At 65.1% G+C, this 40,387-nt stretch carries 42 protein-coding genes; 19 read left to right on the top strand and 23 right to left on the bottom strand.

Annotated features, from left to right (window positions below):
- Window positions 1–51 precede the first annotated feature (51 nt).
- Window positions 52–300 carry a hypothetical protein gene (locus PYV00_RS19555; protein WP_428981659.1) on the top strand — a complete coding sequence of 83 codons (249 nt, stop codon included), beginning with the start codon at window positions 52–54 and terminating at the stop codon, window positions 298–300.
- Here the strand turns inward: PYV00_RS19555 and hflX are convergent.
- From hflX to dusB, 7 genes are all read right to left on the bottom strand, one after another.
- Entirely contained in the window at window positions 277–1,608 is a 1,332-nt protein-coding gene (gene hflX / locus PYV00_RS19550) for a GTPase HflX (RefSeq protein ID WP_275229996.1), read from the bottom strand. The two genes, PYV00_RS19555 and hflX, sit on opposite strands and share 24 nt — an antisense overlap.
- Before the next feature lie 20 nt (window positions 1,609–1,628).
- Window positions 1,629–2,204, bottom strand: a complete 576-nt coding sequence (gene hfq / locus PYV00_RS19545; protein ID WP_275229995.1) for an RNA chaperone Hfq — start codon at window positions 2,202–2,204, stop codon at window positions 1,629–1,631.
- 126 nt (window positions 2,205–2,330) lie between these two features.
- Window positions 2,331–3,728, bottom strand: coding sequence for a sigma-54-dependent transcriptional regulator (locus tag PYV00_RS19540; protein ID WP_275229994.1), 1,398 nt, complete (start codon window positions 3,726–3,728; stop codon window positions 2,331–2,333).
- 22 nt (window positions 3,729–3,750) lie between these two features.
- Window positions 3,751–5,922, bottom strand: coding sequence for a sensor histidine kinase (locus tag PYV00_RS19535; protein WP_275229998.1), 2,172 nt, complete (start codon window positions 5,920–5,922; stop codon window positions 3,751–3,753).
- Between the two features lie 112 nt (window positions 5,923–6,034).
- Window positions 6,035–7,450 (bottom strand): sigma-54-dependent transcriptional regulator, encoded by a 1,416-nt coding sequence (locus tag PYV00_RS19530; RefSeq protein ID WP_275229993.1) that lies wholly within the window; start codon window positions 7,448–7,450, stop codon window positions 6,035–6,037.
- The gene (locus PYV00_RS19525; protein WP_275229992.1) at window positions 7,447–8,571 is read right to left on the bottom strand and encodes a two-component system sensor histidine kinase NtrB; all 1,125 of its coding nucleotides are present in this window, start codon (window positions 8,569–8,571) and stop codon (window positions 7,447–7,449) included. Before PYV00_RS19525 ends, PYV00_RS19530 begins: the two co-directional genes overlap by 4 nt.
- On the bottom strand, window positions 8,568–9,584 hold the full coding sequence (gene dusB / locus PYV00_RS19520; protein WP_275229991.1) for a tRNA dihydrouridine synthase DusB: 1,017 nt from the start codon (window positions 9,582–9,584) through the stop codon (window positions 8,568–8,570). Before dusB ends, PYV00_RS19525 begins: the two co-directional genes overlap by 4 nt.
- A 77-nt stretch (window positions 9,585–9,661) precedes the next feature.
- Between dusB and PYV00_RS19515 the strand changes: the two genes are divergently transcribed.
- The 3 genes from PYV00_RS19515 to PYV00_RS19505 are packed head-to-tail and all read left to right on the top strand — an operon-like array spanning window position 9,662 to window position 11,866.
- Window positions 9,662–10,825 (top strand): bifunctional 2-C-methyl-D-erythritol 4-phosphate cytidylyltransferase/2-C-methyl-D-erythritol 2,4-cyclodiphosphate synthase, encoded by a 1,164-nt coding sequence (locus PYV00_RS19515; RefSeq protein ID WP_275229990.1) that lies wholly within the window; start codon window positions 9,662–9,664, stop codon window positions 10,823–10,825.
- A gap of 11 nt (window positions 10,826–10,836) precedes the next feature.
- Window positions 10,837–11,367, top strand: a complete 531-nt coding sequence (locus tag PYV00_RS19510) for a hypothetical protein (protein ID WP_275229989.1) — start codon at window positions 10,837–10,839, stop codon at window positions 11,365–11,367.
- 1 nt (window position 11,368) lies between these two features.
- Window positions 11,369–11,866 carry a CinA family protein gene (locus PYV00_RS19505; protein ID WP_275229988.1) on the top strand — a complete coding sequence of 166 codons (498 nt, stop codon included), beginning with the start codon at window positions 11,369–11,371 and terminating at the stop codon, window positions 11,864–11,866.
- Here the strand turns inward: PYV00_RS19505 and PYV00_RS19500 are convergent.
- Window positions 11,827–12,288: a type II toxin-antitoxin system RatA family toxin gene (locus PYV00_RS19500; RefSeq protein WP_275229987.1), complete on the bottom strand. Its 462-nt coding sequence runs from the start codon at window positions 12,286–12,288 to the stop codon at window positions 11,827–11,829. The genes PYV00_RS19505 and PYV00_RS19500 overlap by 40 nt on opposite strands.
- Window positions 12,288–13,250 carry a lipoyl synthase gene (gene lipA, locus PYV00_RS19495; protein ID WP_275229986.1) on the bottom strand — a complete coding sequence of 321 codons (963 nt, stop codon included), beginning with the start codon at window positions 13,248–13,250 and terminating at the stop codon, window positions 12,288–12,290. The genes PYV00_RS19500 and lipA overlap by 1 nt, the downstream gene beginning before the upstream one ends.
- A gap of 65 nt (window positions 13,251–13,315) precedes the next feature.
- On the opposite strand from lipA, the gene PYV00_RS19490 reads away from it, so the two are divergent.
- On the top strand, window positions 13,316–13,969 hold the full coding sequence (locus PYV00_RS19490; protein ID WP_275229985.1) for a carbonic anhydrase: 654 nt from the start codon (window positions 13,316–13,318) through the stop codon (window positions 13,967–13,969).
- A gap of 93 nt (window positions 13,970–14,062) precedes the next feature.
- Here the strand turns inward: PYV00_RS19490 and PYV00_RS19485 are convergent, their stop codons facing one another.
- Window positions 14,063–15,421, bottom strand: a complete 1,359-nt coding sequence (locus tag PYV00_RS19485) for a hypothetical protein (protein ID WP_275229984.1) — start codon at window positions 15,419–15,421, stop codon at window positions 14,063–14,065.
- 374 nt (window positions 15,422–15,795) lie between these two features.
- Here PYV00_RS19485 and gyrA point away from each other — a divergent pair, with 374 nt between their 5' ends.
- From gyrA to trmFO, 3 genes are read left to right on the top strand one after another with little or no spacing between them, the layout of a single operon-like run.
- A complete protein-coding gene (gyrA, locus tag PYV00_RS19480) occupies window positions 15,796–18,537 on the top strand; it encodes a DNA gyrase subunit A (protein WP_428981660.1) in 2,742 nt (913 codons plus the stop codon).
- Window positions 18,534–18,887 (top strand): DUF952 domain-containing protein, encoded by a 354-nt coding sequence (locus tag PYV00_RS19475; protein WP_275229982.1) that lies wholly within the window; start codon window positions 18,534–18,536, stop codon window positions 18,885–18,887. The genes gyrA and PYV00_RS19475 overlap by 4 nt, the downstream gene beginning before the upstream one ends.
- A 10-nt stretch (window positions 18,888–18,897) precedes the next feature.
- Complete coding sequence (trmFO, locus tag PYV00_RS19470; RefSeq protein ID WP_275229981.1) at window positions 18,898–20,238, top strand: methylenetetrahydrofolate--tRNA-(uracil(54)-C(5))-methyltransferase (FADH(2)-oxidizing) TrmFO; 1,341 nt, start codon at window positions 18,898–18,900, stop codon at window positions 20,236–20,238.
- A 3-nt stretch (window positions 20,239–20,241) separates the two neighbouring features.
- Here the strand turns inward: trmFO and PYV00_RS19465 are convergent, their stop codons facing one another.
- From PYV00_RS19465 to PYV00_RS19440, 6 genes are all read right to left on the bottom strand, one after another.
- Window positions 20,242–20,697, bottom strand: a complete 456-nt coding sequence (locus tag PYV00_RS19465; protein WP_275229980.1) for an EF-hand domain-containing protein — start codon at window positions 20,695–20,697, stop codon at window positions 20,242–20,244.
- 47 nt (window positions 20,698–20,744) lie between these two features.
- Window positions 20,745–21,422, bottom strand: coding sequence for a squalene/phytoene synthase family protein (locus PYV00_RS19460; protein ID WP_275229979.1), 678 nt, complete (start codon window positions 21,420–21,422; stop codon window positions 20,745–20,747).
- A 61-nt stretch (window positions 21,423–21,483) separates the two neighbouring features.
- The gene (locus PYV00_RS19455; RefSeq protein WP_275229978.1) at window positions 21,484–22,872 is read right to left on the bottom strand and encodes a pyruvate dehydrogenase complex E1 component subunit beta; all 1,389 of its coding nucleotides are present in this window, start codon (window positions 22,870–22,872) and stop codon (window positions 21,484–21,486) included.
- Window positions 22,872–23,960 carry a pyruvate dehydrogenase (acetyl-transferring) E1 component subunit alpha gene (pdhA, locus tag PYV00_RS19450; protein WP_275229977.1) on the bottom strand — a complete coding sequence of 363 codons (1,089 nt, stop codon included), beginning with the start codon at window positions 23,958–23,960 and terminating at the stop codon, window positions 22,872–22,874. The genes PYV00_RS19455 and pdhA overlap by 1 nt, the downstream gene beginning before the upstream one ends.
- A 108-nt stretch (window positions 23,961–24,068) precedes the next feature.
- Window positions 24,069–24,380 (bottom strand): FtsB family cell division protein, encoded by a 312-nt coding sequence (locus PYV00_RS19445; protein WP_275229976.1) that lies wholly within the window; start codon window positions 24,378–24,380, stop codon window positions 24,069–24,071.
- A gap of 175 nt (window positions 24,381–24,555) precedes the next feature.
- The gene (locus PYV00_RS19440) at window positions 24,556–26,241 is read right to left on the bottom strand and encodes a sensor domain-containing protein (protein WP_275229975.1); all 1,686 of its coding nucleotides are present in this window, start codon (window positions 26,239–26,241) and stop codon (window positions 24,556–24,558) included.
- 285 nt (window positions 26,242–26,526) lie between these two features.
- On the opposite strand from PYV00_RS19440, the gene PYV00_RS19435 reads away from it, so the two are divergent.
- The 6 genes from PYV00_RS19435 to PYV00_RS19410 all read left to right on the top strand — a co-directional run bounded on the left by PYV00_RS19435 (window position 26,527) and on the right by PYV00_RS19410 (window position 30,206).
- Window positions 26,527–26,664, top strand: coding sequence for a hypothetical protein (locus PYV00_RS19435; RefSeq protein ID WP_275229974.1), 138 nt, complete (start codon window positions 26,527–26,529; stop codon window positions 26,662–26,664).
- 108 nt (window positions 26,665–26,772) lie between these two features.
- Window positions 26,773–27,153 (top strand): hypothetical protein, encoded by a 381-nt coding sequence (locus PYV00_RS19430; protein WP_275229973.1) that lies wholly within the window; start codon window positions 26,773–26,775, stop codon window positions 27,151–27,153.
- Window positions 27,150–28,676, top strand: coding sequence for a relaxase/mobilization nuclease domain-containing protein (locus PYV00_RS24445; protein WP_428981658.1), 1,527 nt, complete (start codon window positions 27,150–27,152; stop codon window positions 28,674–28,676). The genes PYV00_RS19430 and PYV00_RS24445 overlap by 4 nt, the downstream gene beginning before the upstream one ends.
- 81 nt (window positions 28,677–28,757) lie before the next feature.
- Window positions 28,758–29,042, top strand: coding sequence for a hypothetical protein (locus tag PYV00_RS19420; RefSeq protein ID WP_275229971.1), 285 nt, complete (start codon window positions 28,758–28,760; stop codon window positions 29,040–29,042).
- Between the two features lie 40 nt (window positions 29,043–29,082).
- Window positions 29,083–29,349 carry a hypothetical protein gene (locus PYV00_RS19415; RefSeq protein WP_275229970.1) on the top strand — a complete coding sequence of 89 codons (267 nt, stop codon included), beginning with the start codon at window positions 29,083–29,085 and terminating at the stop codon, window positions 29,347–29,349.
- Window positions 29,350–29,723: 374 nt separating this feature from the next.
- The gene (locus tag PYV00_RS19410; protein WP_275229969.1) at window positions 29,724–30,206 is read left to right on the top strand and encodes a hypothetical protein; all 483 of its coding nucleotides are present in this window, start codon (window positions 29,724–29,726) and stop codon (window positions 30,204–30,206) included.
- Between the two features lie 399 nt (window positions 30,207–30,605).
- Here the strand turns inward: PYV00_RS19410 and PYV00_RS19405 are convergent, their stop codons facing one another.
- Window positions 30,606–30,899 (bottom strand): hypothetical protein, encoded by a 294-nt coding sequence (locus PYV00_RS19405; RefSeq protein ID WP_275229968.1) that lies wholly within the window; start codon window positions 30,897–30,899, stop codon window positions 30,606–30,608.
- A gap of 288 nt (window positions 30,900–31,187) precedes the next feature.
- Between PYV00_RS19405 and PYV00_RS19400 the strand changes: the two genes are divergently transcribed.
- The gene (locus tag PYV00_RS19400; RefSeq protein WP_275229967.1) at window positions 31,188–32,159 is read left to right on the top strand and encodes a hypothetical protein; all 972 of its coding nucleotides are present in this window, start codon (window positions 31,188–31,190) and stop codon (window positions 32,157–32,159) included.
- A 37-nt stretch (window positions 32,160–32,196) separates the two neighbouring features.
- Here the strand turns inward: PYV00_RS19400 and PYV00_RS19395 are convergent, their stop codons facing one another.
- Window positions 32,197–33,327, bottom strand: coding sequence for an integrase (locus PYV00_RS19395; RefSeq protein WP_043146076.1), 1,131 nt, complete (start codon window positions 33,325–33,327; stop codon window positions 32,197–32,199).
- A gap of 120 nt (window positions 33,328–33,447) precedes the next feature.
- Between PYV00_RS19395 and PYV00_RS19390 the strand changes: the two genes are divergently transcribed.
- Window positions 33,448–34,479 carry a hypothetical protein gene (locus PYV00_RS19390; RefSeq protein ID WP_019054304.1) on the top strand — a complete coding sequence of 344 codons (1,032 nt, stop codon included), beginning with the start codon at window positions 33,448–33,450 and terminating at the stop codon, window positions 34,477–34,479.
- A gap of 135 nt (window positions 34,480–34,614) precedes the next feature.
- On the opposite strand, the gene PYV00_RS19385 is transcribed toward PYV00_RS19390, so the two are convergent.
- From PYV00_RS19385 to PYV00_RS19375, 3 genes are read right to left on the bottom strand one after another with little or no spacing between them, the layout of a single operon-like run.
- A complete protein-coding gene (locus PYV00_RS19385) occupies window positions 34,615–35,571 on the bottom strand; it encodes a TniQ family protein (RefSeq protein ID WP_026149942.1) in 957 nt (318 codons plus the stop codon).
- Between the two features lie 44 nt (window positions 35,572–35,615).
- Entirely contained in the window at window positions 35,616–36,476 is an 861-nt protein-coding gene (locus PYV00_RS19380; RefSeq protein WP_019054306.1) for a TniB family NTP-binding protein, read from the bottom strand.
- Window positions 36,452–38,080, bottom strand: coding sequence for a Mu transposase C-terminal domain-containing protein (locus PYV00_RS19375; RefSeq protein WP_019054307.1), 1,629 nt, complete (start codon window positions 38,078–38,080; stop codon window positions 36,452–36,454). The genes PYV00_RS19380 and PYV00_RS19375 overlap by 25 nt, the downstream gene beginning before the upstream one ends.
- Window positions 38,081–38,106: 26 nt before the next feature.
- On the opposite strand from PYV00_RS19375, the gene PYV00_RS19370 reads away from it, so the two are divergent.
- Window positions 38,107–38,265: a hypothetical protein gene (locus PYV00_RS19370; protein WP_019054308.1), complete on the top strand. Its 159-nt coding sequence runs from the start codon at window positions 38,107–38,109 to the stop codon at window positions 38,263–38,265.
- 45 nt (window positions 38,266–38,310) lie between these two features.
- Here the strand turns inward: PYV00_RS19370 and PYV00_RS19365 are convergent, their stop codons facing one another.
- Together PYV00_RS19365 and PYV00_RS19360 are read right to left on the bottom strand one after the other, a co-directional pair.
- Window positions 38,311–38,721, bottom strand: a complete 411-nt coding sequence (locus tag PYV00_RS19365; RefSeq protein ID WP_275229966.1) for a hypothetical protein — start codon at window positions 38,719–38,721, stop codon at window positions 38,311–38,313.
- A 47-nt stretch (window positions 38,722–38,768) separates the two neighbouring features.
- Window positions 38,769–39,005 carry a hypothetical protein gene (locus PYV00_RS19360; RefSeq protein WP_275229965.1) on the bottom strand — a complete coding sequence of 79 codons (237 nt, stop codon included), beginning with the start codon at window positions 39,003–39,005 and terminating at the stop codon, window positions 38,769–38,771.
- A gap of 263 nt (window positions 39,006–39,268) precedes the next feature.
- Here PYV00_RS19360 and PYV00_RS19355 point away from each other — a divergent pair, with 263 nt between their 5' ends.
- Both PYV00_RS19355 and PYV00_RS19350 read left to right on the top strand, forming a co-directional pair.
- Complete coding sequence (locus tag PYV00_RS19355) at window positions 39,269–39,835, top strand: tyrosine-type recombinase/integrase (RefSeq protein ID WP_275229997.1); 567 nt, start codon at window positions 39,269–39,271, stop codon at window positions 39,833–39,835.
- Window positions 39,836–40,023: 188 nt separating this feature from the next.
- Window positions 40,024–40,284 (top strand): hypothetical protein, encoded by a 261-nt coding sequence (locus PYV00_RS19350; RefSeq protein WP_275229964.1) that lies wholly within the window; start codon window positions 40,024–40,026, stop codon window positions 40,282–40,284.
- Window positions 40,285–40,387: the final 103 nt, after the last annotated feature.

Raw genomic sequence — 40,387 nt, 5'->3', positions numbered from 1 at the left:
GACAACCGATCCTACCGGCCATCATAGTCGCCGCTCAACCGGCCATCGTAGTTGTCGCCGCGCAAAGAACGCCTGCTGGAAGCGGGCGACGTGCTGTTCGTCGCGGTCAATATCGTTCGCAGCTTCGGAATCTCGCCCGAGGACGCGCTGCGCGCGACCAACCGCAAGTTCGAGCGGCGGTTCCGCGAGATGGAAGCGCTCGCGGCGGCCCAGGGCAAGGATTTCGCTTCGCTGTCGCTCGACGACCAGGAAGCGCTCTGGCAAGCGGTGAAGGCGTCAGAGCGCGGAAAAACGTCCTAGCTCGCGGTCCGACAGGCGCACTTGCAAGCGCACCTGGGGGCCCTGCGCGCCCTCCTCGGCCGGCTGCTCCGACACCACTTCGCCGCGCGCATGGAGGAACGCGATGCGCTGCCCGTCGCTGGCCGGCAGCACGAAAGTATGCAACCGCGCGTCGCGGGTCAGCCGGGCGCTGACGATCTCCAGCAGGCGATCGCAACCCGCGCCGGTCAGCGCCGAGACCGGGACGATGATCTCCTCGGGCCGCGCGGCCATGGCTTCCTCTAGCTGGGCGGCCCGCGAAGGCGGCAGCAGATCCCACTTGTTCCACACTTCGACGATCGGGATCGGCGGATCGCCCCCCTCATCGCCGTCGGTCCGACCCATGACGCCCAGTTCCTCCAGCACGTCCAGCACTTGCCGCTTCTGCGCCTCGCTTTCGGGATTGGCGATATCGCGCACGTGGAGGATGAGATCGGCGGCGGTCACTTCCTCCAGCGTCGCCCGGAAAGCGGCGACCAGCTGCGTCGGCAGGTCGGAAATGAAGCCCACCGTGTCGGACAGGATCGCTTTTTCAAGGCCCGGCAGCCGCACCGCGCGCATCGTCGGATCGAGCGTGGCGAAAAGCAGGTCCTCGGCCATCACCGCCGCTCCGGTCAGGCGATTGAACAGCGTTGACTTGCCGGCATTGGTGTAGCCGACCAGCGCCACGACGGGCCACGGCGCCTTCTCGCGCCGATCGCGATGCAAGCCGCGCGTGCGACGCACCTGCTCCAGCTCGCGGCGGATGCGCGCCATGCGGTCGCGGATCATGCGGCGGTCCGCCTCGATCTGCGTCTCGCCGGGGCCGCCGAGGAAGCCGAAGCCGCCGCGCTGGCGTTCCAGGTGAGTCCAGCTCCGCACCAGGCGGCCGGCCTGGTAATCCAGATGCGCCAGCTCGACTTGCAGCCGGCCCTCGGCCGTTGCCGCGCGCTCGCCGAAGATCTCCAGGATCAGGCCGGTGCGGTCGATCACCTTGCGCTTCAGCCGCTCTTCCAGATTGCGTTGCTGGATTGCCGAAAGCGAGCCATCGACCACGACCAGTTCGGCTTCGGACTGCTCGCAGGCGATGGCGATGTTGTCGACCTGGCCGGCGCCGAACAGCGTGCCCGCGCGCGGCTCACGGATGGGAATGGCGAAAGCCTCGGCCACGACGAGGCCGATCGCCATGGCCAGCCCCTTGGCTTCTTCCAGGCGCGCTTCGGCATCCTGGCCGCCTTTCGTCCGCATTTGCGGATAGACCACCAGCGCCCGCGCGCCGCGAGTCACCTCACCCTGAAGTTCGTCGTTCAAGTTCCGCGTCTTTTCAGCCCTCAGTCCTCTTCGCTGTCTTCATGCGACTGCAGATCGACCGGCGTCACCGGCTGAATCGTCGAAACGGCATGTTTGTAGGCCAGCTGCACATAGCCTTCGCGTTCCAGCAACATGCAGAACAGGTCATAGGCCGCGACGCGCCCTTGCAGCATCACGCCGTTGATCAGGAACATCGTTACCTGCACGCCGGCATCGCGGATGCTGGAGAGGAATACGTCCTGCAGCAGCCGCACTTTCTTGCCCGTGTCGCCCACGCCCGCGAAGGGGCGGACGTCGATCGGCGTGCTGGGCATGATCGTGGAGATCGCGTGCTTGTAGACAAGCTGCGACTGGCCATCGCGGCGCAGCAGGATCGAGAAATTGTCGAACCAGGTGACGATTCCCTGCAGCTTCACGCCTTTCACCAGGAACATGGTGACAGGCGTCTTGTTCTTGCGCAGGAGGTTGAGGAACTGGTCCTGAAGGTTCTGCCCCGGCTTCCCGCTCAGCTGCGGGGTCAGGGCTTCTGCCGGAGCGGAAGCGGTTTCCGGCGCCGATGCCGGCTTCGGCCGAGCTGAAAGAGTACGTCCAGCCATAACTTTCTCCTATTCTTGGCGGCCGCCACTGCGGTCCGCAATCTGGCCCGACCTGATGGCCGAGCCGGTGGCACAGCGAATCTACTGACTTGCTGCAGTGCAGTAAACGCGAAAAATGCGCTATCCTTACTCGCCGTCTTCCTCTTCGTTATCAGTATCTTTCCGCTCGGACATGCCAAGCAGCTTGAGCTTGCGGTGCAGCGCCGACCGTTCCATGCCGATGAACGAGGCAGTCTTTGAGATGTTACCCGAAAAGCGGCGAATCTGCACGCGCAGATACTCACGCTCAAAGCTTTCGCGCGCTTCGCGCAGCGGCGCGCTCATCATCACCGAGACGCGCGAATCGCCTTGCACGCGCGCGCTGAAGATCTCGGGCGGCAGCATTTCCGCCTCGATCCGGTCCAGCTTCTCGCGCGGGGCCATGATCACCGTGCGTTCCACCACGTTGCGCAACTGGCGCACGTTGCCCGGCCATTCGTAGGCCTGGAGCGCGGTCATCGCCTCGGCGCTGACTTCGGGCGGCGATACCCCCTGCTCGGCGGCGTAGCGGGTGAAGAAGTGGTCGACCAGCGCGGGAATGTCGTCGCGCCGGTCGCGCAGCGCGGGCACGCTGACGGGCACGACGTTGAGCCGGTAGAACAGATCCTCGCGGAAACGCCGCTCCAGGATCTCCTTTTCCAGATCGCGCGAGGTGGACGAGACCACGCGCACGTCGACGCGGATCTGGCGCGATCCGCCCACCCGGACGAAGGCCTGATCGGTCAGCACGCGCAGGATGCGCGCCTGGGTGGACAGCGGCATGTCGGCCACTTCATCGAGATAGAGCGTGCCGCCATCGGCCATCTCCAGCAGGCCCGGCCGCACCAGGCTGCCGTCCGCCTCCTCGCCGAACAGTTCCTGCTCGAAGCGTTCGGGCGTGATTCGCGCCGAATTGACGCTGACGAAGGCGTTGCCCGCGCGCGGGCTCCACGAATGAAGCAGGCGCGCGGCCACTTCCTTGCCGGCGCCGGCCGGGCCGGAGATCAGCAGGCGGCTGCCGGTGTTGGCCACCCGCTTCAGCGTCGCGCGCACGTGGTTGATCGCCGCGCTGCTGCCGGTGAATTCCTCCCCGGTGGAATGGTCCTGCCGCAACTGGGCGTTCTCGCGCCGCAGCCGTTCGGTCTCGGTGGCCTTCCCGACGAGGTGGAGCAGCTTTTCCGCCTCGAACGGTTTTTCGATGAAATCGACCGCGCCGCGCCCGATCGCCGCCACGGCGGTGTCGATATTGCCGTGGCCGGAAAAGATGATCACCGGCAGCTCGGGTTCGCGCGCCTTGATCGCGTCGAGCACTTCGAGCCCGTCCATCGGGCTGCCGTGCAGCCAGACGTCGAGCAGCACCAGCGAGGGGCGGCGATCGTCCACCGCGGCCAGCGCGGCGGCGCTGTCACCGGCGGTGCGGCAATCGTACCCCTCGTCGCTCAGCACACCGGCGACCAGTTCGCGAATGTCGCGTTCGTCATCGACTATGAGGATATCGAGGGCCATGGGATCTTCTTCGCGTTGAATGTCATTCGGCGGCTTCCGAGCTGCGACCCTGGTGGAGCGGATCGGCGGCGAACCGCATGGTCACTGTGGTTCCCCCGCCTTGCGCGGGCGTGAACGTCATTTCCCCGCCGTGCTCCTCGACGATCTTGTTGACGATGGCGAGGCCCAGGCCCGTGCCCTTCTCGCGGGTGGTGACGTATGGCTCGATGATCCTCTCGCGATCCTGCGACAGGCCGATGCCATTGTCGGTGATGCGCACGAGGATCGATTCGCCGGCTTCGCGCACTTCCACGGCGATCCGGCCGGAATAGCCTTCATCGGCTTCTCTTTCCTTGGTTTCAATGGCTTCCACCGCATTCTTGAGAACATTCGTCATCGCCTGCCCGAATTGATGGCGATCGCAGGCGATGCGGCCGATGCCGGGATCGCTGGTGAAGGCGAAGGCGATGTCGGGCCGCGCCACTTCCTGCAGGAACAGCGCCTGGCGCGTGAGTGACACCGGGTCCTCGGCGCGGAACACCGGCTTGGGCAGCCGCGCGAACGAGGAGAACTCGTCGACCATTTTCCGCAGATCGCCCACCTGGCGGATGATCGTGCGGGTCAGATCCTCGAACAACTCGGGATTGTCCACGATCTGCTTGCGGTAGCGGCGGCTGAGGCGCTCGGTCGCAAGCTGGATCGGCGTCAGCGGGTTCTTGATCTCGTGCGCGATGCGCCGCGCTACGTCGGACCAGGCGGCTTGCCGCTGGTCGAGCAACTGGCGGGTGATGTCCTCGAACGTGATGACATGGCCGGTGCGGTCGCGGCTCGTCTTGATCGCCAGCGTCAGCAGTTCGCCGTGCTTGTTGTACTGCACGATGCCGCCCGATGCGTCGGATTCGGCCAGCGCCGCGATCTGCGGCGCCAGTTCGCCCAGCGAGAGGCCCACCGGGCCGGGCTCGCCGGGATCGAGCAGCAATTTCTGCGCGGTGCTGTTGATCAGCAGGATATGGCCCTCACCGTCGATCGAGATGATCCCCGAAGTGACCGATTCGAGCACCGCCTCGATGAAGGCGCGGCGTTCCTGCAATTGCTGGTTGGCGCCCAGCAGTGCCTGCGTCTGCTTCTCGATCTGCGCGGTCATGCGGTTGAAGGCGCGGTTGAGCAGGCCGATCTCGTCCGATCCGGTACGCCCCAGGATGCGCAGCGCGAAATTGCCGCTGCCCACGCGCCGGGCGGCATCGACCAGTTCGTACAGCGGTTTCACTTGCCGGTCGGCGAAGCGCAGTGCGAACCAGACCGACAGACCGACCAGCGCCAGCGAGGCGACGAACAGCGCGACGTTGAAGCGCAATTGCAGCACTCTGGCCCGCCGGGTCAGCACTTCATAGGCCTGGACGATGTTCTCGGCCCGCTGGCCCTGGCTGAAGGCGAGAAGGTCGGAACTGCGCGCGGTGTAGAGATAGACGCCGGTCTCGCGGTCGATCGGGACGACGGCCTCGATCTTGTTGGCGTTCGCCGTCACCACCATCGGCTCGCCCTTGGCCAGCCGGTCCAGCGTCTGGGCGGGGATCTTGTTTTCACTCGGCTTGCCTTCGGGCACGACGATGGCCGCAGTGCTCAGGCTTCCATCCGGCCCGCGCTGGAGAATCGCTGCCTCGGTCAGCTTGCGGTTGAGCACCTGGTAGGAAAAACCCTCGGCGAAGCGCGGGCTCGTGATCGGGCCCTGGCTCAGATAAGTGCCGATGTCCCCGGCCATGCCGAGCGATTCGTAGCCCACGTCGCGCTGCGCCTGCCCGTAATAGCCGCGCGCCAGCTTGTTCGCGTTTTCCAGCAGCCCGCGCGAACTGTCCGAAAACCAGAACTCGACGCCCGACTGGAACAGCCAGGAGGCGAAGATCACCACCAGCAGCGTCGGGATCGAGGCGATCAGCGAGAAGAAGAACACCAGCCGCACGTGCATCTGGCCCGTGCCGCCCGAGGTTTCGGCCGCGCGGCGCAAGGCCATGCGCCGCCCCAGCAGGACCAGGATCGCCATGGCCGGCACCAGCGAGCCGATCAGCAGCGTGGCGGTGAGATAGGACGGCAGCAATTCGCTGCGATCCGCGCTTTCGTTGAGCGCGGCCCAGGTGATGGCGGTCATCGCCAGGAAGGCGACGATCGACAGCGCTTCGATCACCGCGAACAGGTTCGCCCGGCGCGCCGCGACCTGCATACGCCGCCACCATCGCGGCCAGGTACGGCGTGTGGGTGAAACCTGGTTCATCGTTGCCTCGTTACAACACCCCTGTTGCCTGGCTGCAAGCCCCAATTCGCTCCTGCCTCAATCAGGAACGGCGGGTGAATTCCTCGGGATCGAGCGCCAGCTCGCTCAGCCGCTTGCGCAAGGTGTTGCGATTGATCCCCAGCGTCTGCGCCGCGCGCAGCTGATTGCCCCCGGTTTCCCTGAGCACTTCGGCGAACAGCGGCCGTTCGAACGCGGCCAGCGCGGCGCCATAGACCGTGCCGGGCGCGAGCCGCTGCGCCGTCAGCCAGCGCGTGACCGCGCTGTCAAGGTCAGGCGCGGTTCCCGCCGGCTCTGCCGCCGCGCCGGCATCGGAGGCGAGCAGCGGGAAGACGCTGTCCGCGTCGATGGTTTCCTCGCGCGCCAGCAGGGCGAGGCGATAGACGAAATTCTTCAGTTCGCGCACGTTGCCGCGCCAGGACTGGCGCCGCAGGATCTCGGCTGCTTCCGGTGTCAATTGCCGCCGGGGCAGGCCTTCGCTCGCCGCGAGCTGGAGGAAATGGCGCGCCAGCACGTCGATATCGTCGCGCCGCTCACGCAGTGGCGGCATGTGGATCGGCACGACGTTGAGCCGGTAATAGAGATCCTCGCGGAAACGGCCCTCCGCGATCAGCGGTTCCAGATCCTTGTTGGTCGCCGCGATGATGCGCACATCCAGTTCCACCTCGTCGACACCGCCCACGCGGCGGATGCGGCCCGATTGCAGCGCGCGCAGCAGCCGGGTCTGCGCCTGCATCGGCATGTCGCCGATCTCGTCGAGGAACAGCGTGCCGCTCGCGGCCAGCTCGAACTTGCCGATATGCCGGGCGACCGCGCCGGTGAAGGCACCCTTCTCGTGTCCGAACAGCTCGCTTTCGATCAGCTCGGCGGGGATCGCGGCGGTGTTGACCGCGATGAACGGCCCTGTCCTGCGGTTTCCCAGCTCGTGGATGGCTTCGGCGACCAGTTCCTTGCCTGTGCCCGATTCGCCCAGGATCAGCACGGTCAGATCGTTGCGCAGCACGCGCGTAATCATGCGGAACACCGATTGCATCGTCGCGCTGCGGCCGACCAGCGGCAGCCCGTCGCCCAGCGGCTCCTCGCCCGCGAGCGCGGCGGTGCCGGCGGTGCCGATCGCCTGGCGCACGGTGCGGGCCAGTTCGTCGATGTCGAAGGGCTTGGGGAAATACTCGAACGCGCCGGTATCGGTGGCGCGCACCGCGGTATCGAGCGTGTTCTGCGCGGACAGGATGATGACCGGCATCGCCGGATAGGCATCGCGCACCGCGCCCAGCGTCTCGATGCCGTCGCCATCGGGCAGCATGACATCGGTGACCAGCGCGGAATAGCGGCTTCCGGCCAGCAGGCGGTCACGCTCGGCCAGCGTCTCGCAGCGCGTGACGACAAAGCCCTCTGCCTCCAGCGCGGCGGTGATGACGATGGCGATCGACGTGTCGTCCTCGACCAGCAGCACGCTCATGCCGGCACCTTCTTCGTACGCGTCACGCGGCTGCGCATCTCGCGCGCTAGCGGCAGGTGAACGCGGAAATGCGTCCAGCCCGTGCCTTCGTCGCGCTCGTGGCTGATGCGCCCGTTCATGTCGCGCACCAGCTTGCGCACCAGCGGCAGGCCCAGGCCCTGCCCGGTCTTCTTGGTGGTGACGAAAGGCTCGAAGATGTGTTCGCGCATCGCCGGATCGACACCGGGGCCATTGTCGCTGACCCGCAATTCCACTGGCAGCCGCAGCGGCTTGCCCGAAACGCTGGAGTGAAGCTGCAGGCCGCTGGCAAAGCGCGTGCGGATGACGACGCGCCCGCCCGGCGATCCCTGGCTTGCCTCGCAGGCGTTGGACAGCAGGTTGATCATGATCTGCACCAGCCCGTCGGGACTGCCCAGCACGGCCGGCAGCGAGGGATCGAATTCCTCCTCGATGCGCGGGCCGCGCGGGCGGGTGGCGTCGGCCGCGTTCAGCACGTCGATCGCGCGGCGGGCGGCTTCGTGTAGGTTGCACGGCTCCACCGGCGGCGCGGTGCGGCGGCTGAGCTTCTGCATCTGGTCGATCAGGGTGGCGATGCGATCGACTTCGGAGGTGATGAGGTCGGTCAGCGCGCGGTCGCGCTCGTCGATCCGGCGGGCCAGAAGCTGGGCCGCGCCGCGAATCCCGGCCAGCGGGTTCTTGATCTCGTGCGCCATGATTTCCGGGCCGCGCAGCACGGCGTTGTCCGGCCCGCCCGCGTCATCGCCCAGCGCGTCGCTGGCGCTGGCGTCCTGGATCGTCAGGATTTGCCAGCCGGGCGTATCGGCCACCGGGGCGACATTGATGTCGATCCGCCGGGGGCCCCTGCCCTTCACCGCGACGACGATCTCGCGCGCGGATACCGGTGTCTCGAAGTCGTTCAGCCGTTCGAGCAGCCGGGGATCGGAAAGCGAGAGCACGTCGACCAGCTTCTGCCCGGCGATGCGCCGCAGGCTCTGGCCGAAGAACTGTTCCGCCGCCGGATTGGCCGAAGCGATCGTCAGGCCCGGTTCGAGCAGGACGACGGCATGGGGCAGGCTGGCGAGCTGGCGGTTCGCCGTCGGAACGGTCGTCGCTACGGTCATGCCGCCTGGCGGTGCCGGAACGGCGCGTAGAATTCGCCCAGCGCGCGGACCACGGCGCCGGCATCGTCGATGAAGTTCACGCGGTTGCGGAATTCAGCCGAGCCGGGCAGGCCCCTGGTGTACCAGCCCAGGTGCTTGCGCGCCATCCTGACGCCGGTGTCATGCCCATAGAGCGCCAGCATCCCTTCGTAATGCTCCAGGATCAGGTCATACTGCTGGTTCAGGGTCGGTTCGGGCAGCGTGGTGCCGTGACGCCACCAGTGCATGACTTGCGCCAGCAGCCACGGCCGGCCGTAAGCGCCGCGCCCGATCATGACCCCATCGGCGCCCGATTGCTCCAGCGCCCGCGCAGCATCGTCGATCGTGCAGATATCGCCGTTGACGATCACCGGCACTGACACCGCTTCCTTGACCTGGCGGACAAAGCCCCAGTCCGCCTCGCCCTTGTACATCTGGTTGCGCGTGCGGCCGTGGACGGTGATCATCCGCGCGCCCAGATCCTGGGCGATCCGCGCGAGCTCGGGCGCGTTCAGGCTGTCATGGCACCAGCCCATGCGCATCTTCACCGTCACCGGCACGTCCACCGCCTTGACTGTCGCCTCGATCAGGCTGGCGGCGAGCTTCAGGTCGCGCATCAGCGCCGATCCGGCCTCGCCATTGACCACCTTGCGCACCGGGCAGCCCATGTTGATGTCGATGATCGCGGCGCCGCGATCGGCGCTGAGCCGGGCCGCCTCGGCCATCTGCGCCGGCTCGCAGCCGACAAGCTGCATGGACACCGGCTCCTCGGCCGCGTCCCACGCCGCCTTCTGGATCGACTGGCGCGTCTCGCGGATGGCGGCCGGGCTGGCGATCATCTCGGTGACGTTGAGCCCCGAGCCGAAGCGGCGAACCATCTTGCGGAACGGCAGATCGGTGACGCCGGTCATCGGCGCCAGGATCACCGGGCAGTCGATCGTCACGGGTCCGACCGCGATCGGCTTCAGTTCGGGGGCGGGGGGAAGCGGCTTCATGCGTGTCTGGCTGCCTAAAAAACAGGCAGCGCATAGTGGATTGCCCTCGCCTCGGCAAGCGATTACCGGCGGGCGTCATGCCTTGGGACAATGCCCTTTCGGCCGCGAAGGCCCGGATCGCGGCGGTCGTCGTCGCGGCCGGCCAGGGGCTTCGCGCCGGCCAGCCGCTGCCCAAGCAGTTCGCCGCGTGGCGCGGCAAGCCCGTGGTGCGCCACTCGGTGGAGGCGCTGCTGGCGGCGGGCGTGTCGCCCGTGATCGTCGCGATACCCGAAGGGGCCGAGGAACTGGCGCGCGCGGCGCTGCGCGGGCTGGACGATGTTCGCCTGACCGTGGGCGGCGGCACCCGGCAGCAATCGGTGCGGTTCGGGCTGGAAGCGCTGGTGGCCGATGATCCGGCGGCGGTGCTGATCCATGACGCGGCCCGGCCGCTGCTGCCCGCGGCGGTGATCGCGCGGTTGACGCACGCGCTGGCAACCCACGAGGCGGCGATCCCGGTGCTGCCGGTCGTCGATAGCCTCGCCCATGCCGAGGCCGACGGCCAAATGGGCCCGCCCGCGCGGCGCGAGGCGCTGCGCCGGGTGCAGACGCCGCAGGCGTTCCGCTTCGCCGCCATTCTTGCCGCGCACCGCGACTGGGACGGCGCGCCCGATGCGGGCGATGATGCCCAAGTGGCGCAGGCGGCCGGCATCGCCGTCGCGCTGGTCGAGGGAGACGAGGCCTTGCACAAGCTGACCTTCGCCAGCGATTTCGCCCCGGCGGCCGCGCCGATGCGCGTCGGCACCGGCTTTGACGTGCACCGCCTGGCCGATGGCGAGGAGCTGTGGCTGTGCGGCGTCAGGATCGAACATTCGCAAGGGCTTGCCGGGCATAGCGATGCCGATGTCGCCATTCACGCGCTGGTCGATGCCCTGCTCGGCGCGATCGGCGCGGGGGATATCGGCCAGCACTTTCCGCCGTCCGATCCGCAGTGGCGCGGGGCATCCTCCGATCGGTTCCTCGCATATGCCGGGCGGCTCGTCGCCGAGGCGGGCTATGGCCTTGGTAACGCCGATGTCACGATCATCTGCGAGGCGCCCAGAATCGGGCCGCACCGCGCTGCGATGCGCGCGCGACTGGCCGAAATCCTGGGCGTTGACAGCGCCGCGATTAGCGTCAAGGCCACGACGAGCGAGCGCCTGGGCTTCACCGGCCGGGGCGAAGGGATCGCCGCGCAGGCGGCGGTTTGCCTGATACGGAACTGAGGAACCACGCGATGCGCGCATTCGCCCTTTTCGCCGCCGCCAGCCTGGCCCTGGTGCCGGGAATCGCCCAGGCGGCGGAACCCGCCTGCCTTTCGCCAGGCGAATTCTCCTCGCTGGCGGCCTATGCCCTGCCCAGCATGATCAACGGCACGACCAAGCGCTGTTCGGCCACGCTCAAGCCCGATGCCTTCCTGCGCAAGAGCGGCGGTGAGCTTGCCACCCGCTATGCGGCGCAGAAGCAGGGAAGCTGGGCCGGCGCCAAGACGGCGCTTTTCAAGCTGGGCCTGGCGGACAACACGGCGATCAACAGCCAGATCGCCACGCTGCCCGATGAATCGCTGATGCAGATATTCGATCTGACGCTCGAAGGGCTGGTCGAACAGAACATCCCGGTGGAAAAATGCGCGACGATCGACAGCGTCATCCGCCTGCTTGCGCCGCTGCCGCCCACCAATACCGCCGAACTGATCGCGCTGACCGTGGGCCTTGCCAGCAAGTCGGGCAAGGCCAGGGTCGGCAAGTTCAGCCTGTGCGAGAATTGACATGACCAGCAGCCTGCTTCCCGAAGACGTGATCGCCCTGGCCCAGCGGGTGGTCACTGAAAACGCCGCCGCCGGGCGCAAGCTGGCGCTGGCGGAAAGCTGCACCGGCGGGCTGGTCTGCGCCGCGATCACCGAGATTGCCGGCTCGTCGGCGGTGCTGGACCGGGGCTTCGTGACTTATTCCAACGAAGCCAAGCGCGAGATGCTCGACGTTCAGGAAGACATCATCGAGACGTTCGGCGCGGTTTCGCCCGCGACCGCCTGGGCCATGGCGCAAGGCGCGCTCAAGCACAGCGACGCCGATGTGGCGGTGGCGATCAGCGGCATCGCCGGCCCCGACGGCGGCACCGATCTCAAGCCGGTGGGCACCGTGGTCTTCGCGCGCGCGTTTCGCGGCGAGGAAGAGATCAATGCCGAACAGAAACTGATGGACGGCAAGACCCGCGCGGAAATCCGCCGTCAGGCGACGCTGGTCGCGCTCGAGCTGCTGCTGCCGTAAAGCGCGGCGGCGCGTTCCTCGAACGCCGTCACCATCTTGCGGAAGGCGCGATCGAAATACTGGCCGGCCAGCTTTTCGAACAGCGGATTGCGGAAGGCGAAATCGACGTCGAACTCGATCTCGCAGCCGCCGCCTGCGGCCGGGTGGAACAGCCAGCGGTTGTCGAGATCGCGCAGCGGGCCATCGACATAGTGGACGCGGATTTCCTCCGGCCGCCGCTTTTCCACGCGTGAGGTGAACTTCTCCTTCAGCGCCTTGAAGCCGACCAGCATGTCAGCGACCATCTCGGTCTCGCTGTCGGACCGCACGCGCGTCGCCACCACCCAGGGCAGGAATTCCTGGTAGCGCCCGACATCGGCGACAAGATCGAACATCTGCTCGGCGCTGTAGGGCAGCTTGCGGATCTCATGGATGCCCGGCATCAGCGCGCGCCGGCTCCGGCCCTGGCAAGCTGCGCCTCGCGCGCGGCGCGCATCTGGCGGAAATCATCGCCCGCGTGATAGCTCGAACGGGTCAGCGGCGAGGAGGCGACTTGCAAAAAGCCCTTGGCCCGCGCGATCGCGCCGTAGGCATCGAACGCCTTGGGCGTGACGAACTCCGCCACCGCGACATGCCGGGGCGTCGGCCGCAGGTACTGCCCCATGGTCAGGAAATCGATGTCCGCGCAGCGCATGTCGTCCATCACCTGGTGGACCTCCAGCCGCTGCTCGCCCAGGCCCAGCATCACGCCGGACTTGGTGAAGATCGACGGGTCGTGGCGCTTCACTTCCTCCAGCAGCCGCAGCGAGGCGTAATAGCGCGCGCCGGGCCGGATCGTCGGATAGAGCCGGGGCACGGTCTCCAGGTTGTGGTTGTAGACATCGGGCCGCGCGGTGACGATCGCCTCGATGGCGGGGCGCATCTTTCCCCGGAAATCGGGCGTCAGGATTTCGATCGTCGTGGCGGGCGTCGCCGCGCGCAGCGCCTCGATCACCTTGACGAACTGGCCGGCGCCGCCATCGGGCAAGTCATCGCGATCGACCGAGGTGATGACGATGTGCTCCAGCCCCATCTTCGCGGCGGCTTCGGCGACGTGGCCCGGTTCCAGCGGATCGACCCGGCCGGGCATCCCGGTCTTGACGTTGCAGAAGGCGCAGGCGCGCGTGCAGGTATCACCCAGGATCATCACCGTCGCGTGCTTCTTGGTCCAGCACTCGCCGATGTTCGGGCAGGCCGCTTCCTCGCACACGGTGTTGAGATTGAGATCGCGCATGAGCTGGCGCGTCTCGCCGTAACCTTTCGAGGTGGGCGCGCGCACGCGAATCCAGTCGGGCTTGCGCTGGCGCCCGCCCTCTGCGGGGGTTTCTGCGGGAAGCGGCTTGGGTGCGGCGGAGAGGTCGTTCATAGTGGCCCAGATAGTCGCATGTCTGCGGCCTTGCCAGTGCCAATCTCCGACGCCATGGAGGGCAAATGACTCACGCATCCTCTCCCGAACTGGATCACCTGATCGAAGGCTACCGTCGTTTTCGCGAGATCGGCTGGACGCCGCACCGCGATCGCTGGCGCCGCCTGGGTGAAGGCCAGCAACCCGAAGTGATGATCATCGCCTGCTCCGACAGCCGGGTCGATCCCTCACAGATCTTCGATGTCGATCCCGGCGAGATCTTCGTCGTGCGCAATGTCGCCGCGCTGGTCCCCCCGTTCGAGACCGCGCCTGGCCACCACGGCGTTTCGGCCGCGCTGGAATTCGCCGTGCAAGTGCTCAAGGTCAAGGAAATCATGGTCATGGGCCATGGCATGTGCGGCGGCTGCAAGGCGGCGCTGACACAGGAACTCCATGGCAGCCAGCCCGGCGAAGGCGGCTTCATCGCCGACTGGATCGGCCTGCTCGATGGCGTGCGCGATCCCATCGCCGAAACCTTCGGCACCGAAGGCCGCCCGGCCGAGCGCGAGATGGAGCAGGCTGCGGTGCGCGTCAGCCTGGACAACCTGATGACCTTCCCCTGCATCCGCCGCAAGGTGCGCGATGGAGAACTGCGGCTGCGCGGTTCGTTCTTCGCGATCTCCGACGGCATTCTCCACGTCCTCGACAGCGAGTCCGGCCGCTTCGCCCCGGTGGCCTGAGGTCGCGCGAAAAGCCGGCACGAAAAAAGGGGCGCCGGTTTCCCGACGCCCCTTTTGCATTTCAGGTTCGGTTTCCGGCTGAACCGAAACGGCTTACTGCGCCGTCGCGCCGCTCGCCTTGCTTTCGGCATAGGCGGACCAGAGCCGGGCAATCACGGTGCGCGTGCCGCCGACTTGCGCGAAAGTCTGCTGTGCGTCGGCGATCTTGCCCTGATCGACCTGGGCGATGCCCAGGCGCGTCAGCGCGCGATCCTTGTCGACGCCAGGCTTGGTGAGCGCGGCCTTGTAGAGTTCCTCGGCCTTGGCGGGCTCGTCATAGCTGAGGAAGGCGTCCGCCGCGCCCGTGGCCGTCGCGGCCGAGGCCGAACCACTGCGGGCATCGCGCTCCAGGCTGGCGAGCGAGGCCTTGTCCGCCGCCAGACGGCTGCTGGCGATCTGGCGGTATTCGGCGACATCGGCTGAAGTCAGCTTGCCCGCGGCGATGCCGGCGTCGATGACTTTCAGGGTTTCGCCCGGAAGCCGGCGCGGATCGGCGTTTTGGAGGTATTCGAGGTAGTCGCGCTTGTCGTTCATCGAATTGGTCCGCGCCATCAGCCGCATCAGGTCCAGATTGTCCTGACCCTGCAGGCCCGAGAGCGCGCGCACCACCGAGATCGACGACGTCCAGCTTTTCGCGTTCGGATAGTCCTTGGCCAGCTCGATCGCCAGGTCGATCGCAGCGCTGGTCTGCTTGGCGTCATAGGCGGCCTGGAGCGCGGTGCGGATCGCCGTGTCGGTCGGCTTGGTGCCGGCGGCGCGCGCGGCCGCGATTTCCTGCTGCGCCAGCGCCAGCGCCGCGCCGGTATTGCCGGTGCGCTTGTAGGCATCGGCCAGGACGCGGTCGATCAGGCCGTCCTTGTCGGCATAGCCGCCGTCCTTGGCCTGCTTCAGATAATTCGTCGCACCGGCATAGTCGCCGGTCTGGTAAGCGGTGATGCCCGCGAGGTACTGCACCTGCCCGGTGTTCTCCGGCAGCAGCGCGCCGCTCTGGAGCATGGTGACAAGGCCGCTGTGCTGCATCGCCGGATCGGCCAGCAGCACCCCGACGTTGCGCGTCAGCTCGCCCAGCTTGATCTTGTCGCCCGGCGTGGTGGCCACGGTGCTGGCCGCGGCGAGCTTCGCCTTGGCGCCGCCCAGCGCGGCATCCACTTCGGCCGCAGCGGCCGCCTTGGCTTCGGGCGTCTGCGCCGTGCGCAGCTTTTCGCTGGCGGCGGTGACGGCGGCGTTCTGCGGAGCGGCACCCACCACCTTGTCGAGATCGCCGGCGGCGGCGGCGAATTCCTTGGAGAAGGCAATCTTGGGTGCCTTTTCCTTTTCCTTGGCGGCGGCCATCGCCGGAAGTGCCGCCGTGGCCATGCCGCCCGACAGGGCAAGCGCCAGCGCGACACGAGAAATCAGATACTTGCGAGCCATGCCTGAAAACTCCTCTCAAAAAGAAGCGGGCCGACGCCAAAAAGGCGTGGCCACGCGCGAAACAGCGGTGCCGGTACTGGCCGGGAAATGCCCGCTTGGCAACCTGGCAGCGGGCCTAGACATCCGCCACTGAACCCCGATTGAATGCGATTCGTCGCAAGCGTTCACTCAGAACGCCGCAAATGTGGAAAACGAATGACTTGCCGGGGCCATCCGGCCCCTTCGGGTGGCATTCCCGCGCCGCTTGGCCTAGGGCATTCGACAAGACTATCCCCCACAACAAGAAACGATAGCCCCGCGTGAGCGAAGACACCGAAATTCTGGAACCTGCCGGCCCTGGCGGCGAATACCCCCGCGTCGACATCGTCGATGAAATGAAGACCAGCTACCTCGATTACGCGATGAGCGTGATCGTGGCCCGCGCCTTGCCCGATGTGCGCGACGGGCTGAAGCCTGTGCACCGCCGCATTCTCTTCGCCAGCCAGGAAGGCGGCTTCGTCGCCGGGCGGCCTTACCGCAAGTCGGCCAAGATCGTCGGCGATGTCATGGGTAACTACCACCCGCATGGCGATGCGGCGATCTATGACGCGCTGGCGCGCATGACGCAGGACTGGTCGATGCGGCTGCCGCTGGTCGATGGCCAGGGCAACTTCGGCTCGATGGACCCCGATCCGCCCGCCTCGATGCGTTATACCGAGGCGCGGCTGGCCCGCGTGGCGAACAGCCTGCTCGACGATCTCGACAAGGACACGGTCAACTTCGTCGACAACTACGACGGGTCGCGGCGCGAGCCTTCGGTCCTGCCGGCGCGCTTTCCCAACCTGCTGGTCAATGGCGCGGGCGGCATCGCGGTCGGCATGGCGACCAATATCCCGCCGCACAACCTGGGCGAAGTGATCGATGGCTGCCTGGCCTTCATGGACAACCCGGCGATCACCACCGAGGAATTGTTCGAGATCATTCCCGGCCCCGATTTCCCCACCGCGCCGCTGATCCTGGGCAAGTCCGGCAGCCGGGCGGCCTATGTCACCGGGCGCGGTTCGATCCTGATGCGCTGCAAGCACGAGATCGAGGAAGGGCGCGGGGACCGGCGCTCGATCGTGCTGACCTCGATCCCCTACCAGGTCGGCAAGTCCGGCCTGGTCGAGAAGATCGCCGAAGCGGCCAAGGACAAGCGGATCGAGGGCGTTTCGGACATCCGCGACGAATCCAGCCGCCTGGGTATGCGCGTGGTGATAGAACTGAAGCGCGATGCCACGCCCGAAGTGGTGCTGAACCAGCTCTGGCGGCACACGCCGGCGCAATCGAGCTTCCCGGCGAACATGCTGGCGATCCGGGGCGGCCGCCCGGAAACGCTGGCGCTGCGCGACATTATCCACGCCTTCATCCAGTTCCGCGAAGAGGTCATCACCCGGCGCACCAAGTTCGAGCTGAACAAGGCGCGCGACCGGGCGCATATCCTGCTGGGCCTGGTCGTCGCCGTCTCGAACCTGGACGAAGTGGTCGCGATCATCCGCCAGGCGCCCAACCCCGCCGAGGCGCGGGCGCGGCTGCTTGTCAGGGAATGGCCGATCGGCGACATCGCGCCGTACATTCGCCTGGTCGAAGCGATCGAGCCCAATGCCGAGCAGGAAGGCGGCACCTATCGCCTGTCCGAAGCGCAAGTGAAGGCGATCCTGGACTTGCGGCTCCACCGCCTCACCGCGCTTGGCCGCGACGAGATCGGTGACGAACTGAAGGAACTGGCCACCGCGATCGAGGAATACCTCGCGATCCTGGCTGACCGGCGCAAGCTCTATGCCGTCATGCGCGAGGAACTGGTCGCGGTGCGCGATGCCTTCGCCACGCCGCGCGTTTCGCAGATCGTCGAGGCGGTCGAGGGGATCGAGGACGAGGACCTGATCGAGCGCGACGACATGGTCGTGACCGTGACGATGGACGGCTATATCAAGCGCACGCCGCTCTCCACCTTCCGCGCGCAGAACCGGGGCGGCAAGGGCCGCGCCGGCATGGCGACCAAGGACGAGGACGTCGTCTCCGAGATGTTCGTCACGTCGACGCACAACCCGGTGCTGTTCTTCTCCACCTCGGGCAAGGTCTATCGCCTCAAGGTCTGGCGCCTGCCCGAAGGCGGCCCGGCGACGCGCGGCCGGCCGATCGTCAACCTCCTGCCCGCGCTGGACAAGGACGAGACCATCGCCACCGTGCTGCCACTGCCCGAGGACGAAGGCACCTGGGGCGCGCTCCATGTCGTCTTCGCCACGGCCAAGGGCAATGTCCGGCGCAATTCGATGGATGCTTTCGCCAACATCCCGTCGAACGGCAAGTTCGCCATGCGCTTCGAGGATGACGCGGATGACCGGCTGATCGGCGTCGCCCTGCTCGATGCCAATGACGATGTCCTGCTTGCCTCGCGCGAGGGCAAGGCGATCCGCTTTGCCGGCGACGACGTGCGCCAGTTCCAGAGCCGCACGTCCACGGGGGTGCGCGGCATGAACCTGAAGGGCGGGGACGAGGTCGTCTCGCTCTCGATCCTGCACCGCGTCGGCACGCAGGCCGAGGAGCGCGAGGAATACTTGCGCTTCGCGCCGTGGAAAGCCGAGCGCGAAGGCGAGCCCAACCTGCCGGCCGAGCGCTTCGCCGAACTGGCGGAGAAGGAGCAGTTCATCCTCACCGTCTGCGCCAACGGCTATGGCAAGCTTTCGTCCGCCTATGAATATCGCCGCACCGGCCGGGGCGGCCAGGGCATCACCAATATCGACAATATCGCCCGCAACGGCCCGGTGGTGGCCAGCTTCGCCGCGACCAAGGCGGACCAGCTCATGCTGGTGACCAACCAGGCCAAGCTGATCCGCATCGGCCTCGATTCGCTGCGGGTGATCGGCCGTGGCAGCGCCGGCGTGCGCCTGTTCGATGTCGCCGGGGACGAGCACGTGGTCAGCGCGGTGCGCATCGACGAGACCGCCGATCCCGAGAACGACGCTGAGGAAGCGATCGTTGAGGAATTGATCGGCCGCACCGCCGAGGACACCGCGATCCCGACGACGCGCGATCGCGACGATCAGGATGATGGTGACGAAACGGGCGAGGATGCGGCCGGGGACGAGGCCGAATGAGCGAAACCCCGCTCGTCGCCTTCAAGGTGCTGACCGCCGCGCAGATGGCCGCGCTGGAAGCCGACGGCACGTTCGCCGGCGCGCCGATCGACGTGGCCGATGGCTATATCCATCTTTCGACGGCCGAACAGCTTGATGAGACGGTGGACAAGCACTTCGCCGGGCAGGACGATCTCCATGTCGCGGCGGTCGATCTGGCCGCGCTGGGCGATGCGGTGAAGTGGGAGCCGGCGCGCGGCGGGGCGCTGTTCCCGCATATCTACGCGCCGCTGCCGCTTTCGGCGGTGATCGCCTATGGCCCGATCGAGCGCGACGACGAAGGCAGGATCCGGCCACCGGTCGCGGGTTAGGCGCGGGCGAATGACGTACGACGTGCATATCATCGGCGGCGGCCTGGCCGGCAGCGAAGCGGCCTGGCAGCTCGCCCGGCGCGGCATCCGCGTACGTCTTTCGGAAATGCGCGGAACCGGCGAACGCTCGCCCGCGCACCAGACCGATGCGCTGGCCGAACTGGTCTGCTCGAACAGCTTCCGTTCCGATGATGACGAGAAGAACGCGGTCGGCCTGCTGCACCACGAGATGCGCCAGTGCGGATCGCTGGTCATGGCCGCTGCCGCCAGGGCGCAAGTGCCCGCCGGATCGGCGCTGGCGGTGGACCGCGACGTGTTCTCCGCCGAAGTCGAGGCGGCGCTGGCTGCCCTGCCCTCGCTCGACGTGGTGCGCGAGCGGATCGACCAGCTTCCCGTGGCGGGCCTGACCATCGTTGCCACCGGCCCGCTCACCGCCCAGGCACTGGCGGGCAGCATCGGCGCGGCGACGGGGGCCGAGAGCCTCGCCTTCTTCGATGCCATCGCCCCCATCGTCTATCGCGAGACGATCGACATGGACGTGTGCTGGATGGCCTCGCGCTGGGACAAGCCATCGAAACTGGGCGGCGAGGCCAGGGACTACATCAACTGCCCGATGGACAAGGAGCAATACCTTGCCTTCCACGCCGGGCTGATGGCGGGCGAGAAGACCGCGTTCAAGGAATGGGAGGCGAACACCCCCTATTTCGATGGCTGTATGCCGATCGAGGTCATGGCCGAACGCGGCGTGGAAACCTTGCGCTTCGGGCCGATGAAGCCGGTGGGGCTGGACAATCCGCGCACCGGGCGCTGGCCTTATGCGGTGGTGCAGCTGCGGCAGGACAACAAGCTGGGCACCTTGTGGAACATGGTCGGCTTCCAGACCAAGCTGAAGCACGCCGAGCAGGTGCGGCTGTTCCGCACGATACCGGGGCTGGAACAGGCCGAATTCGCGCGGCTGGGCGGCCTGCACCGCAATACCTTCCTAAATTCGCCCGAGTTGCTGGACCGGCAACTGCGGCTGAAGAGCGCGCCGCACGTCCGCTTTGCCGGGCAGATCACCGGCTGCGAGGGCTATGTCGAAAGCGCCGCCGTCGGCCTGATGGCGGGGATGATGACGGCGCGGGATATCGCGGGCCGCGAATGGCGCGCGCCGCCGCGGACCACCGCGCTCGGCGCGCTGCTGGCGCATATCACCGGCGATGCCGAAGCCGACAGCTACCAGCCGATGAACGTCAATTTCGGCCTGTTCCCGCCCCTGCCCGAAGTGAAGAAGAAGCAGCGCAAGGAAGCCTATACCGCGCGCGCCAAGCAGGATCTGGGCGCATGGCTGGGCGAGGCGGCGAGCGCCTGAGGATCAGCAGCCGCACTTGGGCCTGGGTTGCGGCCTGGGCGCGGTGCTGCGGAATTCGTCGGGCGACAGCCACAGGTCATGGTTGGCATCGGCGCTGGCGAACCTGTCGGAGGTTGCCGCCGCCCATTCCTCGAAAGTCAGCAGGTTGTTGCCATCCTTGTCGAGCTTGCGGAACGCGGCGGTGCGCGTCGCCAGCAGTTCGTTGCGGGTGATCCGCCCGTCGCGATCGCGGTCATAGCGCCCGAAGCGGCGCTGCTCGCGCGTCAGTTCGGTGGCTTCGGGCGGCGCGGGACCGCGCAGGCCGGCGACATCGGCGCTGGGCAGCGCTTCGGGCGCTTTTGCCGGGGGCGCTTCGGGCAGGGGCGCGCCCTGTTCCACTTCGGCCCGGCCCTGCATCCAGAACAGGCCCGCCGCCATGAACAGCAGCGCCACGAAGGCGCCCACCACGATCCGGTTCATGCCACTTCCCCGCCTTTTGCCGATGCGCGAAAATTCCTAGCAGCCGCTCAGGAACCCAACAATCCCACGCGCAGCGCGAGCAGCATGGCGGCGGGCGAATGGGCCGCGCTTTCCTCGCCCAGCCGCATCCGTCGCTGCGCGAGCGCGGCCAGTACCGCCAGCGGGCGCAGCGCGCGCGCCACGCGCGGGCGCGCCGGGGCTTCCCGCGTCGCCAGGCGCCGCGCCGCCTCGCGCTCGTCGGGCCGGCTGAGGCGCATGGCAAGATCGGAATGGGCCCATGCCCGCCCCAGCGCTCCGGCCGCGCCGGCATCGCGGGCCGCGCCCACCGCGTGGGCCAGCGCGGCGCAGGCGGCCGCCCTGCCTTCGGCAAGCTGGCGCAAGGCGGCTTCGGGCAAAGGCGCGGGCGCGGTCAGCGCTTCCCAGCCATCGACCAGGACTTCCAGCTCGCCATGCGCGCCGCGCCAGCCGCGCAGGGCCGCCAGCAGCGGTTCGCCCTCGGGCCATTCGCCGGCATCGCGCCGCAGCGTCTCGCGCCACCAGGCCAGGCGCAATTGCGCGAGCATCGGCTCGCTCGAATGGCGGATCAGCCCGGCCAGCCGGGCATCGAGCGCGAACAGCGCCAGCACCGGATCGCGCGCGGCGGCGGGCGCATAGCTGAGCGCAAGGCGCTGTGCGAGCGGCAGCGTCTCGTGCAGCGTTTCAAGAGTCCCGTCCGGCTGTGCCACGCATGTGTCCCTGGCCCCGCCCGGCGGACCCAAAAAGCGGGGCCGCCTGAAGGCTGAAAGGCTAGCGGTAAGTCACTTTTCTGACCGCCGCGATGACCTTGTCGACATTGATCAGCGCCGCCTTTTCGAGATTGGCGGCATAAGGCAGCGGCACGTCCTCGTTGCAGACGCGCAGCACCGGGGCGTCAAGATCGTCGAAGCCTTCCTCCATGCAGATCGCGATGATCTCAGAAGCGATCGAGCAGACCGGGAAGCCTTCCTCGGCCACGACCAGCCGGTTGGTCTTGGCCAGGCTGTCGAGCACGGCCTGCTTGTCGAGCGGACGCAAGGTGCGAAGGTCCAGCACTTCGACATCAATGCCCTCGCCCGCCAGCTTTTCCGCGGCATCGAGCGCGATGCCGACGCCGATCGAATAGGAAACGATGGTCACGTCCTTGCCCTCGCGCGCCACGCGCGCCTTGCCGATTGGCAGGACGTGATCGTCAAGCTCGGGCAATTCGAAGTTGCGGCCATAGACCAGCTCGTTCTCGAGGAAGACCACCGGGTCCTCCGAACGGATCGCCGCCTTGAGCAGCCCCTTGGCGTCCGACGCGTCGTAAGGCGCGATCACCACCAGGCCCGGCACGCTGGCATACCACGGCCCGTAGTTCTGGCTGTGCTGCGCGGCGACGCGCGCGGCGGCGCCGTTGGGGCCGCGGAACACCACCGGGCAGCGCATCTGGCCGCCCGACATGTAGTTGGTCTTGGCCGCCGAATTGACGATATGGTCGATCGCCTGCATCGCGAAGTTGAACGTCATGAACTCGACGATCGGGCGCAGGCCGCCCATCGCCGCGCCCGTGCCGATGCCGGCAAAGCCGTATTCCGTGATCGGCGTATCGATCACCCGGCCGGGGCCGAATTCTTCGAGCAGGCCCTGCGTCACCTTGTAGGCACCCTGATATTCGGCGACTTCCTCGCCCATCACGAAGACGCGGCTGTCGCGGCGCATTTCCTCGGCCATGGCGTCGCGCAGCGCCTCGCGCACGGTGGAGATCTTCATGTTGGTGCCGGTGGGCAGTTCGGGGTCCTTCGCCGGCTTCGTCTCGGCCGCGAGCTGGGCCGCGCCGCTGTCCGCCTTCTTCTCCGATGCGGGGGCGGCCGGCTCGGCGGCAGGCGTGGGGGCAGGCTTCTCGGGTTCCGTCGCCGCCGCTGGCGGGGCTTCCTCGCCCTCGCCTTCGAGCAATGCGATCACCGTGCCGACTTTCACGCCCTCGGTCCCTTCGGGCACCATGATCTTGCCGACAGTGCCTTCATCCACCGCTTCGAATTCCATCGTCGCCTTGTCGGTCTCGATCTCGGCGAGAATGTCGCCAGACGAGACTTCGTCGCCTTCCTTGACCAGCCATTTGGCCAGCTTGCCCTCTTCCATGGTGGGCGAGAGCGCGGGCATCTTCAGTTCGATCGCCATCAGTAGCGCTCCACCAGCACGTCGGTATACAATTCGGCAGGCTCGGGCTCGGGCGAGCTTTCGGCGAAGTCGGCTGCCTGGGCGACGGTGGCGCGCACGCGCTTGTCGATGTCCTTCAGGCTGGCCTCGGTCACGCCCATGGCCATCAGTTCCTGCTTGGCATGATCGATCGGATCGCGCTTCTCGCGCACTTCCTGCACTTCCTCGCGGCTGCGGTACTTGGCGGGATCGGACATCGAGTGGCCGCGATAGCGATAGGTGTTCAGCTCCAGCAGCACCGGGCCATTGCCGCCGCGCACGAATTCGATGGCGATTTCGGCCGCCTGGCGCACTTCGAGCACGTCCATGCCGTTCACGTCGAGGCCGGGAATGCGAAAGGCGGTGCCGCGCCGGTAGAAATGCGTCTCGGCCGATCCGCGCTTCACCGCGGTGCCCATGGCATAGCCGTTGTTCTCCACCACGAAGATGATCGGCAGCTTCCACAACGAGGCCATGTTGAAAGTTTCGTAGACCTGGCCCTGGTTGGCCGCGCCATCGCCGAAATAGGCCATCGCGACGCCGCCGTCCTCGCGGTACTTGTGCGCGAAGGCCAGCCCCGCCCCCAACGAGACTTGCGCGCCGACGATGCCGTGGCCGCCGTAGAACGCATGATCGACGCTGAACATGTGCATCGAGCCGCCCTTGCCTTTCGAGATGCCCGAATGGCGCCCGGTCAGTTCGGCCATGATGACCTTGGGATCGATGCCATAGGCCAGCATGTGGCCGTGATCGCGATAGCCGGTGATGACCGAATCGAGCCCGGCCCTGAGCGCGGACTGCAGCCCGACCGCGACCGCTTCCTGGCCGATGTACAGGTGGCAGAACCCGCCGATCAGGCCCAGGCCGTAAAGCTGGCCCGCCTTTTCCTCGAACCGGCGGATCAGCAGCATCTGCTCATAGAGCGCGAGCAGTTCCTCCTTGCTCGCCTTGTAGCGCGGATTGGCGCCAAGCGCTTCCTGCAGGCTGTGCAGGGCGAAATCGCCATCGTCGGCGGAAGTCCCGGGGGATGAAGTCTCGGGCGTGGCGTCGCTCTTCGCGGCTTTGGGCAATGGCGCTCCCCTCTGTTCGCTTGGGTTCGGCAGGGATATAGAGTCTGACGCGCCGGGGAGAAAGCGCCGCGAGCGCATTTATTGCGGCCTGAGGACCGGAAATTTCCGTCAGTGGAGCAGCATCACCATTTCATCGGGATGCGCGACGTTGAGATCGCTGCGCAGCAGTTCACCCGCAAGGTCCGGGTCGGCATGGCGCGGATCGAGCAGGTTGACCCGGTTGCGCAGGGCATCACGCTCAAACGTCAGGCGCGCGATTTCCGTGCGGCGCTGTTCGAGCATCTGCTGGTTTTCGCTCCAGGCGATCAGGCCGCTGGGCCCGGCCAGCAGGAAACCGCCCATGACCAGCAGGCAGGCCAGAGCCAACCCCTGCATCAGCCGTTCCCTGGCAAGTTTGGGCTCGTGCCGCATCGTCCTCATGGCAACCGATAGAATCATAAGTGAATCAATGTTTCAAGCGATTATCTCTAGGCCGATGATGAGAACCTGAACAGGCCGGCCCGCGCCCCTGCGTGCGAGCGACCAGCGCATTTCGGTGGATAATTCCAGCGCGCGCCGCCGAACCGGCGTTTCACCCGCGTTCGCCCAAGGATTTTCAGGCGGCGTTGGTCCACTTCGTGGTGCCGGACAGGAAGCGCGCGGCATCATCGGGGCTGAGCGGTCGCGAAAAGAGGAAGCCCTGCAGTTCGGTGCAGCCGATCGCGCGCAGCATGTTGCGCTGCTCGGCAGTTTCCACCCCCTCGGCCGTCACCGGAATGCCGATCACGCGGGCCAGCCCGGTGACGGCGTGGACGATCGCCACGGATTCGCTGTCGCTGCTGATATCGTGGACGAACGACTTGTCGATCTTCACCTTGTCGACATCGAACTTCTGCAAGTGCGTCAGGCTGGAATAGCCCGTGCCGAAATCGTCGAGCACGATCTTGATGCCGGTGGCGCGCAAGGCCGTCAGGCGATCGCGGACGGCCTTGTCGGTATCCAGGATCGCGCCTTCGGTCACTTCCAGCTGCAACCGCTCGGGGGCGAGGCCGGACCGGACGAGGATTTCCAGCACGTCATGCACCAGCGCTTCCTCGCGCAGTTGCACCGGCGAGAAATTGACCGCGAGCGAAATGTCCGGCCAGCGGGCCATCATCGTGCAGGCCTGCTCCAGCACCCATTTGCCCAGCGGCACGATCAGGCCCGATTCCTCGGCGACCGGAATGAAATCGGCCGGCTGCAGCAAGCCGAATTCGGGGTGATGCCAGCGCGCCAGCGCCTCCATGCCGGCCAGCGTTTCGCCGGCGGTGGCGAACAGCGGCTGGTAATAGACTTCCAACCCGCTTGCCGTGGCGATGCATTCGCGCAAGTCCGCCTCAAGCCGGCGGCTGCGCTGGATCTGCTCGTCCAGCGCGGCGGTGAAGCGGCGGAAGCAGCCGCGCCCTTCGCGCTTGGCCTGGTACAGCGCGACATCGGCGCGGCGCTGCATCTCGGTGCTGCCCAGCCCTTCCAGGGCATCCGCGACGCCGACCGAGGCGCTCACGAAGGCGCGGGCGCCCTCGATCAGGAACGGCTCCGCCGCGGCGGCCAGGATGCGCTGGCAGATCTGCTCGATATCCGAGCGCTCGCCGCTGTCGACCAGCAGGATGGCGAATTCGTCACCGCCCAGCCGGCAGACCGTGTCCGATGCGCGCACGATGGTGGTGAGCCGCGCGGCGAAAGCCTGGATCAGCGCGTCGCCCGCCAGATGGCCATAAGTGTCGTTCACTTCCTTGAAGCGATCGAGATCGATGTAGAGCACCGTGCAGGCTTCGCCCGTGCGGCGGCGGCGCAGCAGCGCCTGGTCGATCCGCTCGGCGAACAGGGCGCGGTTGGGCAGGCCCGTCAGCGTATCGTGGAACGAGAGATAGCGGCTGTGCGCCTCGGCCTCGCGATAAGCGGTCACATCGCTGACGATGCCGACCAGATAGACGGCATCGCCCAGCCGCACCCGGCGCTTGCGCGTGATCACCGTCCGGGTGTGGCCGGTGGCATCGGTGACCTGCTCCTCGTTCTCGTTGTCCTCGCCGGTCTCGAACACCTGATCGTCGATGGTGTGGAACACGCTCACTTCCTCGGGGGGGAAGAGATCGGTGTCGCAAAAGCTCAGCAGAACCTCGCGCGAACGGCCGAAGAACTCGCACGCCGCGCTGTTGAGCAGGACGAAGTGGTGCTTGCGGTTCTTGACGAAGATCGGCGACGGCATGACATCGATGATCGCCTGAAGATCTGTGATGCTGGAGATATCGTCGGCCAACCGCATTTTTTGTATACTTTCCGCATGTCACGGCGCGCCCGGGCGTCGCGGCCAAAAATGCAGATTAAGCGCAGCGGCTTAGGAATTTGTTAACACGCCCTTTAAGGGAAAGCGCGGATGCACCCGGAAACTTGCGGCAAGGGATAGATGTGGCCGTGCCTGCAAAGGGGCTTCGCGGGCTGGCGACGCTGGCGGGCCTGTGCCTGAAAGCGAACGGGAATGGTTGGCCCGTTCGAACACAGTTCGAACCCAATGCCGGACTCAAGGCGTGCCGGTTCCATCGAAGATGGAATGGTGCGCCTCGATGGAGAGAGTTTGAACCAACTCTTCACCACCTTGGCGGATTGGAACCAGTGTTTGGCTGATATTCCGGCCGATTTGCTGGACGAGTTGCCGCAGGCCGAAGGCCCGGAGCCGCCCGAACCGTAGCCGCCCGCCATTTCCCGTAAACCCCCAATTCCCGTTTCAACCCGGTGCATCATGCCTCGCAGCCCCAGGCCAGCGAGGATGGTGCGTCTTTGCCCTTTGCCGATTGCCATGCCTGAGAAAAAGAAGCGCGATGCGCCGCTGTCCCTGCGGCTCTCGCGCGACGAACGCGCGCGCCTAGAGCGCGACGCGGCGAGCATGACCCTCGGAACCTACATCAAGTGGCGGTTGTTCGACGGCGAGACCCCGCCACCTCGCACACGGGGCAAGGCCCCGGTGCGTGATCATGCGTTACTGTCCCGTCTACTCGCGTTGCTCGGCGGCCAGCGTCTTGCCGCCAACCTCAACCAGCTTGCCAAGGCCGCGAACAGCGGATCGCTGCCCATCGCGCCGGAGACCGAGACCGCATTGCGCCAAGCCTGCCATGACATCGCCGACATACGCCGGATGCTCATGCAGGCGCTGGGCCTCAAGGTCGAGGATCAGGCATGATCCTCAAGGCTTCCACACGCGGCAACGCCATGGCGCTGGGACGGCATCTGCTCAACGAACACGACAACGAACATATCGAGCAGCACGAAGTGCGTGGGTTCATGGCCAACAATGTCGTGGACGCCCTGCACGAGCACGAGGCCGTGGCCAAAGGAGTCAGATCCCGCCAGACCCTGTTCAGCGTTTCCTTGTCACCGCCACCCGACCAGCAGGTCGACATCGCGACCTTCGAGAAGGTCATCGCGGAGATCGAACGGCGCAACGGGCTTCAGGATCAGCCGCGCATCGTCATCTTCCACGAGAAGGAAGCGCGCCGACACGCCCATGCCGTCTGGTCGCGGATCGATGCCGAGACGATGACCTGCATTCAACATCCCTTCTTCAAGCAGCGCTTGCAGGAAATCTCCCGCGAGACCTATCTCGAACAAGGATGGAAGCTTCCATCCGGCCTGATCGACAAGCGCGAGCGCGATCCCCGCAATTTCGATCTCGCTCTTTACCAGCAGGCCAAGCGCGCGGGCCTCGATCCCAAGCAGGTCAAGCTTGCCGCGCAGGAAGCCTGGGCCATCTCCGACGATGCCCGATCGCTGCAACAGGCGCTGGAGGCGCGCGGCCTTTATCTCGCCCGAGGCGACAGTCGCCCTTATGCCGCCATGACCTGGGGCGGCGAAGTGCTGTCCCTGCCCAAGCTGCTCAACCGGAAGACCAGGGAAATCCGCGAACGTCTCGGCGAAGGCGAAGCGCTTCGCAGTCTCGATGACACCCGCGCCTATGTGGCCGAGCAGATCGCGCCCAAACTGCAAGGGCTGATCCAGGAAGCCGAGCGCCAGCGTGACGACCGCCTGAAACCGCTCGATGCCGAGCGCTTGGCAATGAAGGCCGGCCATGCCGAAGAGCGGCGCAGGCTCGACGAGGGCCTCGCCGAGCGCCAGCGGCGCGAAGACGCACAGCGCGCCGAACTCCAGCGCACTGGCCTTGCGGGCTTGCTCGACCGCGTCACCGGACGCCGCCGACAAGAGCGCGAACAGGCCGAGCGCCGGGCGTGGGAAGCGCTGCAACGCGATCGCGAACAGCGCCAGCGGTTGATCGATGCACAGCTTGCCGAAAGACGGCAATTGCAGCTTCGCATCGTCCAGGAGCGCAAGGCGCATCACGAACGCGTCGCGGAATTGCACCGCGATCTGGCTCAACAACTCCAGGCCGATCGTTCGCCCCGGAAATCCGAGCGCGCGCTTTGGCTGGAGGAACAACAGCGCAATGCCGAACGGGAGCGCCAGGAATGGCTTCAGGCGCAAGCGCAATCCCGCGAGCAGGAACGCGAGCGCTGGTTGGCCGAGCAGAAAAGCCATACCCGATACATCGAGCCGCAACCGCCAGAAGATCGTCTGCAAATTCTGCGCGAACAGCGCGGGCTTACGCCGCAGTTCAACGCGCGATCGGCATCCCGGCCCGATCGTCAGGCCAACGCCTCACCCGATCGCCGGCCGCCGACACCGGATCAAGGTCCCGGCATCGAACCGTAAGCGTCCTATCCCCCAATCCTTCGTTTCCCGCGAGCTATTCTCGCACCGCGCCATCGTGGGCGCGGCAGCGGAGTTTATCGCATGAAGGACACCTTCAACGGCACATCCCACACGCCAACGGATTCCCGCCAGCCTGATCAATCCGCCAAACGACAAACGGAAATCGCCACCAAGGCCGAACACGACGCGCTGGTCGAAGCGCGGAAGGCCCCGGCACCCGCCCTGCGGCTGGAGCCCGATGCACCCGAACGCGCGGCGATCGACCGCAGGCTGGAAATCCTGCGCGAGCAGCGCATCGTCGATCTTCGTCATCGTCTCGACCGGGCCGACGAAAGGCTCAATCGCGGGATTGAGCAGTCCTTCTGAGAAATTGGACAGATCATCCCCGATTGTGGGATGATTCCCTATGGATCGCTTTATCACCGAACGCGAAACCGAAGACCTGCTGGACGAGGAAGTCCGAGTGCTCGCCATGCCCAATGGCGAGCGTCGGTCGGTGCGCGCGTTTCGGCTGGTCTGGAGCAGCTACGATATTGTCCTGCGCTCCGGTGCGTTCAGCGAGCCTGAGGTCATAACGCTTGCCGACCAGCATTCCGCGCGCACTGGCCAAGCCTTCGAGACGAGCCTGGAGCGGGTTGTCGGCACAATCCATGAGAAGCTGGCCAGATTTTGAGCTTTCCGGGCGTGGTCATGCCTTTTGAGACCGATCAACGATTCCCTGACCCCGCCGTTGCAACAGAATCGGCAATAGCGTTGCAGAGAAAATTTGAGCGGGATGGGCTTAACACCGCGAGATGAGGTAGTGGCTTTGATACAAAACCTGTCGTAATGGAATCGAGTTCGCATTCGCCTGCTGCGAGGTCGATAATGGCAACCGCTGAAAGCCGCCTTTGCCCAATCTGCCGCGAGCGGATCAAAGTCGGTGCGACCAAATGCCGCCACTGCGATTCCGCACTCGATTGGCGACGGCATCTAAATTTTAGTTCAACTATTTTGGCTCTGTTAGTGGCGCTAGTATCTGTTCTTACATTTGCGATACCGGCTATAATGAAAGCATTTGAGGTCGCTAAATCTGATTTGTCGGTGAATTATGTTGGCGCCGACGATGACGCAATCAATTTTCTCGTAACAAACCGAGGGTCGAGGCCGGGTATTGTAACTGTTGGCATAGCGACATTAAAGTATCCTGATCCTCTTACGAAAGTCGATATTGCTCCGATGTTGCCCTTCAGGCCTCTTGTGATCGATCCTGGCGCAACTGTCTTGATCACGCAGGCAATTGATCAAACTTGGATAAGAAGCACGTGGCGTTCCATCTATGAGGCTGATCGCCAGGTGCCGGGTCACGTTCTGCGCTGCCCTCAAGACAAGCAAGATTTCGGATGGGTCGAGGCATCTTTCAGTTTGCCGCTACGCGGCTTTGATGGTCGCGATTCCGAATTTAAGAAAACCCTCGGAATTTTTTGCGGCCCCGTCAATTGTGGCTGGGAAGATCAGCCGAAACTGTTTCGGCAGCGAACCTGCAATTAAGAACGGCGCAGCTATCGTTACCATTTCAAGTCACTGAAAATAAATGATTATACCTGCAGAACTTTTTGCCAATTCTGTTGCATGGGCCTTGGGTGTCCGCTTTCGGCAAACACTGCAAAGTATGCGAGCGATCACTTCCAACGTGCCTAACCACCGACCATTCTCGCGACTGCGAGCATAACGCCGTGCGGCATCTTTGATGTATACGCTGACAGAAAAAGGGCCCGATCGTTGCCGACCGAGCCTTGGAAGTTTGGGAGAGGATGCCTGAAAGGCGGCTTTCTTTTGTGCGTTGCAGCATAATTGTGCAAGTGCGAAATGGACGACCCGAGTTGCATGCACGACAATCGGCAGCAGCGGAGTGCCGGCCTTCGCCCTTCCCTGGCTCCCGTGTTCGATTCACCGCGCGCCGCTGCCAGCCATGGCGACCAGCAGCCGGCCCAGCATGATCAAGGTCATGAAGAACAAGGTGCTAAACAGGAAGGTCAGCATGGCGACGATGATCCACCAGAAGAAGCCGCCGATCGCGGCCAGCCATGTGCCGTAGTTATCGGCCATGTAACCGATTGCCCAATCGTAGGTCGCTCCGTGGATTTGCGGCGTGGCGACAAACGTCGTTGCCACTGACAGGACGATCGAAAGCCACTTGATGACCCATGCCATCGGATCGGCTGTTCCGCCATCGTAACGCATATGTACGTCTCCTTGCAGGCGCGGGCCGCAAAGGCCTGCCAATGCCGCGAGAATACCGCGCGACACGGTCTGCCCTGGGGGATAGGCCTTGCGGGGCGCCGCAAGGCAGGACGAATGTTAAAAATCGGCGGGATTTTTAGCATTCCAGCACGGCAATGTTAGATCGCCCAACACAAGCCTCGGGCCAGGCACTCGCTCCTGTTAGGAGTTTCTTAACCATTTTTTAGCGGATTTCCGCCTATCATGGTTGTGGCCCACCAAGAGCAGAACAGGGCCGAGCGAGGGTGCATGGCGTGGGACGCCAAGGACATAGCGGCGCTCAAGGCGCGCATTCCCGAAGATCACCGTCCACCGCAAGAGGCGGCGGGATTGCTTGGCGAGCGGTTTTCTTCAGTTGATTCACGCAGTGAATCAACTGCCCTGCAGGGCAGCGCGCTGGAACGCTTCAATCTCGGCATGGCCTTTGCGCAAAGCGCCAATCTCGATGCGGCCAGCCCGAGCTTTCTCCTGAGTGGTTCCGCCGCCGCTGCGCGGGATGCCCATGTTCAGGCCATCGCGCACCGCGAGGCGGAAAAAGACCGCAGCCATATCATCCAGCAGATCATCGAGCAGATCGAAGCCCGCAATCGCGAGCTTGCCGACAACCTCAAGCGCCTTGCCGAACTGGACGATCAGGAAGCCGCTCTTGAAAAGCACCTGGCGCGCCTGCGCGAAGGGGAAGCCCCGGAACTGGACGCGCAAGGATCGCTCAGGGACAAGAAGGCCGAAGCGGCGATCCGCGAATACGAGCAGCGCTACGGCGTTACCGTGGATCGCGCCGACGCGGCGCAGATCGCCGTCATCCTGCAAGGCATCCGCGACGAACAGCTCTGTATCAGGCGGAAAAACAGCGACCTGATCGCCGAGAACGAGGCTGATCGCCAATTAGCCGTCTATATGGGCGCCGATCCCAAATCGATCCCGGCGACCGTCACGGTGCTTGAACAGAGCGCCGAAGGGCAGCGCTCGGTCGACAAAGCAACCGCCGAGATGACGAATGACGCGGATAGAATGCTTGTGGCTGACACCATAACGGCGAAAGATAGTCATTCCCGCGCGTATGCTCGTCGTGCGGTGCGCGGCGATGATGCCGTCTTCACCGGCAAAGAGATTGCCGCCAGCGATCCCAGCGACATTGCGAAGCTGAAATTGCCCACGCTGTCGGACGCCAAAGAAGAGCGCAGTAGAGAGCAATCCTTCGCAGCCGACGTGCCAAAATAGACTGCGGTGAAGATGCGCCCCGGAAACGTGCCGCTGCTTACCCCTGCTCGCTGAACCGCTTGGCCAATCGCGCGGAGGCACCGCTCTTCATGGCCAGTTTCGCCCCGTAGCGCATGACCGTGCGGGCGTCGCGCCAGCGGTAGGCCTGCATGATCGCGGGTAGCCCTTCTCCTGCCGCAAAGTTATCCTGCGCCACCCCGACCCGAATCGAGTGCGAGGACACCGCTTTCAGCCAACGATCAAGCTCAGCCTCACTCATCTCGCCAAGCAGGCGCTTTTCCCAAGCGCGGCGAACGAGACGCTTGTAGATCAGGCCAATGCTATTGGGGTGCAGCCGCGCCGCGCCGATCCTGTCGATCGAGCCATCGAAGTGCGTCACCACCCGGCGCAGCAGTGGGCCCTTGTCGATGCCGCCCACCTCGCGCCAGCGGGCGATGGCCACCATGGTCGCGGGTGCAAGATAGGCCTCACCGCCCTCCCCTGCCTGGTCGGTCTTGCTCGAGGGGATGTTCAGAATCCCCGCACCTTCGGCATCGGGCCCCTCGACATGCGCCACGTCGATCGCCACCAGCTCTGATCGGCGTGCGCCGGTATCGTAGGCAATGCGCAGCAGCGCTGCGTCACGCAGGCCCAGTGCGTCACGCCGACAGGCCTTGATGAGGTGGGCAAGGCAGACACCGCACGCAGGGCTGTCGAGATCGGCGATGTCGCCCTTGAACCGGATGGCCCGCGCCTGACGCTGGCGCACGCCCAGGTGCTTGCGCGCCGCCTTGCGCTCGAACTTCACCAAGGGATCGGCAGTCGGGTCGGGAAGACCCGCCATCCGGTAAGCCCATCCGACATGAACGAGGTAGCGCTCGATCGTCGCCGCTGCGCGCGGCGTCATGTCAGGGGTGTCGATCCCGGCGAGCGCGCGGATCCAGGCCGCCACATCCGCCGGCGAGGCTTCACACGCGGACACGCCGTGCTTGCGGCACCACCCATCCCACAAGGTCAGGTCAGAGCGAAACGCCCGCCTTGTGTTGCGCGACCAACCCCGCATGGCGGCGTCGAGCAGCGCGGCGTCGATGGCCTCACCACCGCCGACCAGCGCACGCACGTCAGCGATGAGATCGACAGGCTCGCAGCTCAACGGAACAATTGAGGTGGAAGGACGCTTTTTCGCCATGGGCGTGAGGATAGCCGGGCGTTTCTATAATGTATAGAGGCGTGATAACGATCCATTATCAACACTAGGTATGACAGCCTATGGACTGAAAGACCACATTCAGTCTACAATCAGGCTATAATGCGCACGCCCCTGCCCTTCTCTGCCCTCGCCTGGACGCCCGATCTCGCAGGTGCCCTCGCTGAAGCGAGCGCGGCTATCGCCCGCCTCGATGCCCGGATTTGCGCCAGTTCCTTTGGCAGCGCATGGCGCCTTCGCGCAAGCTGGACCGGATATGCAACCGCGCTCCGGCTCTGCCAAGTACCGCTCGAGGAAATCGATATTATTGCCCACAATTGCGGCCTGCGGCTCGCCGGGCGCGAGCCGCCCCAAACCATGGGTGAACCCTTCGAAGCGTACCAGCCCTGGCTTGTCCGTCTCACTGAGGCCGAAGGGCCGCACTGGCGCGAGGACTTGCCGTTTACCTTTGATCCGCCTGAAAGCTGGGGCGAAGCCCCTGCTCTCGTGCGCGCACTCACTCTACTCGATGCCTGGGCGCGAGTCGACCGCTCGGCCGCTCCCTGGCTCGCGTTCCCGGTGATCCTGCGCCGCATCGGGATTACCAAGGCCCCCCTGCCCTGCCTCGTCGCAGGTGACGCCGGCCAACGTTTCGCGCTCGATCCCCGGCCCGCGCTGCTGAAGCGCCTGCTCAAGCAGCTCAGCCGCCTGGCGTCCGACGGCCTCACCCGGCTCGAACGGCTCGAACAAGTATCCCGGCATGGCGCCGCCGCCATTTGCGGCGAACGCCGCCCTGGCATGCTTGCCGAGCTCGGGCGCATCGCGCTCGCCCGACCGTATCTCGCGCCGCGTAGTCTTGCACCAGAACTGGGCCTCAGCATCTCGGGCGCTGGAAAACTGCTGACCCGCGCCGCTCGCCTTGGCCTACTTGTCGAAACTTCGGGGCGCAGCACTTGGCGCAGCTACGTCACGCCCGATGTCGCTTTGGCGCTGGGGTTGGTCCCACCCGAGCGCGGTCGTCCTCGCCTGCCGCCGCCACCCTCCCCCACCCTCGATTCGGTGCTGGCCGCATTTGATGCCGAAATGGAGGCGCTCGACAGACGCTTTGGGGGCCTTGGATCAACCAAGCCCCCTGTTATGGTCATAAATGACTGATATTTTTTGTTAAAACCGAAACGCCCAGAAACAGGCTCCAGAGCGTGAAAACAGACTCGAAATAGGCCGAAGGTGCCAAACCCCCGACAGCACGCTCTACGGGCTTCTCAGGGTGCATTTCGTAGATATAGGCCCCTACATCGCCACGGCTGAAGCATCCTGTGAGCCAAATGTGCGGAAATGGCCGAAACGGGCCCGCGCCAAGGTTTCCCCGTCGCGTCGCTCGCGCAGATGGGCATAGGCCAACAGCACATCGAGCAATTCGGCCTCGAAGGCCCGGTGCGGTGCCCTCCCCTGCCCGACCCGCCAACACGCCGTCAGGCGCTTCGTCGGCTTGGGTGCCTTCAGCGACTCCAAATTCCGCCCCGGACGCTCGGCCAAGCCAAGCGCGAGCAGCCGCTCAAATCCCCACACACCCCGGCCGGCGTGACTATGCGCCAGGGCCAGCATGGCGATGCGGTCGCGAGCAAAGTGAAAGGCGTTTGCCCGGAAGCGATCAAGATAGTCTTGCTTGCGGCCCTTCAGCCGCCGCCGACTGTGCCGGATCAGCATGTCGAGGCAAACTTCGTTTCGTTCGATCATCGCCCCCCTATAGTCGAGCCCCCACCGCAAACTCTCCGCACCTACGAGCGCTCCGCTCAGCCAGGTCAGGAGATACTGATCGTCAGGCGCACCATCAGGCACCGGCAACTTGCTGAGCGGCAGGTCGTGCAGTCGGCAACGCCAGCTCATCCGCAAGATCCATTCCTTGCGGATGATCCTTGGGCGTCCGTCGCGAATTGCTTCCTGCCAGCAGCGGGCACAGCCATACTGGCGCAAGCGGCGCGGAAGCAGCACTGCTCCGTCGATATCGAGAAAGGTACTTTCGATCTGTTCCGGCTCAACCTGCACCGCCCAGGCAAGCTGGCCGACCATTTGATCCACGGCGAATTGATGTTCAAGCGCGACACCGCTTGTGCCCCGGGCAAGGTCCAGGCTGGCAAGGCTCGCATCGATGCCGAGATGCTGAAACAATACGCCCCGCGTGGTGTCATGCGCAAGCGCCATCCGCTCTATCCACGAATCGAAGCATTCATCAGCCTGCGGGCGCACGCGAAGTGCCAGCGGTTCCGATTCCTGCTTATGCTCCCTTCCCGTCACCGGTCGATGTAGGATGGAAAGAACTTGGCCGCCTCGTAAATATCGGAAAATTCAACCCGTTGCCTGCCGTACGTATCTTTGGCAACTCGGTAGCTCCGGTGCAGTAGTCGCTTGAAATTGCCGGTCACCCCGTGGCTGTTGCGCCAGATGAACTCGGCGATTTCCGGTTCTGCGAAGCGGTCCGGATCAATCAAGCCCATGCGGTGGGCCAGAGCCCGTATCAGTTGTTGCGAAGGCTCGCCCGGAAGCCAGGGAGGCATGCGCAAGATAATCGAGCGATAAGCCAGCTCCACGTCGTCGCTGAAGATATCGGCAGCGACGTCGAGGCCCGCGACTACCATGTGAACGTTACCCTCGCTCATGAGGAAGCGGAAGGAATCCAGCGCATCGCGCCTCGCCCGGCCGCTGGCTGTGAGGATCGCATGGACGTTATCGATCGCAACCAACTTGGTTCCCTGCTTGCCGAGCAATTCGGCCACCTTGAGGTCGGCTATCTGATGCGTCCGTCTGGTCAGCGGCCACCCCTGCTTCCACAACAGCGTCAGATTGATCCTGAGCGAGGTCGGGTGGGTCGGCACCACCGCGTGCAACATCGGCAGGTAGCGCGCTTCGCCCAAGTTCGCCGGCTCCGGATACGCCGTGCGTATCCGCCGACCGACCTCCTTCAGAATCGACGTCTTGCCCATACCGGATTGCCCCACCAGGACCACGCAAGTCGGCCGATCGTCAGGGGGCTCGTCGACGAGCCCCATCAGCGTATTCACATGGGCCCGCGCTTGGTCGAAATCGATCCAGAACGCCTTGTGCAGCGAACCCGATGACTGCGAAAATGCTATTGGTTGATCGGTTTGAGCCACTTCACCTCCCCCAATTCCTCGACAGGCAGCCACTTCGCTCGTTCTTCCTGAAGCCCTTCAGGCGGCGGTCCGGCACTGTGTGAAATGCCCTCGCGTTCGAGCCGTTTGCGCAAGCACCGCTGTTCCCGGGTGCGGATCGTTGCACCTTGCACTTCCTGCCGGTTGGCATGCACGAGCCGGGCGATCTCCGTTTGCCCGCCACTCTGTTGAAAGGCGCGGCCACGGTTTCGCAAGGCGGCAGCGGCAGCGTCCCACTCGACTTTCGTCACGTGGGGAAACGAGCCCACGACGCGCGCGGCGACGAGCTTCTCGTCGATCTGCGGATACACCTCCTGGATCGTCCGCTCATCGACATGAATCATGATTTTGAGACCAATTCGGGTCGCGAAGCTCTCGTGCCAGTAACGACGGTGGCCGATCTGGACGCCTCCGGCCGTCACGGTGCGTTCGACCCACGGCAGAAACCGGCGGGTCAATTGCTCGACATCGAGTCCGGTGGGAACCAGCGAGCCATGCGCCGCGAGCCCATCGGCCCACATCTGAGCCGGCGCAATCTTTCCCAATCCCTCGTGCGGCGTCATGTGATAGCGGCAAATCTCCCTGATAAACCAGCGCTCAAACTCCTCCAGCGTCATGGCCGACGTCTCCGAAGGATCGTACCCGTCACGCTTGGTCACATCGCCGCCCGTGGCACCGGGGAGCAGCAACATCTTTTCCGACATAGTGCCAATCAATCGCTCGATATGCCCGCCCAGGTGCGAGGCCCCACGCGGCCGGACATCCGGATCGATCCCATATGTGTGGCAGGCGCTTCTGAACGCTTCAGCGCGATGCGCCGATGCAAAATCGGCGTGCAACCGCTTGAAAAAGCCATGCATGGGATAATCCTCCGTCATCTGGAGGCCCGTGAGCAAGGGCTTCTTGGGCAACAGCGCATTTGCGACTGCCCGCCCGCACCGGAAGATCGATGGATCCCCAAAGCTCACATAGAACCCGAGGATGCAGCGGCTCCAGACATCGATCAGCAAAGTCACCCAGGGCCTCCCCAAGGCATTGCGGTGCAAGCTGTCCACCAGCATGACATTGGCGGGCGAATGGTCCATCTGAACCACATCCAGCAGCCCTTCGCTGAGGTATTCTCCCGGGTGCGGCTCATGTGCGGTTCGCCGCTTTGACCCCATGGTCGAACGCGCCAATTGCGGCGAACTGATTTCGCCAATCATCCGCTCGATAGTGCGCACGCTGGGAACATCGGCCATGTCGAACCTGTGATCGCCCGTGTCCGCGATCAGCAGTCCGCGAATCTGGTTCGCCGCTTCCCTGATCGCGGGTGGCGGCCTTTTCAGGAAAATCTCTACAATCTCCCTGTCGATCACCTCGATCACAGCCGCCGATGCGTGCTTCTTGCCAGGCTTGGGGCCCTTGGGCAGCGAAGCAAGGCTCTCGGCGATGGGTTTGCTTCGAAATCGGCGCGCAAGTTCCCGTATCCGACGCGTGCCGAGTCCAGTTTTCTCCGAGATCGCTGCTACCGCTGCGGCAGTCAGCGGGCCTTCAAGCGGCACGAACCTGCGAAACACGGAATAGAGCTCGGCACCGACCTTCAAAGCCGCTTCGGAGGGCTTGGCTATCCTTGGCGGTTTTCGTTCGAGCAAAGGACGACTCCAGCTTCGCTATCGACAACCGCAGTGTTGGCTGTTTTGGCACCCAAGGAAAGATGACTTTCGTCGGCGCCGAGGAAAAATTCATCGAGAAGACGACATTATGGCGTTTTATCAATGCGCTTGAGTGAGTGTCGCGTGCTTTGTCACGCCACACACGCCCAAGTAGGCAGGGCCTACTTTCGGCTCCCGGCCTGCCGGGGCAACACGATATCTACATATCCGCGCCGCACTTCGGCCAAAGCCGCATCAAGATCCTTCTCGCTCGGGTTCAGGTAGGTCGCAATCAATTGCGCATCGGCGTAGAATTCCAGCACGGACGGCGCATCGTTGCGTTTTGGGCCGAAAATCACGCCGCGCATGGGGTAATCTGCCGATATCGCGGCGGATGCAACGCGCATCGTCAGGCGCTTTGCGCCTTCGTCAGCACCGTAAAGAACGAGCACCAAGGCATCGCTGGATACCTGTGCGGCAGTGAAATGCACCGCGCGCAAGCTGACTTGTTCCGCGTGACTGACAGGAACGCTCACGCGATCCTGCGCGATGGCGACAGGCGCGGCGGCGGCGACAGCCAAAGGCAGTGCCATGCGCGTAAGCGCGCGGGCAGTTGTGCGGAGTGTGGGCATCGCCGGCGCTACGGGTTGCCGAGCAGGCCGGCACCGAACACCAAGGCGTCGATCAGCATGATGCCGCTGCCCGCCTTGACGTCGCTGTAGCCGATGCCCCATGCCACGAGGCCGGAAATCATGCCGGTCATGAAGGGATTGCCGAACGGCGCGTACTGGTGGTCGAGGTAGCCGAAGGCAATTGCGGTGCAGATACCGACGACGCCCGCCATCTTCTTGTTAATCTCGATACTGTGATTGGCCACGGTTGCTATCCAGCCTGTGCCGCAGCCCCGTTGGAAGGGGTGGCTAACGGCTCTGAAACGACGTTACGGAAAGTGCCATCACGCAACATTATTCACAAAAATGTCGCAGGTGTTTCTTTCATTTTCATTGACTTGCATGGTGCATACGATGTCCTCTGCTTGAGGGCGGCGCGCGAAAACCCGCAACACTCGGGCGATCTCGAAATTTTTTCGCGCAACCCTCTTGTGAAGATTGTTGCAGACGGCTTGGGAGAGCCTTGGCGATGACATTCATGCCCATCGGTGAATGGTCTGCGCGCGATGCGCAGGGACGCCGAAAATACGTGAGCGCCGAGGAACGGCGGCGCTTTCTGGCCGCCGCCGACAGGATGCCCGCGCGGGTTCGCGCGTTGTGTCTGGTGCTGGCCTATACCGGGTGCCGGGTGTCCGAGGCGCTGGCTCTGACCCACGAGCACATCGACGCCGAGCGCGGCGCGATCATCGTGCGCACCTTGAAGCGCCGCCGCACCTGCTTTCGGGCGATCCCGGTGCCGCCCGACCTGCTCGCGGAATTGTCGGCGCTGCCCGCCGGGAAAAACGGGCGGCTGTTTCCCATCCACCGGGCCACCGCCTTCCGCCAGATCAAGCTCGTCATGCAGCGCGCAGGCGTGGCCGGGCGCATCGCTTCTCCGCGCGGGCTGCGCCACGGGTTCGGCATCCGCGCCGCGTCAGCGGCCGTGCCGCTCAACCTGATTCAGCGCTGGATGGGGCATGCTTCGGGCAACACCACCGCGATCTATCTGGACGCCGTGGGACAAGAAGAGACGATCTTCGCCCGGCGGATGTGGTGAGGTTCTGCCGGTCAACTTCTCCCGGGTTGTTCTCCCGCCGCAAACCATCAGCGGCATTCATTCGGGGATCGTGGCGCAGTCCGGCGTGTCGTCAACGCATTTCGCTTCGTTCCTGCAGCTCCAATCCCTTCGGGCGCTTCGCGGGCGTGTGACGGCCCGCCTGTCCGACTGCCGCCGGTCCTCTCCCCATGAACGCCGCAATGGTGCGGCTTCGAACACAGGGGAAGACAATGACCAAACAAACTGACACCACCAACCGCAAGCCGGAATTTCGCCTCTATCACGTCGCGGGCGAAGGCGAGAAAGCGCTCTGGACACCCATGGGAGCCGCCTGGACGCACAAGGACCATCTCGGCTTCAACATCAATCTCGATCTGCTTCCGCGCTCTGGCCGTCTGGTCATGCGCGCAGCCCCCGAAGGCAAGGATGGGAACGGAGGTCAGCAATGACCTCCACACCTTTGCGCAACCGCATCCTTCACGGCGACTGGACACCCTGAAATACCTCTGGCTGTAAGGCTGGGTTTGTGATTCCATCGCGATGGAGCGATGG

Origin of the sequence: Novosphingobium album (ex Liu et al. 2023) (assembly GCF_029076845.1) — a bacterium.
Lineage (GTDB): Bacteria > Pseudomonadota > Alphaproteobacteria > Sphingomonadales > Sphingomonadaceae > Novosphingobium.
Note: the sequence above shows the minus strand (reverse complement) of the source record. Positions and strands in the feature narration are given on the sequence as shown.

What these genes read in the sequence shown, in the direction of transcription:
- hfq (WP_275229995.1), bottom strand. Translation starts at nt 2,204, where the DNA reads ATGGCTGGACGTACTCTTTCAGCTCGGCCGAAGCCGGCATCGGCGCCG.
- PYV00_RS19540 (WP_275229994.1), bottom strand. Translation starts at nt 3,728, where the DNA reads ATGGCCCTCGATATCCTCATAGTCGATGACGAACGCGACATTCGCGAA.
- PYV00_RS19535 (WP_275229998.1), bottom strand. Translation starts at nt 5,922, where the DNA reads ATGCAGGTCGCGGCGCGCCGGGCGAACCTGTTCGCGGTGATCGAAGCG.
- PYV00_RS19530 (WP_275229993.1), bottom strand. Translation starts at nt 7,450, where the DNA reads ATGAGCGTGCTGCTGGTCGAGGACGACACGTCGATCGCCATCGTCATC.
- PYV00_RS19525 (WP_275229992.1), bottom strand. Translation starts at nt 8,571, where the DNA reads ATGACCGTAGCGACGACCGTTCCGACGGCGAACCGCCAGCTCGCCAGC.
- dusB (WP_275229991.1), bottom strand. Translation starts at nt 9,584, where the DNA reads ATGAAGCCGCTTCCCCCCGCCCCCGAACTGAAGCCGATCGCGGTCGGA.
- PYV00_RS19515 (WP_275229990.1), top strand. Translation starts at nt 9,662, where the DNA reads ATGCCTTGGGACAATGCCCTTTCGGCCGCGAAGGCCCGGATCGCGGCG.
- PYV00_RS19510 (WP_275229989.1), top strand. Translation starts at nt 10,837, where the DNA reads ATGCGCGCATTCGCCCTTTTCGCCGCCGCCAGCCTGGCCCTGGTGCCG.
- PYV00_RS19505 (WP_275229988.1), top strand. Translation starts at nt 11,369, where the DNA reads ATGACCAGCAGCCTGCTTCCCGAAGACGTGATCGCCCTGGCCCAGCGG.
- PYV00_RS19500 (WP_275229987.1), bottom strand. Translation starts at nt 12,288, where the DNA reads ATGCCGGGCATCCATGAGATCCGCAAGCTGCCCTACAGCGCCGAGCAG.
- lipA (WP_275229986.1), bottom strand. Translation starts at nt 13,250, where the DNA reads ATGAACGACCTCTCCGCCGCACCCAAGCCGCTTCCCGCAGAAACCCCC.
- PYV00_RS19490 (WP_275229985.1), top strand. Translation starts at nt 13,316, where the DNA reads ATGACTCACGCATCCTCTCCCGAACTGGATCACCTGATCGAAGGCTAC.
- PYV00_RS19485 (WP_275229984.1), bottom strand. Translation starts at nt 15,421, where the DNA reads ATGGCTCGCAAGTATCTGATTTCTCGTGTCGCGCTGGCGCTTGCCCTG.
- gyrA (WP_428981660.1), top strand. Translation starts at nt 15,796, where the DNA reads ATGAAGACCAGCTACCTCGATTACGCGATGAGCGTGATCGTGGCCCGC.
- PYV00_RS19475 (WP_275229982.1), top strand. Translation starts at nt 18,534, where the DNA reads ATGAGCGAAACCCCGCTCGTCGCCTTCAAGGTGCTGACCGCCGCGCAG.
- trmFO (WP_275229981.1), top strand. Translation starts at nt 18,898, where the DNA reads ATGACGTACGACGTGCATATCATCGGCGGCGGCCTGGCCGGCAGCGAA.
- PYV00_RS19465 (WP_275229980.1), bottom strand. Translation starts at nt 20,697, where the DNA reads ATGAACCGGATCGTGGTGGGCGCCTTCGTGGCGCTGCTGTTCATGGCG.
- PYV00_RS19455 (WP_275229978.1), bottom strand. Translation starts at nt 22,872, where the DNA reads ATGGCGATCGAACTGAAGATGCCCGCGCTCTCGCCCACCATGGAAGAG.
- PYV00_RS19445 (WP_275229976.1), bottom strand. Translation starts at nt 24,380, where the DNA reads ATGAGGACGATGCGGCACGAGCCCAAACTTGCCAGGGAACGGCTGATG.
- PYV00_RS19440 (WP_275229975.1), bottom strand. Translation starts at nt 26,241, where the DNA reads ATGCGGTTGGCCGACGATATCTCCAGCATCACAGATCTTCAGGCGATC.
- PYV00_RS19435 (WP_275229974.1), top strand. Translation starts at nt 26,527, where the DNA reads ATGGTGCGCCTCGATGGAGAGAGTTTGAACCAACTCTTCACCACCTTG.
- PYV00_RS19430 (WP_275229973.1), top strand. Translation starts at nt 26,773, where the DNA reads ATGCCTGAGAAAAAGAAGCGCGATGCGCCGCTGTCCCTGCGGCTCTCG.
- PYV00_RS24445 (WP_428981658.1), top strand. Translation starts at nt 27,150, where the DNA reads ATGATCCTCAAGGCTTCCACACGCGGCAACGCCATGGCGCTGGGACGG.
- PYV00_RS19420 (WP_275229971.1), top strand. Translation starts at nt 28,758, where the DNA reads ATGAAGGACACCTTCAACGGCACATCCCACACGCCAACGGATTCCCGC.
- PYV00_RS19415 (WP_275229970.1), top strand. Translation starts at nt 29,083, where the DNA reads ATGGATCGCTTTATCACCGAACGCGAAACCGAAGACCTGCTGGACGAG.
- PYV00_RS19410 (WP_275229969.1), top strand. Translation starts at nt 29,724, where the DNA reads ATGAAAGCATTTGAGGTCGCTAAATCTGATTTGTCGGTGAATTATGTT.
- PYV00_RS19405 (WP_275229968.1), bottom strand. Translation starts at nt 30,899, where the DNA reads ATGCGTTACGATGGCGGAACAGCCGATCCGATGGCATGGGTCATCAAG.
- PYV00_RS19400 (WP_275229967.1), top strand. Translation starts at nt 31,188, where the DNA reads ATGGCGTGGGACGCCAAGGACATAGCGGCGCTCAAGGCGCGCATTCCC.
- PYV00_RS19395 (WP_043146076.1), bottom strand. Translation starts at nt 33,327, where the DNA reads ATGGCGAAAAAGCGTCCTTCCACCTCAATTGTTCCGTTGAGCTGCGAG.
- PYV00_RS19390 (WP_019054304.1), top strand. Translation starts at nt 33,448, where the DNA reads ATGCGCACGCCCCTGCCCTTCTCTGCCCTCGCCTGGACGCCCGATCTC.
- PYV00_RS19365 (WP_275229966.1), bottom strand. Translation starts at nt 38,721, where the DNA reads ATGGCACTGCCTTTGGCTGTCGCCGCCGCCGCGCCTGTCGCCATCGCG.
- PYV00_RS19355 (WP_275229997.1), top strand. Translation starts at nt 39,269, where the DNA reads ATGACATTCATGCCCATCGGTGAATGGTCTGCGCGCGATGCGCAGGGA.
- PYV00_RS19350 (WP_275229964.1), top strand. Translation starts at nt 40,024, where the DNA reads ATGAACGCCGCAATGGTGCGGCTTCGAACACAGGGGAAGACAATGACC.